Source organism: Streptomyces tendae (genome assembly GCF_008632955.1).
Taxonomy (GTDB): domain Bacteria; phylum Actinomycetota; class Actinomycetes; order Streptomycetales; family Streptomycetaceae; genus Streptomyces.
The window spans coordinates 1,370,643-1,427,320 of sequence record NZ_CP043959.1 but is presented as its reverse complement, the minus strand read 5'-3'; the positions used below and the strand labels follow the sequence as shown (position 1 = coordinate 1,427,320).

The following is a 56,678-nucleotide window of genomic DNA, read 5'->3' as shown; positions in this document are numbered from 1 at the left end:
CCTGGCTGATCTGTCCGGCGCCCGTGTCGTCGTACGGGGTGCTGACGGAGGCGACGCCGGGCAGGTCCTCGATGCGGTCGAGGGTGCGGGTCATGGTCTGCTCGACGCCGCTGTCCCGGACCGTGCCGGACGAGGTGTGCCAGACGACGCTGTCGCTGTCGCCCTCGAGGCCCGGGAAGCCCTCCTTCAGCAGTTCGGTGGCGCGCCCCGACTCGGTGCCGGGCACCTTGTAGTCGTTCGAGTAGGCGGAGCCGGCGACGAAGGCGCCTGCCGCGATCCCGACCAGGGCGAGGAGCCACAGCAGAACGGTGAACAGACGGCGTTGAACGCACCAACGTGCTAGGGCTGCCACAGGCGTGCTCCCGGTATGGCTCGGGGTGGATCTTTGACCGGGTACAGCCGATGAACGATCGAACAGCCCGCAAAGAACGCATGAGCAATGCCCTGCCACTGTTGCAGGTGGAAATGATCGTTTGCCCCTTTCGTGGACTAACTCACATTTCCCGCCAAGCCCGCGGAATCAGTCGAACTGGTCCCCCAGCGCCATGACCATGACGCCCGCGATCGTCGTCCACAGCGCCCTGCGGGTCCGCCCGCGCGCACCCAGGACCGCCGCCAGCGCACAGACCGCCGCTCCGCCGGCGTAGGCCGTCGCGACAAGGACCGGCGCCGCGCCGGCGGCCCGCAGCAGGGCGGCGGCGACACCGGCCAGGGCGAGCACGACCCCGGTACCGGCCGCGGCCCACCGGGCCCGCCTCGCCTGCTCGACGAGGAGGGCGTCGTCGTCCGCCTCCTCGAAGACCTCGGCGGATTCGGGCGACCCGGTACGCTCGGCGTCCTCACCGCGCTCAGCCGCTCCGGATATCTCGTCCATTATGGATATTCCGGAATTCCTGGCGCCGGTATCGTCCGCCGATTCCGTTTCTCCGGCTTTCCCGTCCTTCTCGACGGTCCGGGTGTCCGGGCGTATGTCGGAATCAGGGCGTCCACTCATGGCGCCGGAGCGTAGCGCCCCGGCCCCGGAAACCTGGATGCGGGGCACCCCGGCGGCTGCTAGCGTCCGTCGCTCCGACTCCCCGCGGCAGTCCGCCGCCGGCCGAAGCAGGTGCTTTGATGCTTGTCCGTCCGATCTCCGACGCGACTCTTCCCCTCTTCACGGCCTCAAGGAGCCCGTTCACCGATGTCGGACCGCACACCGAACACCCCGCACAACGACCTCGCTAACCGCCTCGCCCTGCCCCGGTACCCCCGCAGCGGCACCTACGACGCGCGGTGGGCCATCGACAACCAGATGGGCCCCCACGCGCTGTGGCTGCTGGAGTGGCTCGCCCCCGCCCTCGGCCTCGACACCCTGCCTCCCGGCGCCCGGGTGCTCGACCTGGGCTGCGGACGCGCCATGACCTCGGTCTTCCTGGCCCGGGAGTACGACGTCCAGGTCACCGCCGCCGACCTGTGGATCAGGCCGGACGAGAACGCCCGCCGGATCGCCGAGGCGGGCGTCGCCGACCGCGTCCTGCCCGTCCTCGCCGAGGCGCACGACCTGCCCTTCGGGGAGGAGAGCTTCGACGCGATCGTCTCGGTCGACGCGTACCAGTACTTCGGTACCGACGACCTCTACCTGCCGACGCTGACCCGGCTGCTGAAGCCGGGCGGACGGATCGGGGTCGTCGTGCCGTCGCTCACCGAGGAGATCGACGGGACCGAGCCGCCGGACCACCTGAAGGCCTTCTGGGAGCCCGCGTTCTGGTGCTTCCACAGCCCCGCCTGGTGGCGTCGCCACTGGACCCGCAGCGGCGCCGTGGAGGTCGAGACGGCCGACTGGCTGGAGGACGGCTGGCGCGAATGGCTGCTCTGGTCCGACGTCGTCGCCGAACACCACACGGACGAGTTCCACCGGCGGATGGGCCGGGAGAACGCCCGGCTGGTGCGCGCCGACCGGGGCCGCACGCTGGGCTTCACGCGCGTGGTGGGCCGCCGCCGCTGACCCGCGGACGCCCGTGACACGCGAAGGGGACGCACCCGGCGGGTGCGTCCCCTTCCTCACGCCGTACGGGCCTCAGCCCTCGACGCCCAGCTTCTGCAGGATCAGTTCCTTCACCCGGGCCGCGTCCGCCTGGCCGCGCGTGGCCTTCATGACCGCGCCGACCAGCGCGCCGGCCGCCGCGACCTTGCCGCCGCGGATCTTGTCCGCGACGCCCGGGTTGCCGGCGATCGCCTCGTCGACGGCGGCGGTGAGCGCGCCCTCGTCGGAGACGACCTTCAGGCCGCGCTTCTCCACGACCTCGTCCGGCGTGCCCTCGCCGGCGAGGACACCCTCGATGACCTGGCGGGCCAGCTTGTCGTTCAGCTCACCCTTGGCCACCAGCTCGGTGACCCGGGCCACCTGAGCCGGGGTGATCGCCAGCTCGTCCAGCGCCTTCTGCGACTCGTTGGCGCTGCGGGCCAGCTCGCCCATCCACCACTTGCGGGCGGAGGCCGCGTCGGCGCCGGCGTCGATCGTCGCGACGATCAGGTCCAGCGCACCGGCGTTCAGGATGGCCTGCATGTCGGTGCCGGAGACGCCCCACTCCTCGCGGAGCCGGTTGCGCCGCACCAGCGGCAGCTCGGGCAGCTGGGCGCGGATCTCCTCGACCCACTCCCGGGACGGCGCCACGGGCACCAGGTCCGGCTCCGGGAAGTACCGGTAGTCCTCGGCCTCCTCCTTCACGCGGCCCGAGGTCGTGGACCCCGTGTCCTCGTGGAAGTGCCGGGTCTCCTGGACGATCGTCCCGCCGGAGGACAGCACCGCCGCGTGCCGCTGGATCTCGAAGCGGGCGGCGCGCTCGACGGAACGCAGCGAGTTGACGTTCTTCGTCTCCGAGCGCGTACCGAACTTCTCGGTGCCGTGCGGGCGCAGCGACAGGTTCACGTCGCAGCGCATCTGGCCCATCTCCATGCGGGCCTCGGACACACCGAGCGCCCGGATGAGTTCACGCAGCTCACGGACGTAGGCCCGGGCCACCTCGGGGGCGCGCTCGCCCGCTCCCTCGATCGGCTTGGTGACGATCTCGATGAGCGGGATGCCGGCGCGGTTGTAGTCGAGGAGGGAGTGCGAAGCGCCGTGGATACGGCCGGTGGCGCCGCCGACGTGCAGCGACTTGCCGGTGTCCTCCTCCATGTGGGCGCGCTCGATCTCCACGCGGAAGGTCTCGCCGTCCTCCAGCTGCACGTCGAGGTAGCCGTTGAAGGCGATCGGCTCGTCGTACTGGGAGGTCTGGAAGTTCTTCGGCATGTCCGGATAGAAGTAGTTCTTCCGGGCAAAGCGGCACCACTCGGCGATCTCGCAGTTGAGCGCGAGACCGATCTTGACGGCGGACTCGACGCCGGTCGCGTTGACGACCGGGAGCGCGCCGGGCAGGCCGAGGCAGACCGGGCAGGTCTGGGTGTTGGGGTCGGCACCGAGCGCGGTGGAGCAGCCGCAGAACATCTTGGTGGCGGTGCCGAGTTCGACATGGACCTCGAGGCCCATGACGGGGTCGTACGACGCGAGTGCGTCCTCGTACGACACCAGGTCGGTCGTGGTGGTCACGGTGAAAACTTCCCTCTCAGCCCAGCAGGACGTCGTCGTCGCCCAGCCGCTTCAGCTCGCGGTAGAGGATGGCGAGGCCGGTGACGATGGCGGCGGCGGACACGGTCGCGTCGATGAGGACCAGGGTGTCCTTCTCGGCGCGCGCCGTCTTCAGCCGCTTGGCGACGCCGAACGCGCCGAACGCGGTGGCGGCCATGGACAGGTACGTACCGGACCGGGACTTCTTGAATCCCTTGGCCTTGGTCAGTGCACTCACAGCGACGGAGCCTCCTCGAGCAGCGGGTGGCCCCACTTTTCCACGAAGGCGGCCTCGACCGCGGCACCCACCTTGTAGAGGCGGTCGTCCTTCATGACCGGGGCGATGATCTGCAGGCCGACCGGCAGGTTGTCCTCCGGCGCGAGGCCGCAGGGCAGCGACATGGCGGCGTTGCCCGCCAGGTTGGTCGGGATGGTGCACAGGTCCGCGAGGTACATCGCCATCGGGTCGTCGGCGCGCTCGCCGATCGGGAAGGCGGTGGTCGGGGTCGTCGGGGAGACGATCACGTCGACCTGCTCGAAGGCCTTGTCGAAGTCCTGCTTGATCAGGGTGCGGACCTTCTGGGCGCTGCCGTAGTACGCGTCGTAGTAGCCGGAGCTGAGCGCGTACGTGCCGAGCATGATGCGGCGCTTGACCTCGTCGCCGAAGCCGGCCTCGCGGGTCAGCGAGGTGACCTCCTCGGCGGAGTGCGTACCGTCGTCGCCGACGCGCGCGCCGTAGCGCAGGCCGTCGAAGCGGGCGAGGTTGGAGGAGCACTCGGACGGCGCGATCAGGTAGTACGCGGACAGCGCCAGGTCGAAGGACGGGCAGTCCAGCTCGACGATCTCGGCGCCCAGCTCCTTGAGCATCTGCACCGACTCGTCGAACCGCTGCACGACGCCGGCCTGGTAGCCCTCGCCGCGGAACTGCTTGACGACACCGACGCGCATGCCGGCCACCGAGCCGTTGCGCGCGGCCTCGACGACCGGCGGGACCGGCTCGTCGATGGAGGTGGAGTCCATCGGGTCGTGCCCGGCGATCACCTCGTGCAGCAGGGCCGCGTCCAGGACCGTGCGGGCGCAGGGGCCGCCCTGGTCGAGGGAGGAGGAGAACGCCACCATGCCGTAACGGGACACCGCGCCGTACGTCGGCTTCACGCCGACCGTGCCGGTGACGGCGGCCGGCTGGCGGATGGAGCCGCCGGTGTCGGTGCCGATGGCGAGCGGGGCCATGTGCGCGGCCAGCGCGGCGGAGGAACCGCCGCCGGAGCCGCCGGGGATCCGGGTGAGGTCCCAGGGGTTGCCGGTGGGGCCGTAGGCGCTGTTCTCGGTGGAGGACCCCATGGCGAACTCGTCCATGTTGGTCTTGCCGAGGATGACGACGTCGGCGTCCTTGAGGCGCTTGGTGAGCGTCGCGTCGTACGGCGGGATCCAGCCCTCGAGGATCTTGGAGCCGACCGTGGTCGGGATGCCCTCGGTGGTGAAGATGTCCTTCAGCGCGAGGGGTACGCCGGCCAGCGGGCCGAGCTTCTCGCCGCGCTCGCGCTTGGCGTCGACGGCGCGGGCCTGGGCGAGGGCGCCCTCCCGGTCGACGTGCAGGAAGGCGTGCACCTTCTCGTCGACGGCCTCGATCCGGGCCAGGTGGGCCTCGGTGACCTCGACCGCGGTGAGCTCGCCGGAGGCGATCTTCGCGGCGGTCTCGGCCGCGGTGAGCTTGATGATGTGATCGCTCATGGCGGTTTACTCCTCCCCCAGGATCTGCGGCACCTTGAAACGCTGCTGCTCCTGGGCCGGGGCGCCGGAGAGCGCCTGCTCGGGGGTGAGCGAGGGACGGACCTCGTCGGCCCGCATGACATTCGTCAGCGGGAGCGGGTGCGAGGTCGGCGGGACGTCTTGGTCGGCGACCTCACTGACGCGGGCGACCGCGCCGATGATGTCGTCGAGCTGGCCTGCGAAGTGGTCGAGCTCTTCGGGCTTCAGCTCCAGACGCGCCAGCCGGGCGAGGTGGGCGACCTCCTCGCGCGTGATGCCAGGCATGCAGCGATCCTCTGGGGTGAGTGTGTGTGGTTTGGGACCAATCCTATGGGGCGGGCACCCCTGCCCGTGAAACCCTCCACCCGGCACCCCCCGTAGGACCCCGAAAGGGGCGCGGGGACCGCGCGACCAGCCACAGCGAACCCGCGGTCGCAGTACGGCCACCTCACGAAGCGGCCACGTCCGCACGGGGCACCGCGCGGGCCACTCCTGGCGCCCGATAGGGGCGCGGGGAACTGCGCGACCAGCCACAGCGGACCCGCACCGGGAGTTCGGCGTGCATCCTGCCGGCGGAGGGCTAGTCCTCCGCCGTGCCCGTCGCCGCCGGCAGCGCCGCCGCCGGCCGCTGCCACCCCCGCGACCCCCGGGCGAGCAGCCAGGCCGTCGTCTCGTCCGGCGGCATCGCCGCCGCGACCAGCCAGCCCTGGACCGCGTCGCAGCGCAGGTCGCGCAGCCGCTCCCAGGTCTCGTCGTCCTCGACACCCTCCGCGACCACCAGCAGGCCCAGCGAGTGGGCCAGGTCGATCGTGCAGCGGACGATCTCCGCGTCCTCCGTGTCGATCGCCAGCCGGGCCACGAACGACCGGTCGATCTTCAGTTCGCTCACCGGCAGCCGCCGCAGGTGCACCAGCGAGGAGTAGCCGGTGCCGAAGTCGTCGAGCGACATCTTCACGCCGTGTCCGGTCAGCGCGTTGAGGGTGTCGGCGGCGCGCGTCGGGTCCTCCAGCAGGACGTGCTCGGTGATCTCCAGCTGGAGCGCTCCCGCGGGCACCCCGTGCCGGGCCAGCCGGGCCGCGACGGAGCCCGCGAAGCCGGGGCTGTGGACGTCGCGCGGCGAGACGTTGACGGCGACCGGCACGAACAGCCCCTGCGCGCGCCACCGGGCGACCTGCCCGAGCGCGGTCTCCAGCACGTACTCGGTGAGCTGCGGCATCAGCCCGGACGACTCGGCTATCGCTATGAACTCGTCCGGCGGCACCCGGCCCCGCTCCGGGTGCACCCAGCGCACCAGCGCCTCCAGGCCCGCGACCTGGCCGTCGAAGCGGACCTTCGGCTGGTAGTGCAGCTCGACCTCGTGGGCGTCCAGGGCGCGGCGCAGATCGCCCAGCAGGCCGAGCCGGTCAGGGGTGTTGGAGTCCCGCTTGGACTCGTACGCCTCGACTCCCGTACGGTCCCGCTTGGCCTGGTACATCGCCACGTCCGCCCGCCGCAGCAGCCCCTCGGCGTCGGCCGCGTGGTCGGGGAACACGGCGACTCCCGCGCTCGCCTCCAGGACGAGGGTGAGCCCGTCGAGGTCGAGCGGGGAGCTGAGGGCGGCGACCAGGCCGCGGGCGGCGCGGGTCGCGGACGTCGTGGAGTCGGCCGCGGGCAGTAACACGGCGAACTCGTCACCGCCGAGTCGCGCGGCCTCCGCCCCGCGCGGCAGGGCCAGTCTCAGCCGGTCGGCGATCTGCAGCAGCAGCCGGTCGCCGGCGAGATGGCCCAGGGTGTCGTTGACCGACCGGAAACGGTCGAGGTCGATGAGCATGAGCGCGGCCCGGGAGCCGACCCGCTCCGCGTCGTCCAGCGCGGTCCAGATGCGCTCCTGCAGCCACTGCCGGTTGGGCAGTCCGGTGAGCGGGTCGCGCAGTTGCTCCTCGGCCCGCGCCCTGGCTATCCACAGGGTGGAGTCGAGGGCGATCAGCGGGATGGAGAACAGCGGCAGCAGGACGGGCTTGGCGTCGGCGACCACGCAGATCAGCGGCGCTATGCCGAGCAGGGCGACCGCGACGAGCCCCTGCCGGACCAGGGCGGTGCGGGCGACCGTGGGCAGGCCCGAGCGGGGGGTGTGCAGGTACCAGAACAGGGCGCGGGTGACCGCGAGATAGGCGGCGGCGACCAGCACCACCCCGGGGCCGGTGTAGAGGGTCCAGGTGTCGGGGGTGGACGGCGACTCGACGGACGGGACGGAACCGAACGCGGCCAGCACCAGCGCTCCGGCACCGATGCCGAGCAGGTCGGCCGCGCCGTGCAGCACGCCCTGCCGCCAGCGGCCCCGCCGGGCTATGCCGACCAGCACGACGACGGTGAGGCTGACCATGCCGGCGGCGACCCAGCCGTAGAGCAGCAGCACGGCGAGGGTGAGGGCGGCGCCGGAGCCGGTGCCGCCCCACCAGCGGGAGCGGCCCAGCATCACCAGGTGGCCGACGACGATGCCGGTGAGCACCGCGAGCGACCAGCCGACGGTGCCGGACGGGAAGAGGGCGTGCCCTCCGGTGAAGGCGCGCAGGAAGCCGGCGCCGAGGACGAAGGCGGCCGCGGCGACGACGGCCGTGGGCAACGCGGGCCAGGACGGGTGGCGTTCGGTCTCCGACCCTTCCGGCCCGAGGCCGGTCCCGCCGGCCGGGCGCCCGGCGTCGCGCGCGTCCGCGGTGCCCGCACCGGTGCGCCCCCGCGCGTCCGGACGCCCCGCGGGCCGCCCGTTCTCGCGGCCGCGCCGCCAGACGACCGCCATGCGGCGCAGGCGCAGCCGTGAGCCCGGGGCGGCGCTCTCGGTCGGTTCCATTCCCGTCCCTCTCACAGCCGGCGGTGCCCACGCCACGCGGCCCGATGCCCGACAACCCTCAGCGGCTCCGCGGTGGAAAGCCCTTCCCCGGACCCCTCACGGGTACGGGGGTTGCCCCGACCGCAACTGGGCACGGCAGGCGCACATCTCAACAGTAGGCCGCAGAGCGCTTCCACGGGCACCGGTCGCCGACGGTTGCCCGAATGCGCCCCAGCCACCCGTATGCATCTGGTATGCGCCGATCGGGTGGCCTTCAACCGTTACTCCTCGGCCGAAAGGGCGGCACCGGCCGCGGCCTCGGGGCCCTGCTCCAGAAGGACGTTGAAACCGTCCTCGTTCAGAACCGGCACCTTCAATTGCATCGCTTTGTCATATTTCGATCCGGGATTGTCACCCACGACGACGAACGACGTCTTCTTGGACACGGATCCGGTCACCTTGGCACCCAGGTTCTGCAGGGCCTCTTTCGCGCCATCGCGGGTGAAATTCTCCAGTGTTCCGGTCACGACGACGGTGAGTCCTTCGAGGGGGCGCGGGCCCTCGTCCTCGCCGGACCGCTCGTCCTCCATGCGGACGCCGGCCGCCTTCCATTTGCGGATGATCTCGCGGTGCCAGTCGGTGGCGAACCATTCCTTGAGCGATGCGGCGATGGTCGGGCCGACGCCCTCGGTGCCGGCCAGCTCCTCCTCGGTGGCCTGCTCGATGCGCTCGATCGACCGGAACTCACGGGCCAGCGCCTCCGCCGCCACCGGGCCGACGTGACGGATCGACAGGCTGGTGAGCACGCGGGCCAGCGGGCGCTCCTTGGCCGCCGCGATGTTGGCGAGCATCGCGATCGCGTTCTTCTTCGGCTCACCCTCCTGGTTGGCGAAGACCGTGGCGATCTTCTCCTCGCCGGTCTTCGGGTCCCGCTTGGGCAGACCGCTGTCCTGGTCGAGGACGTACGCCTTGATGGGCAGCAGCTGCTCGACGGTGAGGTCGAACAGGTCGCCCTCGTCCTTCAGGGGCGGCTCCTGCGGCTCCAGCGGGCTGGTGAGGGCCGCGGCGGCGACATAGCCGAAGTGCTCGATGTCCAGCGCCTTGCGTCCGGCGAGATAGAACAGCCGCTCGCGCAACTGGGCCGGGCAGGCACGGGCGTTGGGGCAGCGCAGGTCGACGTCGCCCTCCTTCATCGGCCGCAGCGGCGTACCGCACTCGGGGCACTCGGAGGGCATGACGAACTCGCGCTCGCTGCCGTCCCGCAGGTCGGCCACCGGCCCGAGGATCTCGGGGATGACGTCACCGGCCTTGCGCAGCACGACCGTGTCGCCGATGAGCACGCCCTTGGCCTTGACCACGTCCTGGTTGTGCAGGGTGGCGAACTCGACCTCCGAGCCGGCCACCGTCACCGGCTCGACCTGCGCGTACGGCGTGACCCGGCCGGTGCGGCCGACACCCACCCGGATGTTGACCAGCTTGGTGTTGACCTCCTCCGGCGCGTACTTGTACGCGATGGCCCAGCGCGGCGCGCGGGAGGTGGTGCCGAGGCGTCCCTGGAGCGGGATCTCGTCGAGCTTGACCACGACGCCGTCGATCTCGTGGGCCACGGAGTGGCGGTTCTCGCCGTAGTAGGCGATGAACTCCCGCACGCCCTCCATGCCGTCGACGACCCGGTTGTGCGGGGAGGTCGGCAGTCCCCACTCCTTCAGCAGGCCGTAGCCCTGGGAGAGCCGGGTCATGCCCTTGTAGCCCTCGAGCACGCCGATGCCGTGCACCACCATGTGCAGCGGGCGGGTGGCGGTGACCCGCGGGTCCTTCTGGCGCAGCGAACCGGCCGCCGCGTTGCGCGGGTTGGCGAAGGGCTTGTCACCGGCCTCCACCAGCCGGGCGTTGAGCTCCTGGAACTTCTCCATCGGGAAGTAGACCTCGCCGCGGATCTCCACGACGTCGGGCACCTTGTCGCCCTTGAGGCGGTCCGGGATCTCGGCGATGGTGCGGACGTTGGGTGTGATGTCCTCGCCGGTGCGGCCGTCGCCGCGGGTCGCCGCGCGGACCAGCCGGCCGCGCTCGTAGGTGAGGTTCACCGCGAGGCCGTCGACCTTCAGTTCGCACAGGAAATGGAACGTCTGCGTACCCAGTTCCCTGTGGATGCGCTCGGCCCAGGCGGCCAGGTCCTCGTCGTTGAACGTGTTGTCCAGGGACAGCATGCGGGAGCGGTGCTGGACGGAGGTGAACTCGGTCTCGTAGGCCCCGGCGACCTTCTGGGTCGGCGACTCCGGCGTACGCAGCTCCGGGTACCGCTCCTCCAGTGCCTCCAGCTCACGCAGGAGGCGGTCGAACTCCGCGTCGCTGACGACGGGTGCGTCGTTCACGTAGTACCGGAAACGGTGCTCCTCGATCTGCTCGGCGAGCGTGGCGTGCTGCTCCCGCGCTTGTGCGGGCACGCTCGTCGTCTCCGCTTGCTTGTCGCCGGCCACCGTGTGTCCTCCCGTTACTCAGGGTTGTCCGCGAGGGATCTCGCCGCCCGGACGCAGTGTGCGTACGCCGCGCGCGCGTACGCGGGAGATGCCCCCGCGAGTCCGCACGCCGGAGTGAGCGTGACCGCCTCCGGGAGAAGTCCCGGCCGCAGCCCCAGCCTGCGCCAGAGCGTCCTGACACCCATGACGCTACCGGCAGGGTCCGACAACGGGCCGTCCGTGCCCGGCACGACACCGGCGAACAGCCGGGTGCCGCTCTCCACCGCTTCCCCGATCGCCTCGTCGTCACGCTCGGTGAGGAGGGCGAAATCGAACGAGATGCCCGCCGCGCCGGCCCGGCGCAGCAGGGCGAACGGGACGTCGGGGGCGCAGGAGTGCACCACGACGGGCCCTCCGTCGTGCACGCCGACGACGTCGCGCAGCGTGCCCTCCACGATCTGGCGGTCCACGGCGCGGTGCGTGCGGTAGCCGCTGGCGGTCCTGACCTGGCCGCGCAGGACGGCGGTGAGGGACGGTTCGTCGAGCTGGAGGACGAGGGTGGCGCCGGGGACGCGGCGGCGCACCTCGTCGAGGTGGAGCCGCAGTCCCTCGGCGAGGGAGGCCGCGAGGTCGCGGGAGGCGCCGGGGTCGGAGAGGGCGGCCTCGCCGTTACGCAGCTCCAGGGACGCGGCGAGGGTCCAGGGGCCGACGGCCTGGACCTTCAGCAGCCCTTCGTAGCCCTGGGTGTACTCCTCCAGCGCGTCGAGGTCCTCGCCGAGCCAGGAGCGGGCGCGGCGGGTGTCCCGGCCGGGGCGGTCGCCGATCCGCCAGCCGCTGGGCTCCACGCGGGCGTAGAGCTCGACGAGCATGCCGGCGGTGCGGCCGATCATGTCGGCGCCAGGGCCGCGGGCGGGGAGCTCGGGCAGGTGGGGGAAGTCCTCGAAGCTGCCGGTGGCGGTCTTGGCGGCTTCTCTGGCGTCGCCGCCGGGGAGGGAGCCGACGCCGGTGGCGAGGGCGGGAGGGAAGTGAAGGGTGTCGTTCACAGGGGAAGCGTACGCAGTGGGCGGCGGGGGGTTTTCGCCCCCGCCGCCCCTTCCCGTCCCGGCCCCGAGGGCTGCGCCCCCGGACCCCCCCTTCGGCCCTCCGGGCCTCGTCCGCAGGCGCCGGACGGGCTGAATGTCGGGAACTACCTCCCCGGGCGGACCGTCAGGTCGTTGACCTCGGCGTCCCTCGGGAGGTCGAGGGCCATGACGATCGTCGTGGCGACCGACTCGGGGTCGATCCACTTCTCGGGGTCGTACTCCTTGCCCTCCTGCTGGTGGACCTTGGCCTGCATGGGGCTGGCGGTGCGGCCGGGGTAGACCGAGGTGACGCGGACGCCGTTCGCGTGCTCCTCGTGGCGCAGGGAGTCGGCGAGGGCCTTCAAGCCGTGCTTGGAGGCGGCGTAGGCGGACCAGTCCGCGTGCGCGTTCAGGCCCGCGCCGGAGTTGACGAAGAGCACGTGGCCCCGGCTCGCGCGGAGCTGGGGCAGGAAGTGACGGGTCAACTCGGCGGGGGCGACGAGGTTGACATTGAGCTGGTGGCGCCAGCTCTTGGGGGTGAGCTCGCCGACCGGGCCGAGGTCGACGACGCCCGCGATGTGCAGCAGCGAGTCCACCCGGTCGGGCAGCGACTGGTGCGAGAAGGCCCAGCTGAGCCGGTCGGGGTCGGCGAGGTCGCCGACCAGGGTGCGGGCACCGGGGAACTCGGCGGCCAGTTCCTTCGCGCGGCCCGCGTCGCGCGCGTGCAGCACGAGGTCGTCCCCGCGCGCGTGCAGACGGCGGGCGACGGCCCCGCCGATGCCGGAGCCGGCTCCGGTGATCACATGTGTAGCCATGACCGCCATGCTCGCACCCTCGCCGGTCAGGCGATGCCCCGGCTCTCCTCCAGGTAGGCCAGCGCGCCCACCGGCTCCTCGGCGAAGAAGACCAGCTCGTTCAGCGGGCGGGGCAGGAAGCCCTCCGCCTCCATGCGGTGGAACTGCTCCTTGAGCCCGTCGTAGAACCCGGCGGTGTTGAGCAGCACCACGGGCATGTCGGTGTGCCCGTGCTTCTTCAGCTCCAGGATCTCCGTCGCCTCGTCGAGGGTGCCGGTGCCGCCCACCATGATGACGACCGCGTCGGCCTTCTCCAGCAGCAGCCGCTTGCGCTCGGCGAGGTCCTTGGCGACGACCATCTCGTCGACGCCCTGGCGGGCCTTCGCGGAGAGGAACTCCACCGAGACGCCGAGGAGCCGGCCGCCGGTCTCCTCCACCCCGTCGGCGACGACCTTCATCAGGCCGACGTCGGAGCCGCCCCAGACCAGGGTGTGCCCGCCCTTGCCGATCAGCCGCGCGAACTCGCGCGCGGGAGTGGTGTAGCGGTCGGCGAGGTCGGCGGCGGAGAGGAAGACGCAGATGTTCACGGGGGCCAGCCTACGCTCGGGAAGAAGGCCGCCCCGGGGCGTGCTGTAACCGTCGGACCCGATCACCGAGGAGGACGCCGTGACCACAGGCCATCGCATCACCGTCGAGCCCAGCGACCGGCACGTGCGCGTGGTGCGCGACGGGCAGGTGCTGGCGGAGAGCGACCGCGCGCTGGTGCTGCACGAGACGGGCTGCCCCGCGCGCTACTACATCCCGCCGCAGGACGTGCGCCTGGATCTGCTGACGCCGTCCGCGACGCACACGCACTGCCCGTTCAAGGGGACCGCGTCGTACTGGTCGCTGCCGGACGCGGCGGACCTGGTGTGGGCGTACCCCGAGCCGAAGCCGGGCGTGGCCGCGATCAAGGACCACCTGTGCTTCTACGAGGTGGAGCTGGACTGACCGGCCGGCCCGGCCGGTCGCCCCGAGGGTTGCGATCGGCTGACGCGCCGCCCGCCTCACCGACGAACACCGCGCCGTGCGGCAGTCTGGTGAGACATGGACAAGAACATCTCCTCGCGCGACGGCACCTCCCTGGCGTACGAGAGCGCCGGGCGCGGCGCCACGATCGTCCTCGTCAGCGGCGCCATGTCGACGGGCGCCACGGTGGCGCCGCTGGCCGCCCCGCTCTCCGAGCGGTTCCGGGTGGTCGTCTACGACCGCCGTGGCCGGGGCGCGAGCGGCGACACGCCTCCGTACGCGGTGGAGCGCGAGGTGGAGGACCTGGCGGCGCTGATCGAGGCGGTGGGCGGCGAGGCGGCGCTGTACGGCGTCTCCTCGGGCGGCGCGCTGGCGCTGCGGGCGGCGGCGAGCGGACTGCCGGTACGCCAGGTCGCGGTGTACGAGACGCCGTACGCCATGTCGGAGGACGACCTCGCGGAGCGCGCCCGGTACACCGAGCGGCTGACGGCGGCCCTGGAGGAGGGGCGCCGTGGCGACGCGGTGGAGCTCTTCCTGCGGCTGACCGGGCTGGGCGACGGGGTGATCGGGAGCGCGCGGCAGTCGCCGATGTGGGGCGGCATGGAGTCGATGGCGCCGAGCCTCGCGTACGACGACGCCGTGATGGGCGGCGGGGGCGTGCCGCGGGAGCTGCTGGCGTCGATCCCGGTGCCGGTGCTGTCGATCGCGGGCGACGCGAGCCCGGCGTGGATGCGGCAGGCGGCGCGGGCGATCGCCGAGTCGGTCCCCCGGGGCGCGTACCGCACCCTGGGGGGCCAGACCCACATGGCCGAACCGGACGTGCTGGCACCGGTGCTGGCGGAGTTCTTCGCGCGGTGAAGCGCCGCGTCGTCCTCGCACGGCGACCGCCGCACGGTCCCCGCACGGTGACCCCTACGCGGTCCTCCCACGGTGACCGCCGCGCGGGCGGGCCGGGTCAGGCCACGTCCGCCGTCGCCCGCTCCGTCGAGGCGATGGTCGCCGAACCCACCACGCGCGTCCCGTCGTACAGCACGACCGCCTGGCCGGGGGCGACGCCGCGCACGGGCTCGGTGAAGCGCACGCGCAGCTCCTCGCCGACCAGTTCGGCCGTCACCTCGGTCTCGCCGCCGTGGGCGCGCAACTGGGCGGTGTAGGTGCCGGGGCCTGTCGGGGCGGCGCCGCACCAGCGGGGGCGGATCGCGGTGAGCGCGGTGACGTCCAGGGAGGCCGCCGGGCCGACGGTGACGGTGTTGTCCACCGGGGAGATGTCCAGGACGTAGCGGGGCTTGCCGTCGGGGGCGGGGGTGCCGATCCGCAGGCCCTTGCGCTGGCCGATGGTGAAGCCGTACGCGCCCTCGTGGGTGCCGATCTTGCTGCCGGACTCGTCGACGATGTCGCCCTCGGCGCGGCCGAGGCGGCGCGCGAGGAAGCCCTGGGTGTCGCCGTCGGCGATGAAGCAGATGTCGTGCGAGTCGGGCTTCTTGGCCACGGCCAGGCCCCGGCGCTCGGCCTCGGCACGGATCTCGTCCTTGGTGGTGACCGTGTCGCCGAGCGGGAACAGGGCGTGGGCGAGCTGGCGGTCGTCGAGCACGCCGAGGACGTAGCTCTGGTCCTTGGCCATGTCGGAGGCGCGGTGCAGTTCGCGGGTACCGTCCTCGCGCAGGATCACCTTGGCGTAGTGGCCGGTGCAGACGGCGTCGAAGCCCAGCGCGAGCGCCTTGTCGAGCAGCGCCGCGAACTTGATCTTCTCGTTGCAGCGCAGGCACGGGTTGGGGGTGCGGCCGGCCTCGTACTCGGCGACGAAGTCCTCGACGACGTCCTCGCGGAAGCGGTCGGCGAGGTCCCACACGTAGAACGGGATGCCGATGACGTCGGCGGCCCGGCGGGCGTCGCGGGAGTCCTCGATGGTGCAGCAGCCCCGGGCGCCGGTGCGGAACGACTGCGGGTTCGCGGAGAGCGCGAGGTGGACGCCGGTCACGTCGTGGCCCGCTTCGGCGGCACGGGCGGCGGCGACGGCGGAGTCGACGCCTCCGGACATGGCGGCCAGGACGCGGAGGGGGCGGGTGCGCTGCGGGGTGTCAGTCATAGCCCCTCCAGGGTAAGGGGGCCGCGGGAACCACGGCCCCCGGATATCCGTTCACGATCACATGGGGGCCAAGGGAGCGGGCGAGGACGGCGATCGGCGCATAGGCCGGCGCGCACTGATCGTGGGCGGACTGGCGGCCGCGGCAGGCACGGCGGCGCTGGCGCGCGACGAGCTGGGGCGGCTGTGGTGGCGGCTTCCCGGCGTCGACAAGCCGCGCACGCCCGGCGCGGTCGACTTCGCGGGCGCCCGCTGGGTCGCGGCCTCGGACGCCAACTGGCGCGGCGCGGACCGGCCGGACGACTTCGGCATCGACATGGTGGTCGTGCATGTCACCCAAGGGAGCCTGGACAGCGCGGTGAAGGCGTTCCAGAACCCGGGGCACAAGGCGGCGGCGCACTACATCGTCGGCAAGGACGGCCGGATCACGCAGATGATCCGCGAGCTGGACGTGGCGTACCACGCGGGCAACCGCGACTACAACGAACGCAGTGTCGGCATCGAGCACGAGGGCTTCGTGGACCGCCCGGAGGACTTCACCGACGCGATGTACGCGGCCTCGGCCCGCCTGACGGCCCGGATATGCGCGCGGTACGACATCCCGGTCGACCGTGAGCACATCATCGGGCACGTCGAGGTGCCCGGCACCGACCACACCGACCCGGGCCCGCACTGGGACTGGAACCGCTACCTGAAACTGGTCCGCCGCGCCGGCACCGCCCAGGCGGACCAGGGCCGCACGGCCACCACGGCCGACGGCACGGGCGGCTAGGGCCCCGGAGCGCCGGCGCCTCAGCTCAGGCCCGCCGCCCGGGCGCGTTCCACCGCGGGGCCGATGGCCTTGGCCAGGGCTGTCACGTCGGCGTCGGTCGAGGTGTGGCCGAGGGAGAAGCGCAGGGTGCCGCGGGCCAGGTCGGGGTCGGTGCCGGTGGCGAGGAGAACGTGGCTGGGCTGGGCCACGCCCGCGGTGCAGGCGGAGCCGGTGGAGCACTCGATGCCCTGCGCGTCCAGGAGGAGCAGCAGGGAGTCGCCCTCGCAGCCGGGGAAGGTGAAGTGGGCGTTGGCCGGAAGCCGGCCGCCGGGGGCGGGGTCGCCGCCCAGGATCGCGTCGGGGACGGCCTCGAGCACCGCGGCGACCAGGTCGTCGCGCAGCCGTCCGATCTCGCGGGCGAACCACTCCCGCTGCTCGGCGGCGAGCCGCCCGGCGACGGCGAACGAGGCGACGGCGGGCACGTCGAGGGTGCCGGAGCGCACATGACGCTCCTGTCCCCCGCCGTGCAGCACGGGCACGGGGGTGTGCTCGCGGCCGAGGACCAGGGCGCCGATGCCGTACGGACCGCCGATCTTGTGGCCGGAGACGGTCATCGCGGCGAGCCCGGACGCGCCGAAGTCCACCGGCACCTGGCCGAAGGCCTGGACCGCGTCGGAGTGCAGGGGGACACCGAACTCGGCGGCGACCGCCGCGAGTTCGGTGACCGGCAGGAGCGTCCCGATCTCGTTGTTGGCCCACATGACGGTGGCGAGGGCGACGTCGTCGGGGTTGCGGGCGACGGCCTCGCGCAGGGCGTCGGGGTGGACCCGGCCGTGCGGGTCCACGGGGAGGTACTCGACGGTGGCGCCCTCGTGCTCGCCGAGCCAGTGGACGGCGTCCAGGACGGCGTGATGCTCGACGGGGCTGGCGAGGACCCGGGTGCGGGCCGGGTCCGCGTCGCGGCGGGCCCAGTACAGGCCCTTCACGGCGAGGTTGTCGGCCTCCGTCCCGCCAGAGGTGAACACGATCTCGCTGGGGCGTGCGCCGAGTGCTTCGGCGAGGGTCTCGCGGGCCTCCTCGACGGTGCGCCGGGCGCGGCGGCCGGCCGCGTGCAGGGAGGAGGCGTTGCCGGTGACGCCCAGGTGCGCGGTGAGCGCCTCGACTGCCTCGGGAAGCATCGGGGTGGTCGCGGCGTGGTCGAGGTAAGCCATGGTGGGGCCGATTCTACGGGGCCCGGTGCACCACACACGGATCACGGTGGGCCGGGGTGCGGCGCAGCCGGGGGCCGCGGCGGGACGCCTGGTCAGAAGCTCCAGGAGATCGTGCCGTCGGCCTGCATGAACGCGACGAGGACGACGAGGTCGGCGACGCCCAGTCCGAGCCCGAGCAGGGCCCGGCCGCGGCGGGCGGTGCCGCGCCACAGGGCCACCGAGGCCAGCACGATGGCGCTCGGGCCGAGGAAGACGTTGAGGACGAGCAGGCCGAGCAGGCCGAGGACGAAGGACGCGACGGCCATGCCGTCGGTGTCCCGGATCCCGGTGCGGCGGCCGGCCTCTGCGGTGAGCTGCATGGTGTTCGGCTCCTTGGGTCGAAAGGGGCTGGTGGTGGGGCGTGGCGGGACGCCCGGGGTGCGGGCGCCGGTCAGCGCGCCGAGGTGCCGCGGTTGCGGCCCTGGTGCTCGCGCAGGGCGAAGACACCGAGCCAGACGGCGATGACCGCGCCGACGGCGACGGAGAAGGTCAGCGGCGCGTGTGCGACGGCGCCCAGGACGAGGCCGAGCAGCAGCAGAGCGGCGACGAGGAACAGCATGAGTCGGATCCCCCAAGTTGGGTGAACGGTTGTAGTAACACTTGTTCACTGACTTCCCAGCCTAGCGCGCCTCATCACTTTTCAATTTGGGAGAACAGTTGTTAACTGCATGGTATGAGTCACACGTCCGGCATCCGCCAGGCCCAGAAGCAGAAGACCCGGCAGGCGCTCCTCGACGCGGCGCTGGAGCTGCTGGAGGGACAGAGTCTGAGCAGCCTGGGCCTGCGTGAGGTGACCCGTGCCGTCGGCATCGCGCCGACCGCCTTCTACCGGCACTTCCGCTCGATCGAGGACCTGGGCGTGGCCCTGGTCGAGCAGGCCCTGGGCAGTCTGCACCCGATGATCCGGACGACGGTGACCCCGGCCGGCGACGGACCGGAACGCATCGCACGCGCCATCGAGTTGATCGCCGGTCATGTGGACGCGTACCCCGCCCACGTCCGGTTCATCGCGCGGGAACGGCACGGCGGGGTCCGCCCGGTCCGCGAGGCGATACAGCGGCAGCTCGCCCGGTTCACGGCGGAGGTCGGGGAGGCGCTGGCCGGGGACGCGGAGTCGGCGGGCTGGAGCGAGGAGGACCTGCTGATGCTGGCGCAGCTCTACGTGGACCAGATGCTGATCACCGCGTCGCTCTTCCTGGAGGCGCCGGCGGGTGCGGCGGCGGCACGGGAGCGGGTGTCGCGGCTCGCGGAGCGGCAGTTGCGGCTCATCCACGTCGGACGGCGGCACTGGCTCGACGAGCCGGACGCGGCCGGCGGCCGGTGACCGGCAGCACGACACCCGACGGCACGACCGCATGACCGCACGACGGCACGACGGCACGGCGAAGGGCGGCGGAGTGGACGACCGCCTCCGCCGCCCTTCGTCGTCGGCTCAGCTCAGCCGGACCCGTGCCAGCTGCCGGGACTGCGCGACGAGGCGGTCGGCGCTGTCCCAGACCTCGGCATCCTCCTCCAGGAAGCCGCCCGCGAGGTTGCGGGTGGTGATCGAGACACGCAGCGGACCCGGGGCCGGGCGGCAGCGCACGTGGACGGTCAGCTCCACCGTCGGCACCCAGCCGGTCAGGCCCATCTCGAAGGCGGTCGGCGGCAGCGCGTCCACCGCGAGCAGCAGCGCCAGCGGGTCGGGGTCCCGGCCGTCGGCCAGACCGAACCAGGCCCGCATCTCTCCCTTGCCGGAGGGCTTGCCGAGCGCCCAGCCGAGTGTCGACGGGTCCAGCTTCAGCATCAGCCGGCCGGTGATGGCGGAGCTCCCGTCGACGGGGGCGGGGCCGTCCTCGGGACCGAAGCACTGGTCCATGGGCGGCAGCGCGGGCGGCCGGGCCGTCGTACGGACGTCGTCCGGGAGGGAGCCGAGGTCGCCGTAGGAGGCGAGGACGCGGATGCGCTCCACCTCGTTGCCCTGCTCGTCGAGCTGGAACAGGGAGGCCTGGCCGGTGGACAGCGTCCGCCCGGTGCGCACGGTCTCGGTACGGACGACCGCCGGACCCGGCTGGGAGGCCGTCAGATAGTGCGCGGAGACGGTGAACGGGTCGGAGTGCGGCAGCGTGTCCGCGAGCGCGCGGCCCAGGACGGCCAGCAGGTAGCCGCCGTTGACGGCGTTGATGATCGTCCAGCCGGCGGAGAGGTCGATGTCGTAGACGCCGGGCGCCCGCGCGGTGAGCGTGGTGTCGCGGTCGAACTCACTGGCGCCGATGACGGCCCGGGTGGCCTGGGCGGAGGCTGCTTCTGGCATGGGTGAACAGTACAAGAAGATAATACTAAGCGGTAGCTTTGCTCCGTCCTCCGGACTCAGAGGGGCGGCTGCTCCTCACTGACCGTGGACCGGCGGTGCCAGGCGCGGGGCGCGCGCCAGTGGTAGTGCATGGCGAGCAGCCGCAGTATGAAGGCGGTGACGGCAGCCGTGGTGCTGGTCGCCGCGTTGAGCACGTCGAAGCGCAGGCACAGCGCGACCATGGTGGCGCCGACGATGGCGGGGACGGCGTACAGGTCGCGGTCCCAGCGCAGCAGCGAGGGCACCTCATTGGCGAGGACGTCGCGCAGCACACCGCCGCCGACCGCCGTGGCCAGCCCCAGGCAGGCGGAGGCGGTCAGGCCCAGCCCGTAGTCGTACGCCTTGGTGGTGCCGACGACACAGAAGAGGCCGAGGCCGGCCGCGTCGAAGACGTTGACGGCGGCCTGGATGCGCTCCACGTGCGGGTGCAGGAAGAACACCAGGGTGCTGGCCAGCAGCGGGGTGACGAAGTACCCCAGGTCCGTGAAGGCGGCGGGTGGCACCGCGCCGATGACCAGGTCGCGGAAGAGGCCGCCGCCCAGGGCGGTGACCTCGGCGACCACGGCGATCCCGAACACGTCGAAGTTCTTCCGGACGGCCAGCAGGGCGCCGGAGATGGCGAACACGAAGATGCCGATCAGGTCGAGCACATGCAGGACGGACGGGCTGAACAGTTGCTGGAGCACCCATACATTCTTACCCATGCGAAAGCCCCCGCCTTGCAAAGCAAGGCAGGGGCTTCGGCTGGCTTACTTGTCCGAGGACTGCTCGCCGGAGGTCTCCCCCGCGGCGGGTTCCTCAGCGGCGGCCTCCTCCGCCCCGGCGGCCTCCTCCGACGCGGACGCATCCGCCTCGGCCTGCGCCGCAGCGGACTTCTCCGCCTTGGCGGGCTTCGCCGGCTCGGGCTTCTCCGCCGTGGCGAGCTCGTCCTTCGCGGCTTGTCCACCTCGGCCGGCTCGTCCTTCGCGGGCTTCGCCGGCTCGGACTTCTCCGCCTTGACGGGCTCGTCCGACGCGGGCTTCTCCGCCGTGGCGGGCTCGTCCGACGCGGGCTTCTCCACCACGGCGGCCTCCTCCGACGCGGACGCATCCGCCTCGGCCTGCGCCGCAGCGGACTTCTCCGCCTTGGCGGGCTTCGCCGGCTCGGGCTTCTCCGCCGTGGCGAGCTCGTCCTTCGCGGGCTTGTCCACCTCGGCCGGCTCGTCCTTCGCGGGCTTCGCCGGCTCGGACTTCTCCGCCTTGACGGGCTCGTCCGACGCGGACTTCTCCGCCACGGCCGGCGCGGCGGCGGACTTCTCCGTCTTCGCCGGCTCGGAAGCCGCAGACTCCGCGGCGACCGCCGCCGAGGTCTCCGCCGACTCCTCCAGGGCGGCGGCGCCCACCAGCTCCGTGGCCTCCTTGGCGGCCGTCAGCAGGACGGTGTCCTGCGGGGCCTGGTCCGCGAAGTTCTCCGGGTGGTGGCAGGCCACGCGCTGGCCCGGACGCAGCTCCAGCAGCGGCGGCTCCGTGGTCCGGCAGATCTCCGTCGCCTTCCAGCACCGCGTGTGGAAGCGGCAGCCGCTCGGCGGGGAGATCGGCGAGGGCACGTCGCCCTTGAGCAGGATGCGCTCGCTCTTGGCGCCCCTGCGCTTGGGGTCCGGGATCGGCACGGCCGACATCAGGGCCTTGGTGTACGGGTGCATCGGCGCCCGGTACAGCGCGTCCCGGTCGGCCAGCTCGACGATCTTGCCGAGGTACATCACCGCGATGCGGTCCGACACGTGCCGGACCACCGACAGGTCGTGGGCGATGATGACGTACGTCAGGCCCAGCTCCTGCTGGAGGTCGTCCAGCAGGTTGACGACCTGCGCCTGGATGGAGACGTCCAGGGCGGACACCGGCTCGTCGGCCACCACCAGCTTCGGCTTGAGCGCGAGCGCGCGGGCGATGCCGATGCGCTGGCGCTGACCGCCGGAGAACTCGTGCGGGTAGCGGTTGTAGTGCTCGGGGTTCAGACCCACGACCGACAGCAGCCGCTGGACCTCGTTCTTCACGCCGCCCTCGGGCTCGACGCCCTGCAGCTTGAAGGGAGCGCCGACGATGGTGCCGATGGTGTGGCGCGGGTTCAGCGACGAGTACGGGTCCTGGAAGATCATCTGCACGTCGCGGCGCATCGGGCGCATGCCCGAGACGCCGAGGTGCGTGATGTCCTTGCCCTCGAACTCGATGGTGCCGCCGGTCGGCTCCAGCAGCCGGGTGATCAGCCGGCCCATCGTGGACTTGCCGCAGCCCGACTCGCCCACCACGCCGAGGGTCTCGCCGGAGCGGACCTCGAAGTCCAGGCCGTCCACCGCGTGCACCGCGCCGACCTGCCGCTGGAGCAGGCCCTTCTTGATCGGGAAGTGCTTCTGCAGCCCCGTCACCTTCAGCAGGACGTCACCGCCGGAGGTGGCGGCGGCGCCGTCGCTCTGGGCGGGAATCGTCACGGCTGCGTCCTTGGAGTTCTCGCTCACAGCTTCGGCGCAATCTCTTCGGTCCAGATTCGCTCCCGCTGCTCCGCGGACATGTGGCAGGCGGCCCAGTGCCGGCTGCCGACCTCGGTGAGCTCGGGGCGGACGGTGCGGGTGACGTCGTCCTTGGGGACGTCGGCGTACGGGCAGCGCGGGTTGAAGGCGCAGCCGGACGGCACGTTGATCAGCGAGGGCGGGGATCCCTTGACGGGGATCAGCCGCTCCTGCTGGTCGCGGTCCAGTCGCGGCATCGAGCCGAGCAGACCCCAGGTGTAGGGGTGACGCGGCTCGTAGAAGACCTTCTCCGCCGGGCCCCGCTCCACGCAGCGGCCGCCGTACATCACCAGGATGTCGTCGGCGAGTTCGGCGACGACGCCCAGGTCGTGGGTGATGACGATGACCGCGGAGCCGAACTCCTTCTGCAGGTCGCGGATCAGGTCCAGGATCTGCGCCTGCACCGTCACGTCGAGCGCGGTGGTCGGCTCGTCGGCGATGAGCAGCTCGGGGTTGTTCACCAGCGACATCGCGATCATCGCGCGCTGGCGCATACCGCCGGAGAACTCGTGCGGGTAGTTGTCCACGCGCTTGTCGGGCTGCGGGATGCCGACACGGTCGAGCATCTCCACGGCCCGGCGGCGGGCGGTCTTCTTGTCGACGTCGTGGTGGATCCGGTACGCCTCCACGATCTGCTGGCCGATCGTGTAGTACGGGTGCAGCGCGGACAGCGGGTCCTGGAAGATCATCGCCATCTCACGCCCGCGCAGCCGGCGGACGTGGTCCGGGTCGGCCGACAGCAGCTCCGTGCCGTCCAGCCAGATCTCGCCGGATATCTGCGCCTTGCGCTTGCCGTACTGGCCGGCGGTGTGCAGACCCATGATGCCGAGCGAGGTCACCGACTTGCCGGAGCCGGACTCGCCCACGATGCCGAGGGTCTTGCCCTTCTCCAGCTGGAAGCTCAGCCCGTCGACGGACTTCACCAGGCCGTCGTCGGTGGGGAAGTGCACCTTGAGGTCGCGGACCTCCAGGAAGGCGGAGGGGGCCGGCGAGCCCGCGGTGGGCTCGCCGACGGCCGCGCCGGTCTTGCTCAGGTCGGTCATGCGAGCCTCACTCGGGGGTCGATCACGGCGTACAGAATGTCCACCACGAGGTTGGCGATCAGCACCGCGAGAGAAGTGATCAGGACGACGCCCAGGATGAAGGGCAGGTCCTGGTTGCGGATGGCGTCCAGCACCTTCTGGCCCAGGCCGGGGAGGCTGAACGTCGTCTCGGTCAGGATCGCGCCGCCCATCAGGGCGCCGATGTCCATGCCGAGCATGGTCAGGATCGGGGTCATCGTCGAGCGCATGGCGTGCTTGCGGATGACGACCTGTTCCTTCAGACCCTTGGCGCGCGCGGTGCGGATGTAGTCCTCACCGAGGATCTCCAGCATCGTCGCGCGGGTGATCCGGGCGTACATCGCGGCGTACAGGAAGGCCAGGGTGATCCAGGGCAGGATCATGCCGCCGACCCAGCCGCTGAAGCTGTCCTCCAGGGGCACGAACTCCGCGTCGATCCAGCCGAGTCCGTGGGAGAAGATCGCCAGGCTGATGAGGCCCGTGAAGTAGATCGGGAGGGAGACGCCGGCCAGCGCGACGACCATCGCGCCGCGGTCCCACAGGGTCCCGCGCTTGAGCGCGGAGAGCACACCCGCCGCCAGGCCGAAGATCAGCCACAGCACGGCCGCACCGAGGGCCAGGGCCAGGGTGACCGGGAAACGCTCGGTCAGCACCGGCCAGACGGCCTGCTCACTGCGGAACGAGTAGCCGAAGCACGGCGCGGCGCAGTGGGTGACGTCTCCGCCGCCGGAGTAGGTGCGACCGGCGAAGATGCCCTTGAAGAACTCCCAGGCCTGGATGAAGATCGGTTCGTCGAGGCCCAGCTTCTGCCGCACGCCCTCGACGGCCGCGGGGTCGGCCTGCTTGCCCACGAAGCTCGTGGCGATGTCGACCCCCGCCCACTTCGGGACGAGGAAGAAGATGCCGAAGACCACCAGGATGATGACCACGAGCATCACTGCGGCGGCGAACAGCCGCCTGATGAGGTAAGCGAGCACAGCTTACGGCCCGCTGCGGACCGCGGGCCGCCGGTGGGGTCCCCCCACGCCTTGTGGGCGATGGGGGGACGTCCGGCGGCCCACGCTCACGCCGCGCCGGCCTTCACCTGCCTTTCGTGCCGTACGGCGGGTGTACCGGTTACTTCGCGTCCGTCAGACCGAGGTTGACGAAGTCGTACATTCCGCTGTAGCCGTCGGAGGTGTACACGTTCGCCAGTCGGCTGGAGCGCCAGTTGATGAACTTCTCGAAGACGAAGGGCAGGTAGTAGCCGCCCTCCATGACCTTGTGGTTGATCTCCGTGGCGATCTTGGTCTTGCCGGCGTCGTCAAGCGTGTTGACGTACTGGTCGAACAGGCCGTCGATCGTCTTGTCCTTGATGAGGGCGTAGTTGTTGTTGCCGCTCTCGAGGATGTAGTCGCTGTGCCACAGCGGGAGACCGTAGCCCTGGACGGACGGGAAGTCCGGGCCCCAGCCCATGATGATGATGCCGTAGTTCTTCTTGACCACGTTGGCCGGGCTGCCGATGATGCCGGCGGTCTGCGAGCCGTCGTACTGGTCGATCTCGGCCGTGATGCCGACCTTCTTCAGCGACGCCTGGAGCGACTCGGCGGTGGCCACCTCGACCGGCTTGTTGTTACGCACCGCGATGGTGGTCTTGAAGCCGTTGGGCTGGCCGCAGAGCTTCAGCTCCTCCTTGGCCTTGGCGACGTTGCCGCTCTTGTTGGCACCGGCCATCTCGTACGGGTCGTACTTCTGGCCCTCGGCACCCGGGACGGACGGCGGCAGCATGTTGGTGCCGATGTCGCCACCCGCGACCGGGCCACCGCGCGCGTTCTGCAGCGAGACGTGGTCGGCCCCGTAGAGGACCGCCTTGCGGCAGTGGATGTTGTCGAACGGCTTCACGCTCTGCGGGAAGACCGCGTAACGGACGTAACCGGAGACCGGGTTGTCCAGGTTGCCCTTGTGCTCCTGCAGGGCGGTGGTGCGGCCCTGCGGCGACATGCCGGTCTGGTTGATGTCCAGGTCGTAGTCACCGGCGATGAGGCGGGCGTCCAGCTCGTTGGCGTTCGTGAAGAACTTGACCGTGATCTTGTCCGGGTACGCCTTGCGGACCGGGTCCGACTCCTGCTTCCACTCGGTGTTGCGGACCAGGGTCAGGTCCTTGCCGGGGCTGTAGGACTCGAACTTGTACGGACCCGAGGAGAACGGGTGCAGGCCGTACTTGGACTTGGTGTCCTTGTCCTGGCGGACCGGGGAGGCGGAGGTGAGCGCCAGCATCTCCTCGAAGTCCGAGTTGGCCTTCGGGAGCTTGAAGACGATGGTCTTGTCGTCCGGCGTCTCGATGGCCTTCAGGCCCAGCTTGTCCTTGGACTTGTCCTTGTACGGGCCGGCGTACTCACCCTTGGGGTCGAGCACCTCCTTGAGGTACGTCGGACCGCCGGACAGCACGTCCTGCGCCCAGACGCGCTCGATGCCGTACTTGATGTCCTTCGACGTGATCGGCTTGCCGTCCTCCCACGTGACACCGTCGCGCAGGGTGTACGTGTAGGTCTTGCCGTCGTCGGTGACCTTGGCGGTGGAGGTGGCCAGGTCCGGAACCACACCGGCGCCGGCCTCGCCCGGCTCCGTGGCGTTCGTGACCAGCTGGCGGGCGTAGTAGCGGGAGAAGTTCCACATGAAGCCGTAGTAGCCGCGCGTGGTGTCCCACGAGTCGGCGTCCTGGGCACCGGCGAACTTCAGGGTGCCGCCCTTCTTGACCGCTTCGGCCTGGGCGACCTTGTTGTTCGCGGCGTCGAAGCCGGCCGCGCCGTTCTTCGATCCCCCGCCGTCGCTGTCACCGCCGCCGCCGCACGCCGCTGTGGTCAGCAGCGCGGCGACCACTGCGGCAGCGGCCATGGCCTGCTTGCGCCGCCCTGAGGTGCGTTGGGTAGTCACGATCTCGGATCCTCCGGATTAGATGAGAGACCCCGTGGTGCCACGGGAAGTGGTGCGGTACGGCAGTTCAGCGGGAGCCCTTCGGGTCGAGCGCGTCACGCACGCCGTCGCCGAAGAGGTTGAAGGCGAGCACGGTGACGAAGATCGCCACACCCGGGATGACCATGTACATCGGGTCCGACTTGTAGTAGTCGATCGCGCTCGAGAGCATCTGCCCCCAGGAGGCCGTGGGCGGCTTGACGCCCACGCCCAGGAAGCTGAGTGCCGCCTCGGTGAGGATGTTGGTGGGGATCATCATCGTCGTGTACACGATGATCGGCGCGACCAGGTTGGGCAGCAGTTCCTTGAACAGGATGTAGAACCGCCCGGCACCGAGGGAGCGTGCCGCTTCGACGTACTCCCGTTCGCGCATGGAGAGGGTCTGGCCGCGGACCACGCGGCCGATGTAGGGCCAGCCGAAGAACCCGATGACGAGGATCATCACGAACAGGCGGACGCCGGTGCCGGACAGGCCCAGCATGTTGTTCGGCATGACCGAGACCAGGGCGATGATGAACAGCAGCTGCGGGAAGGCCAGCAGACCGTCCATGACCCGGCTGATGAGGGAGTCGACCCAGCCGCCGAAGAAGCCGGCGAGCGTGCCCAGGATGGTGCCGAGGACGACGGCGACCACGGCCGACAGGAAGCCGACGAGCAGCGAGATGCGGGCGCCGTAGACGATGCGGGCGAAGATGTCGCGGCCGTTCACCGGCTCGATGCCGAGGAGGTGGTCGCCACTGATGCCGCCGAGGCTGCCGACCGGGGTGCCGAAGAGCGGGTCGATCAGGTTCTCGTGGTGCGTCTCGGGGTCCTGCCCGACGAGCGAGGTGATCAGGGGCGCGAACACCGCGACCAGGATGAGCAGCACGACGATGGCGCCACCGGTCAGGGCCAGCTTGTCCCGCTTCAGACGCTCCCAGGCGATCCGGCCCAGGGAACGCCCCTGCACCGCCTTGCTCCGGTCGCCGGCGACCGCCGCTTCCTCGGCCGCGCTCGGGGCCGCTTCGGCGGTCGGCTCGTGCAATGGTGCCGTCATCTGGCAGGGACCCCTCTCAACCGGCGGTGACCGGCCCTGACTTGCCGCTGTAGCGGCATCATCACTCTGTCGTACAAAAGGGCGAACGCCCCTGGTGCGGGAGTCTTCAACGCTTCGACGTCGGCTTGCCAGACTTGACGATGAATGGATGCGTAAACGTGATGCTGTCTGGGGGATTCCGTTATGCGGACGCGGGGTAACGGGGGTCGGACAGGGGCAAGTTCGGACATCGGAGACTTATACGGACCTTTGGTTCGGTTCTACGCGCGGAGAACTCCCCCCGCCGTCGCAGTTTCCGCAGCGCGTCTCAGAAACGGGCGGGCGGCGCCTGCGGGTAGCCGTACCCCGCCGCGGGGGCGGGAGCGGGAGCCGGGGCGTGCGCCTCGCGGTCGTAGAACGGGCGCGCGTTGACGCGCAGCCACATCGCCACCGGGTCGTGCTCGTCGGACACGGCGACGGTGGACACCGGAAGCCCGTCGGGCACGGCGGCGAGCGACTGCTGCATCATCGTCCGCACCGACTCCACGGCCGGCGGGGAGGTGTCGTAGACCTCCAGGCCGATGGCGAGGTAGGGCGCGCCCAGCGCGGGCTGCACCCAGGCGCGGCGCAGCGCCCGCACGGCCGGGGTGCGGTGGGCGTTCTGCGCGAGGAGGGCGTAGAACTGCGGGATCTCGATGGCCGGTTCGGACAGCCTCAGCGGTCCGGCGGGCTGGCTGTCCAGCCCGCTCGCGATCCGGCGCAGGTCCAGCCAGGGGATGCCCACACCACCGCCGGGCGCGTGCGGGTTGAGCCAGAGCCCGTAGCGGTCCGGGTACAGGGCGCGGGCCACCTCGAGGCCGTCGACGACCTCGTACGAACGGTTCCAGCCGCTGGCGGACAGCTCCTGGGCGGAGGTCACGCAGGGCGCGTAGCCGAGGCCGTCGACCTCCATGGTTCCGTACTGGGCGTCGGGTGAGCCGGCCTGGCCGTGCCAGAGCAGCATCCAGATCCGGCCGGACGACGGGGTCGCCAGGGCGCGCAGCAACGCCTCGTAGGCGTCGTAACGCCCGGGCGTCACCTGGCGCAGCATGTGCTCGACCTGTCCGGCCGCCGCGGTGCCAGCGCTCACTTGTATCGCCCCTCCGTACAACACCCAGCCGGCCAATGCGTCTAGCTTAAGCCGACGGCCTCCGGCGGTCTGCGGTCAGTGCGCGCAAGGATGCGGCACGGACCCGCCCCGGTCGCTCAGGCGCGTTGGTAGAACGGCCGGACCTTGGCGCGCAGCCAGTCGGCCACCGGGTCCTGGGCCACGTCCAGGACGACGAGGCTGACCGGCCAGCGGGCGGGGCTGCGGCCCAGCGCCCGGCCGAGGGCGTCGAGCGGCAGCGCCCGGGGGTCGCCCTCCCAGTGCAGCAGTTCCACCCCGACGAACAGCACCGGGTCGGCCGTCTCGACGGCGGCCAGGCAGCGGCGGGCGGTGGTCACCACGCCGATCGCGTCGAACTCCTGCGAGGCCGCGGCGAGGAAGTCCACCGGGTCGTCCTGCCAGTCCGGTTCGAACAGCCGGACCCGGCCGCCGCTCGACCGGCCGTCCAGCGAGGTGTGCCCCGCCCGGCACAGATCGGCCACCGCCGGCGGGGGCAGCGGTACGGCGACCACGCCGCCGGGGTTGACCACGATCCCGGCCTGCGGCGGCAGGCCGCGGGCGAACTCCACGGCGGGCGCGACGGTGAAGCCCATGTGGGAGCCGACGGCCTGGCGGAACTGCTCCTCGGAGCTGAAGACGGGCACGTAGGCCTGGCCGTCCAGTTCCATGGTGGGCAGGTCCAGCGGGCCGCTGTGCGGACCACCGCCGTTCGGCAGCGGCACCCACAGCAAGCTGCGGCCGAGCACCTCGACGATCCGCCCCGCTGCCGAGGGCACGCCGAGGGAGGCGGAGAGTGCCTCCTCCAGTTCGTTGCCGGGCCACCCGCCGTGCGGGTGGGAGTGCGTCCGGTCCGGGAAGTCCGCCGGGAAGTCCATCTGTCGCCTACCGCCTGCCTGGTACCACTGCTGTGGCTGGAAAGGCTAGCCGGTCGGCCGGGCGCCCGATCCGCGGTCAGCCGGTGAACCCGATCCGGCGCAGGGCCTCCGCCGCGTCCCGGTCGACCAGCACCGCCGACGCGCAGCCCGCCGGCAGCAGGCCGCGCTCGACCGCGTGCAACAGCCGCCTGCCGGCCGTGCGGTGGCGGCGGAAGGCGTAGCGCGACACGCCCCGCCCGCGCTCGCGCTGCCCGGCGAGGGCCTGCTGGGGGGTGACGTCCAGTAACAGCAGATGCAGGCCCGCGCCCCGCCGCCGGGCCTCGCGGGCCAGCCAGCGCCGCACCCAGGCCTGCGTGCCGCAGTCGTGCACGACGACCGGCTCCCCGGAGCGCAGGGCGCGCCGCAGCCCCGCGTAGTGGGCGAGGCGGACCAGCGGGCGGTACACGGCGTAGGGCAGCAGGCGCGGCATGCGGTGGTCCCAGCGGTCACGGGTGTCCTGGGAGTCGACGCGGGTGCCGGGCACCGTGCGCCGCATCAGGGTGGACTTGCCGCTGCCGGGCAGTCCGGTGACCACGACGAGGTCGCGGGGGCCGAAGAGGAGGGCGCGCGGGCTGCGGCCGCCGCGGTCGCGCAGATCGCGCACGACGGGCGCGGGAGCCGTGCCGTCGGCCCGGTCCGCGTGCTGTCGCGGCAGTGCGACGCCTGGGGTGCCGGCGTACGCCGTGGGCCTGTTCACCGTGGTCGTCCTCCCCTGGGGCCGGATATGGGGTCCGATCCCCGCCGCGTGTAAAGAGAAGGTAATGCCAGGTCGCCCGTGTTTCCGTGCCTTTACCGCTACAGCCCTGTCACAGCTCACCGTGACCGGACCCGTACGACCTGTGCACCCCCTGATAAGGGTCCCCCTGCCACGCCCCGGCGATGCGTGCAATGATGAGCCCGCCAACTGCATACCGGCCGTTTGAATCCGCGCGGGAGAGTCCCCGGCACCCTGTGCCGCCGGGGCGCCGAAGGAGCAAGTCCCTCCCTTGAATCTCTCAGGCACCGTTACCGCGCGGGCGAGGCACATCTGAAAAGCGGGCCGCTGCAGCAGTGCTCCAGTGGCCCCACCCAAGGTGCAAGTCCTGACCGCCGTCCGTCGGTGGTCATGGCGAACCTCTCAGGTTCCGATGACAGATGGGGAGGAACGACCTCGCTTCCCCCGTTGCCCCTGGGAGACCGACCGATGAGCAGTACCGAACCCCGTCGCACCGCGCTCGATGCCCTGCACCGGTCGCTCGGCGCGACGATGACCGACTTCGCCGGCTGGGACATGCCCCTGCGCTACGGCTCCGAGCGCGACGAGCACAACGCCGTGCGCACGCGGGCCGGCCTGTTCGACCTCTCCCACATGGGCGAGATCGCGGTGACCGGACCGCAGGCCGCCGCCCTGCTCGACCACGCCCTGGTGGGCAACATCGGCGGGGTCAAGCCCGGCCGCGCCCGCTACACGATGATCTGCCGCGAGGACGGCGGCATCCTGGACGACCTGATCGTCTACCGCCTCGGCGAGACCGAGTACATGGTCGTGGCCAACGCCTCCAACGCCCAGGTGGTGCTGGACGCGCTCACCGAGAGGGCCGCCGGCTTCGACGCCGAGGTGCGCGACGACCGCGACGCCTACGCGCTGCTCGCCGTGCAGGGCCCCGAGTCCCCGGCCATCCTCGCCGGCCTCACCGACGCCGACCTGGACGGCCTGAAGTACTACGCCGGTCTGCCGGGCACCGTGGCGGGCGTCCCCGCGCTCATCGCCCGCACCGGCTACACCGGCGAGGACGGGTTCGAGCTGTTCGTGAAGCCGGAGCACGCCGTGGAGCTGTGGCAGGCGCTGACCAAGGCGGGCGAGGGCCACGGCCTGGTCCCCTGCGGCCTGTCCTGCCGTGACACGCTCCGCCTGGAGGCGGGCATGCCGCTGTACGGCAACGAGCTGAGCACCGCGCTCACGCCGTTCGACGCCGGTCTGGGCCGGGTGGTGAAGTTCGAGAAGGAGGGCGACTTCGTGGGCCGCGCCGCCCTCGCCGAGGCCGCCGGGCGTGCCGAGCAGAACCCGCCCCGCGTCCTGGTCGGCCTGGTCGCGCGGGGCCGCCGGGTACCGCGCGCCGGGTACCCGGTGGTGGCCGGCGGCGAGGTGATCGGCGAGGTCACCTCCGGTGCCCCCTCCCCCACCCTGGGCAAGCCGATCGCCATGGCCTACGTCGACGCGCGGCACGCCGCGCCGGGCACCGAGGGTGTCGGCGTGGACATCCGCGGCAGCCACGAGCCGTACGACGTCGTGGCGCTGCCGTTCTACAAGCGGCAGAAGTGACACCGTCGTAGCCGACCCCCCGGGCAGACCCGCGCGTCCGGACCGGGCACCTCGTCCCCGCCCCGCCGCGCTCCGCGCTGTCCCCCGTCATCAGCAGTCTTCCGCGTACAGGAGAATTCAGGCCATGAGCAACCCCCAGCAGCTGCGTTACAGCAAGGAGCACGAGTGGCTGTCGGCCGCCGAGGACGGCGTGTCGACCATCGGGATCACGGAGCACGCGGCCAACGCGCTCGGCGACGTGGTCTACGTCCAGCTCCCCGAGGCGGGTGACACGGTGAGCGCGGGCGAGACCTGCGGCGAGCTGGAGTCCACCAAGTCGGTCAGCGACCTGTACTCCCCCGTCTCCGGCGAGGTCACCGAGATCAACGAGGACGTGGTGAACGACCCGTCGCTGGTGAACTCGGCCCCCTTCGAGGGCGGCTGGCTGTTCAAGGTGCGAGTCACCGACGAGCCTGCCGACCTGCTGTCCGCCGCCGAGTACGACGCGTTCATCGCGGGCTGAGGAGCCGTAGCCGCATGTCGCTTCTGAACACGCCCCTGCACGAGCTCGACCCGGCGGTGGCCGCCGCGGTCGACGCGGAGCTGCACCGGCAGCAGTCCACCCTCGAGATGATCGCCTCGGAGAACTTCGCCCCGGTCGCGGTCATGGAGGCCCAGGGCTCGGTCCTGACCAACAAGTACGCCGAGGGCTACCCCGGCCGCCGTTACTACGGCGGCTGCGAGCACGTCGACGTGATCGAGCAGATCGCGATCGACCGGGTCAAGGAGCTCTTCGGCGCCGAGCACGCCAACGTCCAGCCGCACTCGGGCGCCCAGGCCAACGCGGCCGCGATGTTCGCGCTGCTCAAGCCGGGCGACACGATCATGGGTCTGAACCTCGCGCACGGCGGGCACCTGACCCACGGCATGAAGATCAACTTCTCCGGGAAGCTCTACAACGTGGTCGCGTACCACGTGGACGACACCGGCGTCGTGGACATGGCCGAGGTCGAGCGCCTCGCCAAGGAGAACAAGCCGAAGCTGATCGTCGCCGGCTGGTCGGCGTACCCGCGTCAGCTGGACTTCGCCGCGTTCCGCCGGATCGCGGACGAGGTCGGCGCGTACCTCATGGTCGACATGGCACACTTCGCCGGTCTGGTCGCCGCGGGCCTGCACCCGAACCCGGTGCCGCACGCCCACGTGGTGACCACCACCACGCACAAGACCCTCGGCGGTCCGCGCGGCGGGGTGATCCTCTCCACGGCCGAGCTGGCCAAGAAGATCAACTCCGCGGTGTTCCCGGGCCAGCAGGGCGGTCCGCTGGAGCACGTGGTCGCCGCCAAGGCGGTCGCCTTCAAGGTGTGCGCCTCGGAGGAGTTCAAGGAGCGCCAGCGCCGCACCCTGGAGGGCGCGCGCATCCTGGCCGAGCGCCTGGTGCGGGACGACGTCAAGGCCGTGGGCGTGGACGTGCTGTCCGGCGGCACGGACGTGCACCTGGTGCTGGTGGACCTGCGGAACTCGGAGCTGGACGGCCAGCAGGCCGAGGACCGGCTCCACGAGGTCGGCATCACCGTCAACCGGAACGCGATCCCGAACGACCCGCGTCCGCCGATGGTCACCTCGGGTCTGCGCATCGGCACGCCCGCCCTGGCCACCCGCGGCTTCACGGCCGAGGACTTCGCCGAGGTCGCGGACGTGATCGCCGAGGCGCTGAAGCCGTCGTACGACACCGAGGCGCTCCGCGGCCGGGTCGCGGCGCTGGCCGCGAAGCACCCGCTGTACCCCGGTCTGCGGTAAATTCGTCCGCTTTTTTGTACGGACATCCGGGGCATCGCGCACACTGGGTCGGTGGGCGCGGTGCCCCGCACCATGCAGCGCATGAACGATTCACCGCCCCCGATCCACTGAACCGCCTTCCCCCGGTGGACAGCGTCGTCCGCCGAACCCTGAGGAGTCCTCCCGTGGCCATCTCGGTCTTCGACCTGTTCTCGATCGGCATCGGCCCGTCCAGCTCGCACACGGTCGGCCCGATGCGGGCGGCCCGGATGTTCGCCCGGCGGCTGCGCAACGAGGACCTGCTGAACTCCGTCGCCTCGGTGCGCGCCGAGCTGTACGGCTCCCTGGGCGCGACCGGGCACGGCCACGGCACGCCCAAGGCGGTGCTTCTCGGCCTGGAGGGCGACTCGCCCCGCACGGTGGACGTGGAGTCGGCCGACGAGCGGGTGGAGAAGATCAAGGACGGCGGCCGGATCCGGCTGCTCGGCGAGCACGAGATCGGCTTCACCTACGACGACGACCTGGTGCTGCACCGCCGCAAGGCCCTGCCCTACCACGCCAACGGCATGACGCTGTGGGCGTACGACGCCTCCGGCGCCGAGCTGCTGGCCAAGACGTACTACTCGGTGGGCGGCGGCTTCGTCGTCGACGAGGACGCGGTGGGCGCGGACCGCATCGTGCTGGACGACACCGTCCTGAAGTACCCGTTCCGCACCGGTGACGAGCTGCTGCGCCTCACGAAGGAGACCGGGCTGTCGATCTCCGCGCTGATGCTGGAGAACGAGCGCGCCTGGCGGACCGAGCAGGAGATCCGCGAGGGTCTGCTGGAGATCTGGCGCGTGATGCGGGCCTGCGTGGAGCGGGGCATGTCCCGCGAGGGCATCCTGCCGGGCGGCCTGAAGGTCCGCCGCCGGGCCGCCACCACCGCCCGCAAGCTGCGCTCCGAGGGCGACCCGCAGGCGCTCGCGATGGAGTGGATCACCCTCTACGCGATGGCGGTGAACGAGGAGAACGCGGCCGGCGGCCGGGTCGTCACGGCGCCGACCAACGGCGCGGCCGGCATCATCCCGGCCGTCCTGCACTACTACATGAACTTCGTGCCCGGCGCGGACGAGGAGGGCGTGGTCCGCTTCCTGCTCGCGGCCGGCGCCATCGGCATGCTCTTCAAGGAGAACGCCTCCATCTCCGGCGCCGAGGTCGGCTGCCAGGGCGAGGTGGGCTCCGCCTGCTCGATGGCGGCGGGGGCCCTCGCCGAGGTGCTGGGCGGCTCCCCGGAGCAGGTGGAGAACGCGGCCGAGATCGGCATGGAGCACAACCTCGGGCTGACCTGCGACCCGGTCGGCGGCCTCGTCCAGATCCCCTGCATCGAGCGCAACGGCATGGCCGCGGTGAAGGCCGTCACCGCGGCGCGGATGGCGATGCGCGGCGACGGCTCGCACAAGGTGTCCCTCGACAAGGTCATCAAGACCATGAAGGAGACCGGCGCGGACATGTCGGTGAAGTACAAGGAGACCGCGCGCGGCGGTCTCGCGGTGAACATCATCGAGTGCTGAGGGCCGTCGCCGGTCGGGCGGACGGCCCGCGGTCACCGTTGCGCCCCTTACACGCCCGCGCCGGCGCCCCGCCGCAGGGCGCGGCCGATCCGGCGAACCGCCGTGCGGGGGTTCAGCCCGTTCTCGACCCGCAGCAGGAAGCTGACCGGGGAGGCGGCGAGCACTTCGTCGCGTCGGCAGCGGGCTGCCCCGAGGATGCCCACGGCCGTCGCGCCGACGCCGGACACTATGCCCGCCGCACTGCCCGCCACGGTCCCGCCGACCGTGCCGATCAGCCCGCTCAGCAGGGCCGCCGAGGTGGGGGTGTCGAACGTGGTGCTGACGGAGGTGGTGATCGTCTGGAGACCGACGCCGTTCATGGCCTTGCGCAGACTCACCAGCGCCACCTCGAACTCCCTGTGCACCGCTTGCCGCACGTACGTGTCCAGGGCGTGCGGACTGCGGATGCCGGCCAGCGCGTCGCGGAGGTCCGCCGCCGTCCGGTCGATGGTGTCCGTGTAGGCGAGGAACTCCGGCTCGTACTTCTTGCGCAGTGCCACGATCTTCTCCGCCGGCACCCCGTCGAGCCCTGCAGGAAGCACACACCGCACGGACAGCACCCCGATCCGTGCGGTGAGGTCACCGGTTCCGGCCGGGGCCGGAGCACCCTCCAGGAGGACCGCCGCCATCCGCTCGGTGTCCCAGGGGTCGGCCGCGGTGTGGGCGGCTTCCTGGTCGGTGACGGGCAGGAAGGCGGTATCGGCCGCCAGTTCGGCCGTCAGCGCGCATTTGTACACCCAGGCGAGCGCCGGGTCCATGCCCAGCCAGACACCGGGCTCACCATGGCTGAAGCTGCTGCGCACGCGCCTGCCCGCCAGCCCGGTGGCGGACAGCGCCTGCCTGAGCGCCGGTGACATCTCCCCCGGATACAGGCCCGCCAACGGTCGCTCCCAGGGCGGGCCGGAGCGATGCCCATGACTGCCGGCTGGCGTCCGGGCGCCGGGGGGCGCGGGTTCGGCGTCCACCACGTCCTGCCGGACGGTCACTCCGAAACGGTTCCGCAATTCCTCGCCGTGCTCGGCCACAAGCCGCAGCAGGTGCCCGGACGCCGCCTCGACGGCGAGGGCGGGGTCGATGTCCTGAACGAAGCCGAGCTCGTCCCGCAGGACACGGACGTGGTCCGGGTCCGCCACGCGGAACCCGTCGGGCACCACACGGGCCATCTCCGGCAGGTAGAGCGCGGCGGCCTTGATCCACGCCGCGTCACGGAAGTGGACGTACGGGTAGTACAGTCCGGTGCGCTGCACCAGCACGCTCCTTCGCGGATGTCGCCGGGCCCCGTGCGGCGCCCCCTGTTGTCCCTCAACTACGCGCATCACCAGCTTAGTTGCTGCGCCCGGACGAGGCGCCGCACACCCGGCGTCCCGCATCCCGAGGGGTGGGGGCGGGTGTCGGCCGGGGGTGGTACTCCGACAGGGGGTGGCGTGCGAGGGGCGCGCGATCCGGAGACGGTGGTTCCGAAGATCCGGTCGCCCCGCTCCCGAACGGGTCACCGGCGCCGGAACGGGGAATGATGCGTTCGACTCCCCGCCCCCCACCAGCACCTTCAGGGAGCCCCATGCTGCACGGCATCGACGTCAGTTCCCACCAGTCCGAAACGTACGACACGGACGGCCTTTCCTTCGTCTTCATCAAGGCGACGGAGGGGCGTTCGTACGTGAACTCGAAATTGAGCGCCCAGACCAAGAGAGGCCGGGACGCCGGTCTGGTGGTCGGGTTCTACCACTTCCTCTGGCCGGGGAATCTCACCGAACAGGCCGCGTACTTCGTCAGCAAGGCGCCCGAGAAGCGGGGCGACATCCTCGCCGTGGACTGGGAGAGGACGGGAAGCGGCACCCGGGCCAGCAACGCGGAGAAGGACCGCTTCATCCGCGAGGTGAAGGAGCTGCGGCCCCACAACAAGGTGGTCCTGTACTCCAACCGGGATTTCTGGCTGAACGTCGACACCACGTCCTACGCCGGTGACGGGCTCTGGATCGCCGACTACGTCACCGCCGGGAAACCCCGCATCAAGGCGGACTGGCGTTTCCACCAGTACACCGACGACCCGCTGGACAAGAATGTCGCGGACTTCTCCAGCGGGTCGGCACTGCGGGAATGGGCCGGAGCCTGACGTTCTGAGGCCTAGCCGCGGAAGTCCGCCGGGCGCTCCGGGGGTGCCTCGGCGAGGGCCCGGGTGACGGCGTCGACGCCGCCGCGCAGGCCGTAGACCGGGGTGCCGGGCTGCTGGCGCCAGGAGTCGTCGAGGCCGCCCGTGTCGACGGTGTCGAAGCCGAGTTCCTCGATCAGGTCCCGGACCTTGCGCTTGGCGGCCTCGTCGTCCCCGGCGACGGGCAGCGCCATGCGGTCGGGGTCGCCGGCCGGACGGTGGCGGTCCAGCAGGTCCTGGGCGAACGTGCCGTTGAACGCCTTGATCACGGGGTGGCCGATCTGGCGCTCGGTCCAGCGGCTCTCGGTGAGGCCCTCGTCCTCGATGCCGGCGATCCGGCCGTCGCGCTGCCGCGGGTAGTAGTTGCCGGTGTCGATGACGACCACGCCCGGGGCGGCCTCGTCGAACAGCCCGGACGGCAGGTCGGGCACGGCCTTCATGGGCACCGTGACCACGGCGATCTCGGCGCCGCGGGCGGCCTCCTCGACCCGTACCGGGGTCGCCCCGGTCTCCTCGGCCAGTGCCTTCAGGGTGTGCGGGCCGCGGGAGTTGGCGACGGACACGTCGTGGCCGAGGGCCGTGAGCCGCCGTGTGAGATTCCCGCCGATGTTGCCCGCGCCGATGATGCCGATCTTCATGTCCGCTCGCCTCGCCCTTCCGGGGATCGATGTCCGGCTGGATTTCCGTGAGAAATCCCCATGATCGGCGCCAACCGCACGGACAGGGGGACTATTCCGTCCCCGTTCGCCCGTCCGGCCCCACAGCATGTCCGGCGCCGGTCGTACCGGCGCCGGAGATCTCGCGGCCCTACTTGTCCAGGTGCGCCCAGAACTCGTCGAAGGACAGCAGCTTGTCGCCGTCGAGGTCCCGCGACTTGATCAGGGCGTCGGCGACCGCCTCGGTGACGTTCCAGTCGCCGCCCTGCGCCAGCGCGGTCTTGAACTCGGCAGCGGTGATGTAGCCGTCCCCGTTCGTGTCGATCCGCTCGAACTGCTTGCGTGCTTCCTCGATGTCCGCCACCGATCCGCCCCTCCGTTGGTACTGGTTCTGACGCGGCCAAGATTATCCGGCCCGAGGGACCCGCCGTGCGGCGGCCACCCACCGCGGCCCACCTGCCTGCGGCGGGGACTCAGCGGTCGGAGACCCGCATCTCGAACCACGTGGTCTTGCCGTGGGAGAGGAGGTCGACGCCCCAGCGGTCGGCGAGCTTGTCGACGAGGAAGAGCCCGCGGCCGCTGATGTCCATCTCCTGCACCGGAATGAGGCAGGGCAGGGCCCTGGACGGGTCACGGACCTCGATGCGGATCCAGCCGCGCCGGTGACGCATGCGCAGACCGAAGACACGGGCACCGGTGTGGCGGACGGCGTTGCCGACCAGTTCCGAGACCAGCAGGACGGCGTCCTCGGTGATCTTCGCGGTCAGGCCCCAGCGGCGCAGGATGACGATCTGCACCAGGCGGCGGGCGGTGGCGGCGGACTCGGGAAGAGAAGGGAGCGGAATTTCACGCTCCGCCGGGTCTCCGTACAACTCCAGTGCCCGCACGGCACGTTCGTCCTCGACCGTCGGCGACCAGCGCGACGCGATGGCGCGCCCGTCTCCCCGCGGCTGTTCCATGCCCTCCAGCCCCGCCATGACCTCATCATGGCGGGGCCCGGAGCCGCCCGGGGCCGTTCCAGGGGAATACGCCCCCCGCGCGCCCCCGTCCGACCGTGGGCCCACGACATATGCCAACGGCATTTCGGCGGCTCCGACGGCCTGCTCGACCTGCGACAACGGCTCACGCTCGGGCAATCGACGGGCTCCCTCGACGGATACGGCTTAAGGGCGCGTTAAGGCTCCCATAATGCGTTCCGCCGAGGGGGCCGGATCAGACATGCCGTCAATTGCAAGGTCTGTGCGGGAATTTCAACAGCTCGTCACAGGAACTTCGCCTTGCCCGGGCCCTCCTCCACGAAGCTGCGCATGCCCCGCTCACGGTCCTCCGTGGCGAACAGGCCCGCGAACCAGTTGCGCTCGACCGCGAGACCGGTCTCGATGTCCGTCTCCAGCCCGGTGTCGACCGCCTCCTTGGCGGCCCGCAGCGCGATCGCCGGCCCCTGGGCCAGCTTGGCGGCCCAGGCGTGCGCCTGGGTGTGGACCTCGTCGGCGGGGACCACGCGGTCCACGAGGCCGAGGGCCAGGGCCTCGTCGGCGCGGACCTGCCGGCCCGTGAAGATCAGGTCCTTGGCCTTGGACGGGCCGATCAGCCGGGACAGCCGCTGGGTGCCGCCGGCGCCCGGGATCAGGCCGAGCAGGATCTCCGGCTGACCGAGCTTGGCGTTCTCCCCGGCGATCCGGTAGTCGGCGCAGAGGGCGAGCTCGCAGCCCCCGCCGAGTGCGTAACCGGTGACGGCGGCGACGACCGGCTTGGGGATGCGGGCCACGGCGGTGAAGGAGTCCTGCAGGGCGCGGGCGCGCAGGACCATCGCCGCGTGGTCCATGGCCTGCATCTCCTTGATGTCCGCGCCCGCCGCGAACACCTTCTCGCCGCCGTAGATCACCACGGCGCGCACGTCCTCGCGGCGCGTGGCCTCCTCGGCGAGCTCCTTCAGACGGTCCTGCGTGGCGACGTCCAGCGCGTTCATGGGCGGGCGGTCCAGGCGCAGCGTGCCGACGCCCTCGGCGACTTCGAGATGTACGGTCATGCCAGCAGGTTAACGGCCACTAACGGCACCCGTGCCGGTGCGGTGGCTCACATCCCGGCCGGGGGTCCGGGGGTCTCCCGCGGAGGCACGACGGAGGCCCCGGTGCGGACACCGGGGCCTTCGTCGGTCGGACTGCTGAGACCTTACGCCTTCCACTTCTCCCAGGACATGTTCCAGCCGTTGAGGCCGTTGTCCGGGGCGATGACCGCGTCGTCGCTGTTCTTGACCTCGACCACGTCGCCGATCAGCGAGTTCTCGAAGAACCAGGCCGCCGGCGCCTTCTTGTCCCAGCCGCCGCGCACGTCACGCAGCCCCACGCAGCCGTGGCTGTCGTTACGGTTGCCGAAGACGTCGCCGCCCCAGTAGTTGCCGTGGATGAAGGTGCCGGAGGTGGACAGGCGCATCGCGTGCGGCACGTCCTTGATGTCGTACTCGCCGCCGTAGCCGACCGTGTCGCCGTTCATCCGGGTGACCGCCAGCTTCTCGCTGATGACCATCTTGCCGTTCCAGGTCTCGTAGCCCGGGGCGCCGGTGGTGACCGGGATCTTCTTGATCAGCTTGCCGTCCCGCATCACCTTCATGGTGAGCTTCTTGGCGTCCACCACGGACACCTGGCTGCGGCCGATGGTGAAGGAGACGGTCTTGGCCTGCTTGCCGTAGACGCCGTCGCGGCCCTCGACGCCGTCGAGGTTGAGGTCGACGGTGACCTTGGTGCCGGCCTTCCAGTACGTCTCGGGGCGGAAGTCGAGGCGGTCGTTGCCGAACCAGTGGCCCTCGACCTCGACGGCCGGCACGGTGGTGATGCGGATGGCCTTCTCGACGTCCTCGGGGTTGGTGATGCCCCGGGTGAAGCGGAGCGAGAACGGCATTCCGACGCCGACCGTGGAGCCGTCCTCGGGGGTGAAGTGGCCGATGAAGGTGTTCTCCGGCGTCAGTGTGGTGAAGCGGGAGTCCTCGGCGGTGGTGCGGCCCTCGGCGTCCTTGGCGACCGCGTGCACCGTGTAGGTGGTGGAGGCGGCCAGGTGGGTGGACGGCGTCCAGGTGGCGCCGTCGCCGGATATCGCCCCGTCGACCGCCTTGCCGTCCGGGTTCTTGACGACGACCTCGGTGAGCTTGCCCTTGGCGGCCGTCACCTTCAAGGCGCCGCTGGTCGCGACCGACTTGGCGCCGTTCTCCGGCGCGATGGTGACCGCCGCCTCGGACTGCGCGCTCCGCGCCGCCGTGGAGTCCTTGCCCTTGCCCTTGCCGTCGCCCCCGTCGGAGCCCGGCTCCGATCCCCCGCCGCCACAGGCGGTGACCGCCAGCATCACCCCGAGTGCCAGCGCCGCGAGCTTCCTGCCCCCGCGCCGCGCGCCCACCGACGCCCCCGATATCGGCCCCACGTTCACTTGTTTCTCCCCTCGGCGGGTCTGGCCGGACCCGGCCCCCCCCAGCGCGCCCCTCGCGCACACGGCGAATGGTAACCACAGGCCAGGAGCGTGCGAGGCGGCGGTTTTGTCACCGTTCCGTTCCAAGTTCAACGGTCCGCCGGAGGGGTGCGGTCAGCGCCGGTTCACCGCGCCGCCCGCCTTCCATTCCTTCCAGTTCATGTTCCAGCCGCCGAGGCCGTTGTCCGGTGCCACCGTCCGGTCCTTGCTGTTGACGACCTCGACGACGTCGCCGATGAGACTGCGGTCGAAGAACCAGCCCGCCGGGGTGTCCGCGCCGCCGCCCTTCACGTCGCGCAGGCCCACGCACCCGTGACTGACGTTGCCGCTGCCGAACACCTCGGGAGCGGCCCAGTAGTTGCCGTGCAGGAAGGTGCCGGAGCTGGTCAGCCGGACGGCGTGCGGGACGTCGGGGATGTCGTACTCGCCGCCGAAGCCGACCGTGCGGCTGTTCATGCGGGTGACCTCGAGCATCTCGGTGATCACCATCTTGCCGTTGTACGTGGGCGTCTTGGCGGCACCCGCCGTGATCGGCACGGTGGCCAGCAGCTCCCCGTCCCGCCGTACCCGCATGGTGTGCGCGGCGGCGTCGACCACGGACACCTGGCTGCGGCCGACGGTGAAGGTGAAGGTGCGCTGTTGGAGGCCGTAGACGCCGGGCGCGCCCTCGACGTCGCGCAGGTTCAGGTCGACGGTGACCTCGGTGCCGGGTTTCCAGTAGTCCTCGGGGCGGAAGTCGAGGCGGGTGGAGCCGAACCAGTGGGGCCGGATCTCGACGGCGGGGCGGGCGGTGACCCGGATCGCGCGTTCCACGGCGGCCCGGCGGGTGATCTTCCGGTTGAACTCCAGGGAGACGATCATGCCGGTGCCGACGGTGGAGCGGTCCTCGGGGGCGACGTAGCCGATGAAGCGTTCCGCCGGGACGTGGGTGGTGAACGTGGTGTGCCGGGCGGAGCGGCGTCCCGCGCCGTCCACGGCGACCGCGTCGACGGTGTACTTGGCGGCGAGCGCCAGCCGTTTCTCGTCGGGTGTCCAGGTCCGCCCGTCGTCGTCGACGCGGCCCGGGACCGGTGACTCACGCGCGTCCTGCGAGACCACCACCTTCACCGACTCCAGCCGGCCCTCCGCCACCCGGACCCGCAGCCGTCCGTCGGGGCGGACGTCGGTGCTGCCGTCGCGCGGCGCCACCTGGATGGTCTCCCCGCGTCCTGGCGGCCCGTACGCCCCGGTGACGGGGCCCTCCGAGCTGCATCCGGCGGTTCCGGTCAGCAGTCCTGCCCATGCCACTACGACGGCCAGCGCGGCCCTCGCGCGCCGTGCGCGCCCTTGTACGTGCATCACGCGGTACCCAACGACGGGCGTCGCCTCCGGGAAACGACCATGCCGCCCCTCGGGGAAACGTGAGTGCGAGGCACGCTCTGGGCAGAACTGTGGGGAGGACGACGCACCGGGGGGCCACGGCCGGAGCCGCACGGGCCGTGGCTCCCCCGTCCGCCGTCGTCCCCCACGAGCCGCGGGAGGCTGACAGGTGTCCAGCGCAGCCGAGCAGGAGGCGGTGGCCGCAGAGCGGGCCACCGGGGACGGGCGCCCGGCCGTCGTCGTGAACGGCGCGCGGCCGGCGCCGCCCGTGCCCACGGTGCCCGTCCGGCCGGGCCGGCCGACGCCGCTGGGCGCCCGGTTCCGCACCGGTCCGGACGGGGTGGCGGGGACCAACTTCGCGCTCTGGGCGGGCGGCGCGGAGGGCGTGGAACTGTGTCTGTTCGACGAGCGGGGCCGGGAGAGCAGGGCCCGGCTGACCGAGCTGACGCACGGCATCTGGCATGGCTTCGTGCCGGGTGTGCTGCCCGGCCGGCGCTACGGCTACCGGGTGCACGGCCGCTGGGACCCGTGGACCGGCGCCCGCTGGAACCCGGCGAAGCTGCTGCTCGACCCGTACGCCCGCGCGGTGGACGACCCCGCGGGCAACGACTTCGGGGGGCTGCCGCCCGAGGTGTACGGGCATGTCCGCGACTGGCCGGAGCAGCATGTCGCGGACACCGTGCGCGACGACCGGGACTCGGCGCCGTTCGTGCCGAAGGGGGTCGTCGTCCATGACGACGACGACTGGGCGGACGACCGCCGTCCGAAGACCCCGTGGGCCGACTCGGTGATCTACGAGCTGCACGTGCGCGGCTTCACCATGCGGCATCCGGGCGTCCCGGAGGAACTGCGCGGCACCTACGCCGGGCTGGCGCACCCGGCGGCGATCGAGCACCTGGTGAAGCTGGGGGTCACGGCGGTCGAGCTGCTGCCGGTGCACCAGTTCGCGCACGAGGACCACCTGCTGCGCCGGGGCCTGCGCAACCACTGGGGCTACAACTCCGTCGGCTACTTCGCTCCGCACGCCGCCTACGCTGCCTCCGGGACGGCCGGACAGCAGGTCGGCGAGTTCAAACGGATGGTGCGCGCGCTGCACGCGGCCGGCATCGAGGTGATCCTCGACGTCGTCTACAACCACACCGCCGAAGCCGGCGAGCTGGGTCCCACACTGTCGCTGAAGGGCATCGACAACCGCGGCTACTACCGTCTCCAGCCGGACGCCCGCCGCTACGCCGACTACACCGGCTGCGGCAACACCCTGCACGTGGTGCAGCCGCATGTGCTGCGGCTGATCACGGACTCGCTGCGTTACTGGGTGACGGAGATGGGCGTCGACGGCTTCCGCTTCGACCTGGCGGCGGCGCTGGCCCGTTCCATGCACGACGTCGACATGCTGTCGCCGTTCCTCGCGGTGATCGCGCAGGACCCGGTGCTGCGCCGGGTCAAGCTGATCGCGGAACCGTGGGACGTCGGCTCGGGCGGCTACCAGGTGGGCGCCTTCCCACCCCTGTGGACGGAGTGGAACGACCGCTACCGGGACGCCGTGCGGGATTTCTGGCGGCACGCGCTGCCGGACGTACGGGAGATGGGCTACCGGCTGTCCGGGTCCAGCGACCTGTACGCCTGGGGCGGGCGGCGGCCGTACGCCTCGGTCAACTTCGTCACCGCGCACGACGGTTTCACCCTGCGCGACCTGGTGTCGTACGACCGCAAGCACAACGAGGCCAACGGCGAGGGGAACCGCGACGGCACGAACGACAACCGGTCCTGGAACTGCGGCGCGGAGGGCGAGACGGACGACGGGGACGTCCGCGCGCTGCGCCGGCGGCAACTGCGGAACCTGCTGACCACGCTGCTGCTGTCGACCGGTGTGCCGATGCTGGTGGCCGGCGACGAGATGGGCCGCACCCAGCGCGGCAACAACAACGCCTACTGCCAGGACAACGAGATCGGCTGGGTGGACTGGAGCCTGCGGGACGACCCGGAGTGGCGGCCGCTGCTGGAGCTGACCTCGCGGCTGATCGCGCTGCGCCACCGGCACCCGGTGCTGCGCCGCCGCTCGTTCTTCTCCGGCCGGGCGCACTCCGCGGACGGGCTGCGGGACCTCGCCTGGTTCACCCCGCACGGCCGGGAGATGACCGAGGGCGACTGGTACGCCCCGGCCGCGAGCCTCGGCATGTACCTCTCCGGGCGGGACATCCCGGGGCGCGACGAGGAGGGGGCGCCGGTCGTCGACGACAGCTTCCTGGCCGTCCTGCACGCGGGCCCGGACCCGGTCGACTTCGTGCTGCCGGGCGCGCCCTGGGCGGAGCGGTACGAGGTGGTCGTCGACACCGCGCGGGAGGAGCAGGACGCCGCGCCCGCCGTGGTGCACCGCGCGGGGGCACCGGTCGCCGTGCCGGGGCGGTCGGTGCTGCTGCTGCGCGTGCTGCCCTGACGGCCGGCGTCCGGCGGCGTGTCGTCAGCCGAGGATGCCCCGGTCGTACGCCACCGCCACGGCGGCCGCCCGGTCCTTGGCGCCGAGCTTGCCGAAGATGTGGGTGAGGTGCGTCTTGACCGTGGCCTCGCTGATGAACAGCTCGCGGGCGATCTCCCGGTTGGAGGTGCCCTTGGCAACCAGCGTTAGCACCTCCCTCTCGCGTGCGGAGAGCGGTTCGCCGCCGGCGGTGCGGGGCGCGCGGACGGCGGACACGAGACGGGAGGCGACGGCCGGGGACAACACGGAACGGCCCTCGGCGGCGGCCCGGACGGCGGCGAACAGCTCCTCGCGCGGCGCGTCCTTGAGCAGATAGCCGGTGGCGCCCGCCTCGATCGCGGGGAGGGTGTCGGAGTCGGTGTCGTACGTGGTCAGTACGAGGACCCGGGCACGGGCGCCCCTACGGGTCAGCTCCCGGATCGCCTCCACGCCGCCCGTGCCGGGCATCCGCAGGTCCATGAGGATCACGTCGGGGTCCAGGGCCTTGGCCCGCTCCAGCGCCGCCGCGCCGTCGGCCGCCTCGCCGAGGACGCGGAAGCCGGGCGCGGACTCGAACATGCCCCGCAGGCCGTCCCGTACGACCGGGTGGTCGTCGACGACCAGCAGGGAGATCACGGCCTCTTCGGACACGGCTTCCGCGGACACACCCTTCGCGGACACGGCCTCTTCGGGCACGGCCTCTTCGGACACGGCGTCATGGGTCATGGCGGACCAACGGTACGCGGGCCGAGACCGCCGTGCCGCCGCCGGGTTCGGACTCCACGGTGAGGGACCCGGCGACGCGTTCGGCGCGGGCCCGCATGCCGTCGAGGCCGAAGCCCCCGGCGGAGGTGCGGGCCCGGAGGGCGAGCGGGTCGAAACCGCGGCCGTCGTCGCGGACGTCGAGGACGATCTCGTCCCCCATGTAGGAGAGGGTGACGCCGGCCCGGCCGGCCCGCGCGTGCCGTGCCGTGTTGGACAGGGCCTCCTGGGCGATGCGCAGCAGGGTGGCCGCCATCTCGTCGTGCAGCGGCTCGGCGGTCCCGGTGACCGTGAACTCGGCGCGCACCCCGGTGCGCTCGCCCCACTCGGTGACGGTCCGCTTCAGCGCCTCGGGCAGTCCGCCGTCGGCCAGCGCGACCGGGGACAGGTTGTGCACGGAGCGGCGGGCCTCGCCGAGGTTCTCGCGGGCCAGGGCGAGGGCCCGGTCCAGGTGGACGCGGGCCGCGGCCGGGTCGGGGGTGTTGGCAGTGACCTGGAGCTGCGCGATAATGCCGGTGAGCCCCTGGGCCAGGGTGTCGTGGATCTCGGCGGCCAGCCTCCGGCGCTCGTGGGCGACCCCGGCCTCACGCGCCTGGACGAGGAGCTGGGAGTGCAGGGCGGCGTTCTCGTCGAGGGCCTGCTGCAACGCGGTGTTGGTGCGCTCCAGTTCGGAGATGGTCTCCACGCGGGCCCGGCCGCGGTCCTCCTCCAGGTCGGCGAAGTGCCCGAAGAGCAGGACCAGGGCGCCGTTGGCGGCCAGGAGGGCCCCGAAGAGCGTCCAGCCGAGCCCGTCGTGCGGCGGCAGTCCGCCCGACTGGGAACCGGCCAGGGTCACCGCGGTGGCGCACAGGCCCGCCTTGCGCAGCGAACGCGGCAGCAGGCGCTCGGTGCTGAAGTAGCCGATGACGGCGTAGAAGGCGAACAGCGGGTTCAGCCAGGTGAGGGCGAAGCCGATGCCCCAGCGCAGGGCGTACTGCCGGATGCCCGCCGCGGACGGTCCGGGCGGCCGGGTGCGCGACCGCACGCCCCACCACAGCTCCACGGCGACCGCCACGGCGACGAGGGCGCCGGAGGCCCGCCGTTCGCCGGTGCTCATGCCGAGGGCGTCGGCGGTCGCCCAGGCCAACACGACACCCAGCACCAGCAGACCGTAGGGGCCCCAGCGGTCGAAGACCGCCCAGCGGTCCTCGAGTCGGGCCGATTCCGTCATGGTGTCATTGTCGGCCACGTCCGTGCGTCCTTCCGGGGTCGTCGTCCCGGCCGTCGGTGCGGCCCTCACTCCCAGCGGAACCAGCGCACCGCCGCGGCGGTGAGCAGCACCGCCCAGCCCGCCACCACGGCGAGGTGGTCCGTGCCGGGCCAGTCGCCCGCCGCGGCCGCGTCGAGGGCCTGCGCGGCGGCGCCGAACGGGGTCCAGCCGACGATGTCGGCCATCAGGTCCGGCATGGCCTCGACCGGCAGCCACACGCCCGCGGTGAACATGGACGGGAACAGCGCGGTCGAGCCGATCGCGGTGGCGATCTTCGCGGTGCGGGACAGGGCGCTCACCAGCGCGCCCAGGGCGAGCGAGGCGAGCAGGGCCAGCAGCAGGGCGAGCAGGTGGCCGAGCGGCTGCCGGGGCAGGGCCACGTCGAACGCGATCCGGCCGACGGCGAGGCTGAGCAGGGCGGAGACCAGCGAGGCGGCGCCGAGCACCAGCATCTGCGCGGTGAGCAGGGCGGAGGGACGGACCGGTGTGGTCGACATCCGGCGCAGGATGCCGGTCTCCCGGTAACCGGTGAGGGTGGGCGGCATGCCCTGGAGCCCGCCGATGATCAGCCCGAGGAGGACGGCGACCGGGACGTAGGCGTCGACCGGGCGCAGCCCGCCGAGGGCGGGGTCGGCCTCCCGGAAGGACGGGATGGAGCCCAGGATCACCAGCAGCAGGGTCGGGAAGAGCATGATCCAGAAGATGCCGCCGGGTTCGCGCCGGAAGAGCTTCAACTCCGTCTTGAGCACAGCGGTGTTCACGAGGGCGGTACTCATGCCGTGGTCTCCGTGAGGTCCAGGAAGGCGTCGTCCAGGGTGGCGTCGGTGACGCGCAGCTGGTGAGCGGTGACGCGGGAGCGGGCGAGGAGGGTGAGGACGGCGTTGACCGTGTCGTCGGTGCCGGACAGGGTGATCCGGCCGTCCCTGCGGGCGACCGAGGCGAGCCCGGGCAGCGCGTTGAGGTCGGTGTCGTCCAGCGGGGCGGACGGGGTGAAGCTGATGACGGTGGCGCCCGCCGAGCGGCGGATGAGCCCCGCCGGGGTGTCCAGGGCGGCGACCCGCCCCTTGTCGATGACCGCGATGCGGTCGCACAGACGCTGGGCCTCCTCCATGAAGTGGGTGACGAGGAGCACGGTGACCCCGCCCGCGCGGACGTCCTCGATGAGTTCCCAGGTGTCGCGCCGGGCGCGCGGGTCGAGACCGGTGGTCAGCTCGTCCAGCACCACGATGCGCGGGTTGCCGACCAGGGCCAGCGCGATGAACAGCCGCTGTTTCTGGCCGCCGGACAGCTTCCCGAACCGGGCGTCCAGCTTCGCGGTGAGGCCCAGCCGTTCGGCGAGCGGGCGCCAGTCGGCGGGTCGGGGGTGGAAGGAGGCGTACAGCTCCAGGGCCTCGCGGACGGTCAGTCTGGGCTGCAGCTCGCTCTGCTGGAGCTGGGCGCCGAGGATGCGGGTGACCCGGTCGTGGTCGGCGACGGGGTCCAGGCCGGTGACCCGGACCCGGCCGGCGTCGGGGACGCGCAGTCCCTCGACGCATTCCACGGTGGTGGTCTTGCCGGCGCCGTTGGGGCCGAGGATCCCGAAGATCTCACCCTCCTCGACGGTGAAGGAGACACCGTCGACGGCGGGCCGGCCGCCGTAGGCCTTGCGCAGGTCGGTGACGTCGATGACGGACATGACGGTCAGTGTTCCGGCGGGCGGGGCGCGCGGACATCGGCCGTCACGCTCGACCGCGCATCGTCCGATCGGCTGATGGAGTGGTACGACTCCCCGGTCCGCGCGGGCGTCCGGCCGCCGTTCCCCCTGCGTACGGGCTTCCGGCCCCGCCGGTCGTAGGACCCATGACCGAGGCGGACCGGGCCGAAACTCGGTGGGCAGCGTCAGTGGCGAACCGTACTCTCACTGCTGATGGCCACTACACCCTCTCCCCGGGAACCCCGCTCCGCCGTGCGGACGCTGCTGCGGCTGTGGCCGTACGTGCGGCCCGTGCGGACGCGTCTGTTCACCGCCGCGTTCATCGCCGTCCTGGCGTCCTGCATCGGGCTGGTCATCCCGCTCGTGCTCAAGTGGATGGTCGACGGGCCGATCGCCGACCGCGATCCGGCGGGAGTGTGGCTCGGCGCCCTGTGCCTGCTGCTGCTCGGGCTCGCGGAGGCGCTGCTGTTCGGGTTCCGGCGCTGGCTGGTCGCCCGGCCGCTGTCGCACGTCGAGGCGGAGATGCGGGCGGACCTGTACCGGCATCTGCAGCGGCTGCCGATCGCCTTCCACGACCGCTGGCCCTCGGGCCAGTTGCTGTCCCGGGCCACCACGGACCTGATGCTGCTGCGCATGTTCCTCGCCTTCCCGCTGACCTTCCTGCTGGTCAACGGGGTGACGATCCTGGTCGGCGTGACCATCATGCTGGTGCAGGACTGGACGCTGGGGCTGGTCGTCCTGGTGCCCGCCGTGCCCGTGCTGATCACCTGTGTGGTCTTCGAGAAGCGGTACTCGCGCGCGGCGCGGCTCGCCCAGGACCAGGTGGGCGACCTGACGACCGTCGTGGAGGAGAGCGTCCTCGGCATCCGCATCATCAAGGGGTTCGGCCGGCACCGCACCCAGGCGCGCGCGTTCCGCGAGCTGTCCGGGCAGCTGCGGGGCACGGAGCTGCACAAGGCCCGGCTGCTGGCGACGATCCTCGGCGTGATCGTGACGCTGCCCGAACTGGCCGTCGGGGCGGCGCTGGTGCTGGGCGCCGTGCAGGTGGCGGACGGCGCCCTGTCGGCGGGCACGCTGGTGGCGTTCCTGTCCACGGCACTGGCGCTGCGCTGGCCGGTGGACTCGATCGGCTTCCTGCTGGCGATGAGCCAGGAGGCGGCGACGGCCACCGAACGGTACTTCGAGGTGATGGACGCCGAGCCGGAGTCGAAGGCCACGGCGTCCGCCGGGGGACACGGCCGGCCCCGGGAGGGCGGGCTGCGGTTCGAGAACGTCACCTTCCGCTACCCCGACGCCCCCGAGGGGTCGCCCCCCGTGCTGGACCGCGTCGACCTGCACATCCGGCCCGGGGAGTCGCTCGCGCTGGTCGGGGCGACCGGCAGCGGCAAGACGACGCTCACGGCGCTCGTGCCGCGGCTGCACGAGGTCACCGAGGGGCGCATCACCCTCGACGGGCAGGACATCACCGCGATGTCCCGGGAGGAACTGCGCTCCAAGGTCGCCGTGGCCTTCGAGGAGCCGACCCTGTTCTCCGCGAGCGTCGGCGAGAACGTCCTGATGGGCGGGGGCAGCGGCGAGGAGGACCTGGCGCGCGCCCTGTCCGTCGCCCAGGCCGACTTCGCCCACGCCCTGCCCCGGGGCACCGGCACCCAGGTCGGGGAGCAGGGCCTCAGCCTCTCCGGCGGACAGCGGCAGCGCCTCGCGCTCGCCCGGGCCGTCGTCGGGCAGCCCGACTTCCTGGTGCTGGACGACCCGCTGTCCGCGCTGGACGTGCACACCGAGGCCGCGGTCGAGGCCGCGCTGCGCCGGGTGCTCGCCGACACCACGGCGCTGATCGTGGCGCACCGCCCGTCCACGGTCCTGCTCGCCGACCGTGTCGCGCTGCTCTCCGGCGGGCGGATCACCGCGGTCGGCACCCATCACGAACTGCTGCGCGGCAACCCCGAGTACGCCCACCTCATGTCCGGCGACCCGGCGGGGGAACAGGAGGACCAGCGATGACCGCGGCCACCACCGCACCCGTCCGGGACGAGGACGACGACCGGACACCGAAGGAGTCCGGCGACCCCTTCGACCAGGACGTGCTGCCCACTCCCCCGGGCGCCACCGGCACGCTGCTGCGCTCCCTGCTCGCGCCGATGCGCGGCCGGGTCGCGGTGACCGCGCTGTTGCTGCTGCTCCAGCAGGCCGCCGTGCAGGCCGGCCCGCTGCTGGTGGCGTACGCGATCGACCGCGCCGTGCCCGCGTTCCGCGCCGACGACCACGGGCCGCTGATCGCGGTCGCGGCGGGCTATCTGCTGTGCGCGTCGGCGGCCGGCGGGCTGCAGTACCTGTTCGTCACCGCCTCCGCCCGGGTCAGCCAGGACGTGCTGCTGGACCTGCGCGGGCGGATCTTCCGTCACGCGCAGGCGCTGAGCGTGGACTTCCACGAGCGCTACACCTCGGGGCGGATCATCTCCCGCTCCACCACCGACGTCGAGTCGCTGCGGGAGCTGCTGGAGGAGGGCCTGCAGGAACTGGTCATGGTCATCCTGTCCGCCGTGTACATCTCGGCGCTGCTGCTGTGGCTGGACCTGGGGCTCGGCGCGGTCGCGGTGGCGTCGTTCGTGCCGCTGTACCTGCTGGTGCGGTCGTACCAGCGGCGGGCCGGGCGGGTGTACCGCCTGCGGTCGACGGCGATCGCCGCGGTGATCGTGAAGTTCGTCGAGACGATGAACGGCATCCGGCCGGTGCGCGCCTTCCGCCGCGAGGCCGCCAACGACGCCGACTTCGCGGTGCTGAACCGGCGGCACGAGCGGACCAACGGCGACGCGCTGATCGAGATGGCCCGCTACGTCGTCGGCTCCCGGGTGACCGCCAACACCACCGTCGCGCTGATCGTGCTGTGGGGCGCCTACCGGGTCGCCGAGGACACGCTGGCGCTCGGTGTGCTGGCGGCGGCGGTGCTGTACCTGCGGCGCCTGTACGACCCGATCGACCGGCTGGGCATGTTCCTGAACTCCTACCAGTCGGCGGCGGCCTCGCTGGAGAAGATCGCCGGACTGCTGGCGCAGACCCCGTCCGTTCCCGAGCCGGCGGTGGCCCGTGAGCTGCCGGAGCGGCGTACCGGCCTGCCCGGCCGGGACGTGGTCTTCGACGACGTGCGGTTCGCGTACCGCACCGGCGGCGAGGTGCTGCCCCGCTTCGCCCTCACCTTGCCTGCCGGGCAGACCGTCGCGGTCGTCGGGTCCACCGGCGCCGGCAAGTCGACGCTGGCGAAGCTGCTCGCCCGGTTCTACGACCCCTCCGACGGGCGGGTGCTGCTGGACGGGGTGGACCTGCGCGACCTGACGGGACGGGATCTGCGGCGCGAGGTGGTGATGGTGACCCAGGAGGCGTTCCTGTTCTCCGGCACGGTCGCCGAGAACATCTCGATCGGGCGTCCGGAGGCCACCCGCGAGGAGATCGAGCAGGCGGCCAAGGAGATCGGCGCGCACGACTTCATCGCGGCGCTGCCCGACGGCTACGACACGGACGTGCGCAAGCGGGGCGGCCGTATCTCGGCCGGTCAGCGCCAGCTGGTGGCGTTCGCGCGGGCGCTGCTCGCGGACCCGGCGGTGCTGATCCTGGACGAGGCGACCAGTTCGCTGGACGTCCCCGGGGAGCGGGCGGTGCAGCGGGCCATGGCCACGGTGCTGCGGGGCCGTACCGCGGTGGTCATCGCGCACCGGCTGTCCACCGTGGAGATCGCGGACCGGGTGCTGGTGATGGAGAAGGGCCGCGTCGTGGAGGACGGCAGCCCGGCCGAACTGATCGCCGGCACGGGCCGGTTCGCGGACCTGCACCGGGCGTGGCGGGACAGCCTGGCCTGACGCCCCGTCCCGAGAGCCGCCGCGGGCCCGCTTCCGGTGCCTCGGCGGGACCGACCGAGAGGAGCACACCCGTGACCGAGGCGACGTCGATGCTGCGCGCACGTCTTCACGCGGCCGGTGTGACGGACGTCGTGGCGGTCGAGCCGGCCGTCGGGGGCCTCGCCGCGACCGCGGGCCTCGCCCGCCGCGCGGACGGCACGCCGCTGTTCGTCAAGGCGTTCGACGAGCCGCCGTCCGACGAGGCCTTCGCCGCCGAGGCGGAAGGGCTGGCCGTGCTGCGTGAGGCGGGCGGCGTCGCCACGCCCGACGTCGTCCTCGCGGACCGGGACCTGCTCGTGCTGTCGGCGCTGCGTCCCCGGCCGGACACGGAGGCGTTCTGGGAGGAGTGCGCGCACGCGTTCGCCCGGCTGCACACCAGCACACGGCACGACCGGTTCGGCTGGCACCGGGACAACTGGCTGGGCCGCCGCCGGCAGGTCAACACCTGGACCGACGACGGCTTCGAGTTCTTCGCCCGGCACCGGCTGCTGCGCTGGCTCGGCGAACCGCGGGTCCGCCAGGCGCTCGACGCCGAGGACCGGGCGGCGCTGGAGCGACTGTGCGACCGCCTGCCCGAGCTGCTGCCGGCCGCGCCGGCCTGCCTGACGCACGGCGACCTGTGGACGCAGAACGTCATGGCCGCCCCCGACGGCCGGCCCGCGCTGATCGACCCGGCCGTGTCGTACACCTGGGCCGAGGTCGACCTGGCCCACCTGTGGACGACCTCGCCGCCGCCCGAGGCGCGGGTGTTCTTCGAACGGTACGCGGAGCTGACCGGGCTCGACGCCGGCTGGCGCGAGCGGATGCCGGTCCTGCAGCTGCGTCAGCATCTGGCCGTCGTCGCGCAGTTCGATCCGGACTGGGGCGCCGCCGATCTCGTGCGCGCCACCCTCGCCCCGTTCCGCAAGCGCCGGTGAGGACGACGGAGCGGCTCGAGGACGCGACGGACTCCGGCCGGCAGGCCGCACGGGGGAGGAAACACACGTGATCGACGCGTACGAGGATCCGGGCACGCCCGACCGGCGGGGAGGGGCGCGGTATCTGTGGTGGCTGGTGCGGCAGCAGCCGGGGCGGTGCGCGGCGGGGGCGGTGTACGGCAGTGCGTGGCTGGTGCTGCTGGCGGCGACGCCGTACCTGATGGCGCGGGCGGTGGACGACGGGCTGCAGACGGGCGACACGGCCGCGCTGGCTGGCTGGACGGGCGCCCTGGTCCTGGTGAGCGGCTTCAACGCCTGGCTGGGCCTCATGCGCCACCGCACGATGACCCTGGTCCGGATGGACGCCAACTTCCGCACGGTGAAGGTGGTCGTCGGGCACACGGTGAAGCTCGGCTCGGCGCTGGAGCGGCGGACGGGGGCCGGGGAGGTGGTGACCATCGGGGTGGGCGACGTGCAGGTGATCGCCCAGTCGCTCACCGCGGTCGGACCGGGCATCGGCGCGGTCGTGGCGTACGCGGTGGTCGCGGGCCTGCTGCTGACGGTGTCGCCGGCGCTGGCCCTGGTCGTACTGCTGGGGGTGCCGGTGATCGGGCTGGTCGTGGGGCCGCTGAGCGGACGGCTCCAGGGCACCGAGACGGAGTACCGGGAGCGGCAGGGTGTGCTGACCGCGCGCATCGGGGACCTGGCGGGCGGGCTGCGGGTGCTGAGCGGGCTGGGCGGCAAGGGGCTGGTCGCGGAGGCGTTCCGCCGTGACTCGGGGAGGCTGCGGGAGCAGGGGTACCGGGTCGGGGCCGTGACGAGCTGGATGCAGGCGCTGGCGGCGGGGCTGCCGACGCTGTTCCTCGCGGTGGTGACCTGGATGGCGGCGCGGATGGCCGCGCAGGGCCGGATCAGCGTGGGCGAACTGGTGTCGGTGTACGGCTATGTGACCGTCCTGGTGTGGCCCGTGATGTTCCTGATCGAGTGCGGCTACCAGCTGAGCAGGGGCGTGGTGGCGGCCCGGCGGGTGACGGCGCTGCTGCGCCTGGAGCCGCCGGCCGACCGGGCCACCGCGGACGCGCCGTCCGAACCGTCCGCGCTGGAGGACCCGGAGTCCGGGGTGCGGGTGCTGCCGGGGCGGCTGACCGCCCTGGTGTGCGCCCGGCCCGCCGACGCGCTCGCCGTGGTGGACCGGCTGGGCCGGTACACGCCGTCGGACGTCATCTGGGGCAAGGTCCGGCTGGACGAGATCGCGCTGGCGCGGGTGCGGGAGCGGATCCTGGTCGCCGACCCGGAGGCCGCGCTGTTCGCCGGCCCGCTGCGCGAGGTCGTCGCGGGCCGGGGCGGGGCGTCGGACGAGGAGGTGCTGGGCGCGCTGCACGCGGCGGCCGCCGACGACGTGGTGCGCGGGCTGCCGGACGGGCTGGACTCGGTGGTGTCCGCGCAGGGCCGCAGCCTCTCCGGCGGGCAGCGGCAGCGGGTCCGGCTGGCCCGGGCCCTGCTCGCCGAACCGGAGGTGCTGCTGGCGGTGGAGCCGACCTCGGCGCTCGACGCGCACACCGAGGCCCTGGTCGCCGACCGGCTGCGCGCCGCGCGCGAGGGCCGTACGACGGTGCTGGCCACCAGCTCTCCGCTGGTGCTGGACCGGGCCGACCGGGTGCTCTTCCTGGTCGACGGCAAGGTGGTGGCGAGCGGCACCCACCGCGAACTGCTGGACGGTGAGGCGGGATACCGCGAGCTGGTGGCCAGGGACGCCGGACGGGGCGCGGCCGAGGAGGTGGCGGGATGAGCGGGGGGCGGCTTCCCCTGGCGGGGCGGGCCGAGGTGCGCCGGGCGGCCGGGGAGCTGGTGCGGGCGGACCGGCGGGCCTTCGCGGGGGTGCTGGCGCTGAACGGCGCGGCGGCCCTGGCCGGGCTGGCCGGGCCGTGGCTGCTCGGGCGGATCGTCGACGAGGTGCGGGCGGGCGGCGGGACCGCGGTGGTGGACCGGCTGGCGCCGGTGATCCTGGCGTGCGCGGTGGCGCAGTTGCTGCTGGCGCGCTGGGCCCGCTACGTGGGGCACCGGTTCGGGGAGCGGACGCTGGCGCGGGTGCGGGAGCGGTTCGTGGACCGGGCGCTGGCGCTGCCGTCCGCCGTGGTGGAGCGGGCGGGCACCGGCGACCTGACCACCCGGGGCACGGCCGACGTGACGACCGTCGGCACCACGCTGCGGGACGCCGGACCGTCGCTGCTGGTCAACCTGGTGCAGTCGCTGTTCGTCATGGGTGCGGTCCTCGCGGTGGACCCGCTGCTGGGCGCGCTGGGACTGCTCTGCCTCGCCCCGATCGGGCCGGTGCTGCGCTGGTACCTGCGACGGGCCCGCGGCGCCTATCTCGCCGAGGGCGCGGCGAACTCGGACGTAGCGGAGGTGGTCGCGTCGACGGCGTCGGGCGCGCGCACGGTGGAGGCGTTCCGGCTCCAGGAGCGGCGGGTCCGCGCGAGCCGCGAGGCGCTGGAGGCCTCCCGCCGCACCCGGTTCCGCACGCTGTACCTGCGCTCGGTGTTCTTCCCCGTGGTCGAGGTGTCGTACGTGGTGCCGGTGGCCGGGGTGCTGCTGTGCGGGGGCTGGCTGCACGGGCAGGGCGCGGTGAGTCTCGGGGCGGTGGTGGCCACCTCGCTGTACCTGCTGCAGCTCGCCGGTCCGCTGGACGAGGTGCTGATGGTGCTGGAGCAACTGCAGAGCAGCGGCGCCTCGTTCGCGCGCGTGGAGGGGCTGGCGCTGGCGCCGCGCGCGGCGGAGCGGGGCGCCGGCCCGGATCCGGACGGGGACCGTATCGACGTGACCGGGGTGCGCTACGCCTACGACGGGGGCGGCGAGGTGCTGTGCGGGGTCGATCTGACGGTGCGGCCGGGCGAACGGATGGCGGTGGTGGGACCGTCGGGCGCGGGCAAGACCAC

Annotated in this window: 51 protein-coding genes, 1 pseudogene and 2 riboswitches (2 of these 54 cut by a window edge); of the genes and pseudogenes, 16 read left to right on the top strand and 36 right to left on the bottom strand. The window is 72.1% G+C overall.

Translation table 11 applies throughout. The annotated features are described in order from the left end of the window. Positions 1 to 352, bottom strand: partial view of an MMPL family transporter gene (locus F3L20_RS06740; protein WP_150153044.1) — the start only. The gene continues 1,895 nt to the left of window position 1, outside the view; the window shows 352 of its 2,247 coding nt (coding positions 1-352); it begins with the start codon at positions 350 to 352; the stop codon falls past the left edge of the window. A gap of 168 nt (positions 353 to 520) precedes the next feature. Next, entirely contained in the window at positions 521 to 874 is a 354-nt protein-coding gene (locus F3L20_RS06735) for a hypothetical protein (protein ID WP_150153042.1), read from the bottom strand. 306 nt (positions 875 to 1,180) lie between these two features. Here F3L20_RS06735 and F3L20_RS06730 point away from each other — a divergent pair, with 306 nt between their 5' ends. After that, positions 1,181 to 1,984 (top strand): SAM-dependent methyltransferase, encoded by an 804-nt coding sequence (locus F3L20_RS06730; RefSeq protein ID WP_150153040.1) that lies wholly within the window; start codon positions 1,181 to 1,183, stop codon positions 1,982 to 1,984. A gap of 72 nt (positions 1,985 to 2,056) precedes the next feature. Here the strand turns inward: F3L20_RS06730 and gatB are convergent, their stop codons facing one another. The 9 genes from gatB to F3L20_RS06685 form a co-directional block, all read right to left on the bottom strand. After that, the gene (gatB, locus tag F3L20_RS06725) at positions 2,057 to 3,568 is read right to left on the bottom strand and encodes an Asp-tRNA(Asn)/Glu-tRNA(Gln) amidotransferase subunit GatB (RefSeq protein ID WP_150153038.1); all 1,512 of its coding nucleotides are present in this window, start codon (positions 3,566 to 3,568) and stop codon (positions 2,057 to 2,059) included. 16 nt (positions 3,569 to 3,584) lie between these two features. After that, positions 3,585 to 3,824, bottom strand: coding sequence for a hypothetical protein (locus F3L20_RS06720; protein WP_033276008.1), 240 nt, complete (start codon positions 3,822 to 3,824; stop codon positions 3,585 to 3,587). Next, a complete protein-coding gene (gatA, locus tag F3L20_RS06715) occupies positions 3,821 to 5,317 on the bottom strand; it encodes an Asp-tRNA(Asn)/Glu-tRNA(Gln) amidotransferase subunit GatA (RefSeq protein ID WP_145830203.1) in 1,497 nt (498 codons plus the stop codon). The genes F3L20_RS06720 and gatA overlap by 4 nt, the downstream gene beginning before the upstream one ends. A gap of 6 nt (positions 5,318 to 5,323) precedes the next feature. Beyond that, positions 5,324 to 5,620 carry an Asp-tRNA(Asn)/Glu-tRNA(Gln) amidotransferase subunit GatC gene (gatC, locus tag F3L20_RS06710; protein ID WP_006130840.1) on the bottom strand — a complete coding sequence of 99 codons (297 nt, stop codon included), beginning with the start codon at positions 5,618 to 5,620 and terminating at the stop codon, positions 5,324 to 5,326. Positions 5,621 to 5,915: 295 nt separating this feature from the next. Next, a complete protein-coding gene (locus F3L20_RS06705; RefSeq protein WP_150153036.1) occupies positions 5,916 to 8,162 on the bottom strand; it encodes a putative bifunctional diguanylate cyclase/phosphodiesterase in 2,247 nt (748 codons plus the stop codon). Positions 8,163 to 8,422: 260 nt separating this feature from the next. Continuing rightward, positions 8,423 to 10,618, bottom strand: coding sequence for an NAD-dependent DNA ligase LigA (gene ligA, locus F3L20_RS06700; protein WP_150153034.1), 2,196 nt, complete (start codon positions 10,616 to 10,618; stop codon positions 8,423 to 8,425). Positions 10,619 to 10,632: 14 nt separating this feature from the next. Continuing rightward, positions 10,633 to 11,640, bottom strand: coding sequence for a methionine synthase (locus F3L20_RS06695; protein WP_150153032.1), 1,008 nt, complete (start codon positions 11,638 to 11,640; stop codon positions 10,633 to 10,635). A 143-nt stretch (positions 11,641 to 11,783) separates the two neighbouring features. Then, positions 11,784 to 12,473: an SDR family oxidoreductase gene (locus tag F3L20_RS06690; RefSeq protein ID WP_206338863.1), complete on the bottom strand. Its 690-nt coding sequence runs from the start codon at positions 12,471 to 12,473 to the stop codon at positions 11,784 to 11,786. Between the two features lie 26 nt (positions 12,474 to 12,499). Beyond that, positions 12,500 to 13,039 carry a TIGR00730 family Rossman fold protein gene (locus F3L20_RS06685; protein WP_167534480.1) on the bottom strand — a complete coding sequence of 180 codons (540 nt, stop codon included), beginning with the start codon at positions 13,037 to 13,039 and terminating at the stop codon, positions 12,500 to 12,502. Positions 13,040 to 13,118: 79 nt separating this feature from the next. Here F3L20_RS06685 and F3L20_RS06680 point away from each other — a divergent pair, with 79 nt between their 5' ends. Beyond that, entirely contained in the window at positions 13,119 to 13,442 is a 324-nt protein-coding gene (locus F3L20_RS06680; RefSeq protein WP_145830197.1) for a DUF427 domain-containing protein, read from the top strand. Positions 13,443 to 13,538: 96 nt separating this feature from the next. Further along, entirely contained in the window at positions 13,539 to 14,318 is a 780-nt protein-coding gene (locus F3L20_RS06675; protein ID WP_150153026.1) for an alpha/beta fold hydrolase, read from the top strand. A 97-nt stretch (positions 14,319 to 14,415) separates the two neighbouring features. Here the strand turns inward: F3L20_RS06675 and mnmA are convergent, their stop codons facing one another. Further along, positions 14,416 to 15,546: a tRNA 2-thiouridine(34) synthase MnmA gene (mnmA, locus tag F3L20_RS06670; protein WP_150153024.1), complete on the bottom strand. Its 1,131-nt coding sequence runs from the start codon at positions 15,544 to 15,546 to the stop codon at positions 14,416 to 14,418. A gap of 61 nt (positions 15,547 to 15,607) precedes the next feature. Between mnmA and F3L20_RS06665 the strand changes: the two genes are divergently transcribed. Beyond that, positions 15,608 to 16,315 carry an N-acetylmuramoyl-L-alanine amidase gene (locus F3L20_RS06665; protein ID WP_150153022.1) on the top strand — a complete coding sequence of 236 codons (708 nt, stop codon included), beginning with the start codon at positions 15,608 to 15,610 and terminating at the stop codon, positions 16,313 to 16,315. A gap of 20 nt (positions 16,316 to 16,335) precedes the next feature. On the opposite strand, the gene F3L20_RS06660 is transcribed toward F3L20_RS06665, so the two are convergent. From F3L20_RS06660 to F3L20_RS06650, 3 genes are all read right to left on the bottom strand, one after another. Then, positions 16,336 to 17,505 (bottom strand): cysteine desulfurase family protein, encoded by a 1,170-nt coding sequence (locus F3L20_RS06660; protein ID WP_145830193.1) that lies wholly within the window; start codon positions 17,503 to 17,505, stop codon positions 16,336 to 16,338. Positions 17,506 to 17,597: 92 nt separating this feature from the next. Beyond that, positions 17,598 to 17,864 carry a hypothetical protein gene (locus F3L20_RS06655; RefSeq protein ID WP_024888053.1) on the bottom strand — a complete coding sequence of 89 codons (267 nt, stop codon included), beginning with the start codon at positions 17,862 to 17,864 and terminating at the stop codon, positions 17,598 to 17,600. Positions 17,865 to 17,935: 71 nt separating this feature from the next. Continuing rightward, a complete protein-coding gene (locus F3L20_RS06650; RefSeq protein WP_145830191.1) occupies positions 17,936 to 18,103 on the bottom strand; it encodes a hypothetical protein in 168 nt (55 codons plus the stop codon). A 114-nt stretch (positions 18,104 to 18,217) separates the two neighbouring features. Between F3L20_RS06650 and F3L20_RS06645 the strand changes: the two genes are divergently transcribed. Continuing rightward, entirely contained in the window at positions 18,218 to 18,868 is a 651-nt protein-coding gene (locus F3L20_RS06645; protein WP_150153020.1) for a TetR family transcriptional regulator, read from the top strand. 108 nt (positions 18,869 to 18,976) lie between these two features. On the opposite strand, the gene F3L20_RS06640 is transcribed toward F3L20_RS06645, so the two are convergent. From F3L20_RS06640 to F3L20_RS06595, 10 genes and pseudogenes are all read right to left on the bottom strand, one after another. Next, on the bottom strand, positions 18,977 to 19,837 hold the full coding sequence (locus F3L20_RS06640) for a thioesterase family protein (RefSeq protein ID WP_150153018.1): 861 nt from the start codon (positions 19,835 to 19,837) through the stop codon (positions 18,977 to 18,979). A gap of 56 nt (positions 19,838 to 19,893) precedes the next feature. Further along, positions 19,894 to 20,562 carry a trimeric intracellular cation channel family protein gene (locus F3L20_RS06635; RefSeq protein WP_150157243.1) on the bottom strand — a complete coding sequence of 223 codons (669 nt, stop codon included), beginning with the start codon at positions 20,560 to 20,562 and terminating at the stop codon, positions 19,894 to 19,896. 619 nt (positions 20,563 to 21,181) lie between these two features. Next, a pseudogene (locus F3L20_RS06630) lies at positions 21,182 to 22,340 on the bottom strand (ABC transporter ATP-binding protein); the annotation flags it as partial. A gap of 23 nt (positions 22,341 to 22,363) precedes the next feature. After that, positions 22,364 to 23,461 carry an ABC transporter ATP-binding protein gene (locus F3L20_RS06625; protein WP_145830188.1) on the bottom strand — a complete coding sequence of 366 codons (1,098 nt, stop codon included), beginning with the start codon at positions 23,459 to 23,461 and terminating at the stop codon, positions 22,364 to 22,366. Continuing rightward, positions 23,458 to 24,456 carry an ABC transporter permease gene (locus tag F3L20_RS06620; RefSeq protein ID WP_145830187.1) on the bottom strand — a complete coding sequence of 333 codons (999 nt, stop codon included), beginning with the start codon at positions 24,454 to 24,456 and terminating at the stop codon, positions 23,458 to 23,460. Before F3L20_RS06620 ends, F3L20_RS06625 begins: the two co-directional genes overlap by 4 nt. 139 nt (positions 24,457 to 24,595) lie before the next feature. Beyond that, positions 24,596 to 26,392: an ABC transporter substrate-binding protein gene (locus F3L20_RS06615; RefSeq protein WP_145830186.1), complete on the bottom strand. Its 1,797-nt coding sequence runs from the start codon at positions 26,390 to 26,392 to the stop codon at positions 24,596 to 24,598. A gap of 67 nt (positions 26,393 to 26,459) precedes the next feature. After that, positions 26,460 to 27,467, bottom strand: a complete 1,008-nt coding sequence (locus F3L20_RS06610; protein ID WP_145830185.1) for an ABC transporter permease — start codon at positions 27,465 to 27,467, stop codon at positions 26,460 to 26,462. 307 nt (positions 27,468 to 27,774) lie between these two features. After that, positions 27,775 to 28,536: an enhanced serine sensitivity protein SseB C-terminal domain-containing protein gene (locus F3L20_RS06605; RefSeq protein WP_150157242.1), complete on the bottom strand. Its 762-nt coding sequence runs from the start codon at positions 28,534 to 28,536 to the stop codon at positions 27,775 to 27,777. 155 nt (positions 28,537 to 28,691) lie between these two features. After that, complete coding sequence (locus F3L20_RS06600) at positions 28,692 to 29,468, bottom strand: enhanced serine sensitivity protein SseB (RefSeq protein WP_150153016.1); 777 nt, start codon at positions 29,466 to 29,468, stop codon at positions 28,692 to 28,694. A 76-nt stretch (positions 29,469 to 29,544) separates the two neighbouring features. Further along, a complete protein-coding gene (locus F3L20_RS06595) occupies positions 29,545 to 30,204 on the bottom strand; it encodes an AAA family ATPase (RefSeq protein ID WP_150153014.1) in 660 nt (219 codons plus the stop codon). Positions 30,205 to 30,427: 223 nt separating this feature from the next. Then, positions 30,428 to 30,528, top strand: a riboswitch (glycine riboswitch). Then, positions 30,529 to 30,651, top strand: a riboswitch (glycine riboswitch). Positions 30,652 to 30,690: 39 nt separating this feature from the next. Here F3L20_RS06595 and gcvT point away from each other — a divergent pair. The 4 genes from gcvT to F3L20_RS06575 all read left to right on the top strand — a co-directional run bounded on the left by gcvT (position 30,691) and on the right by F3L20_RS06575 (position 35,117). Beyond that, entirely contained in the window at positions 30,691 to 31,809 is a 1,119-nt protein-coding gene (gene gcvT, locus F3L20_RS06590) for a glycine cleavage system aminomethyltransferase GcvT (protein ID WP_150153012.1), read from the top strand. Between the two features lie 124 nt (positions 31,810 to 31,933). Beyond that, positions 31,934 to 32,311, top strand: a complete 378-nt coding sequence (gene gcvH / locus F3L20_RS06585; RefSeq protein WP_145830181.1) for a glycine cleavage system protein GcvH — start codon at positions 31,934 to 31,936, stop codon at positions 32,309 to 32,311. Positions 32,312 to 32,325: 14 nt separating this feature from the next. Further along, on the top strand, positions 32,326 to 33,585 hold the full coding sequence (gene glyA, locus F3L20_RS06580) for a serine hydroxymethyltransferase (protein ID WP_145830180.1): 1,260 nt from the start codon (positions 32,326 to 32,328) through the stop codon (positions 33,583 to 33,585). Between the two features lie 164 nt (positions 33,586 to 33,749). Continuing rightward, positions 33,750 to 35,117: an L-serine ammonia-lyase gene (locus F3L20_RS06575; protein WP_150153010.1), complete on the top strand. Its 1,368-nt coding sequence runs from the start codon at positions 33,750 to 33,752 to the stop codon at positions 35,115 to 35,117. A gap of 47 nt (positions 35,118 to 35,164) precedes the next feature. On the opposite strand, the gene F3L20_RS06570 is transcribed toward F3L20_RS06575, so the two are convergent. Continuing rightward, positions 35,165 to 36,403 (bottom strand): DUF6236 family protein, encoded by a 1,239-nt coding sequence (locus tag F3L20_RS06570; RefSeq protein ID WP_240810853.1) that lies wholly within the window; start codon positions 36,401 to 36,403, stop codon positions 35,165 to 35,167. A 311-nt stretch (positions 36,404 to 36,714) separates the two neighbouring features. Here F3L20_RS06570 and F3L20_RS06565 point away from each other — a divergent pair, with 311 nt between their 5' ends. Further along, positions 36,715 to 37,269 (top strand): glycoside hydrolase family 25 protein, encoded by a 555-nt coding sequence (locus F3L20_RS06565; RefSeq protein WP_150153006.1) that lies wholly within the window; start codon positions 36,715 to 36,717, stop codon positions 37,267 to 37,269. Between the two features lie 11 nt (positions 37,270 to 37,280). Here the strand turns inward: F3L20_RS06565 and F3L20_RS06560 are convergent, their stop codons facing one another. The 6 genes from F3L20_RS06560 to F3L20_RS06535 all read right to left on the bottom strand — a co-directional run bounded on the left by F3L20_RS06560 (position 37,281) and on the right by F3L20_RS06535 (position 42,758). Then, positions 37,281 to 38,072 (bottom strand): NADPH-dependent F420 reductase, encoded by a 792-nt coding sequence (locus tag F3L20_RS06560; protein ID WP_346768076.1) that lies wholly within the window; start codon positions 38,070 to 38,072, stop codon positions 37,281 to 37,283. Positions 38,073 to 38,112: 40 nt separating this feature from the next. Then, positions 38,113 to 38,325, bottom strand: a complete 213-nt coding sequence (locus tag F3L20_RS06555) for an EF-hand domain-containing protein (RefSeq protein WP_024888072.1) — start codon at positions 38,323 to 38,325, stop codon at positions 38,113 to 38,115. Between the two features lie 109 nt (positions 38,326 to 38,434). Next, entirely contained in the window at positions 38,435 to 38,938 is a 504-nt protein-coding gene (locus F3L20_RS06550; RefSeq protein WP_240810852.1) for an ATP-binding protein, read from the bottom strand. Between the two features lie 284 nt (positions 38,939 to 39,222). Further along, the gene (locus F3L20_RS06545) at positions 39,223 to 39,990 is read right to left on the bottom strand and encodes an enoyl-CoA hydratase/isomerase family protein (protein WP_150153002.1); all 768 of its coding nucleotides are present in this window, start codon (positions 39,988 to 39,990) and stop codon (positions 39,223 to 39,225) included. A gap of 143 nt (positions 39,991 to 40,133) precedes the next feature. Then, a complete protein-coding gene (locus F3L20_RS06540; protein ID WP_240810851.1) occupies positions 40,134 to 41,378 on the bottom strand; it encodes a L,D-transpeptidase in 1,245 nt (414 codons plus the stop codon). Positions 41,379 to 41,531: 153 nt separating this feature from the next. Then, positions 41,532 to 42,758: a L,D-transpeptidase gene (locus F3L20_RS06535; protein WP_150153000.1), complete on the bottom strand. Its 1,227-nt coding sequence runs from the start codon at positions 42,756 to 42,758 to the stop codon at positions 41,532 to 41,534. Positions 42,759 to 42,945: 187 nt separating this feature from the next. Between F3L20_RS06535 and glgX the strand changes: the two genes are divergently transcribed. Then, a complete protein-coding gene (gene glgX, locus F3L20_RS06530; RefSeq protein ID WP_150152998.1) occupies positions 42,946 to 45,213 on the top strand; it encodes a glycogen debranching protein GlgX in 2,268 nt (755 codons plus the stop codon). Positions 45,214 to 45,237: 24 nt separating this feature from the next. On the opposite strand, the gene F3L20_RS06525 is transcribed toward glgX, so the two are convergent. The 4 genes from F3L20_RS06525 to F3L20_RS06510 all read right to left on the bottom strand — a co-directional run bounded on the left by F3L20_RS06525 (position 45,238) and on the right by F3L20_RS06510 (position 48,917). Beyond that, entirely contained in the window at positions 45,238 to 45,882 is a 645-nt protein-coding gene (locus F3L20_RS06525; protein ID WP_167534667.1) for a response regulator, read from the bottom strand. A 64-nt stretch (positions 45,883 to 45,946) separates the two neighbouring features. After that, complete coding sequence (locus F3L20_RS06520; RefSeq protein WP_150157240.1) at positions 45,947 to 47,203, bottom strand: sensor histidine kinase; 1,257 nt, start codon at positions 47,201 to 47,203, stop codon at positions 45,947 to 45,949. Positions 47,204 to 47,268: 65 nt separating this feature from the next. Continuing rightward, on the bottom strand, positions 47,269 to 48,018 hold the full coding sequence (locus F3L20_RS06515; protein ID WP_150152994.1) for an ABC transporter permease: 750 nt from the start codon (positions 48,016 to 48,018) through the stop codon (positions 47,269 to 47,271). Next, positions 48,015 to 48,917 (bottom strand): ABC transporter ATP-binding protein, encoded by a 903-nt coding sequence (locus tag F3L20_RS06510; RefSeq protein ID WP_150152992.1) that lies wholly within the window; start codon positions 48,915 to 48,917, stop codon positions 48,015 to 48,017. Before F3L20_RS06510 ends, F3L20_RS06515 begins: the two co-directional genes overlap by 4 nt. Positions 48,918 to 49,148: 231 nt before the next feature. Here F3L20_RS06510 and F3L20_RS06505 point away from each other — a divergent pair, with 231 nt between their 5' ends. From F3L20_RS06505 to F3L20_RS06485, 5 genes are all read left to right on the top strand, one after another. Further along, complete coding sequence (locus F3L20_RS06505; RefSeq protein WP_150152990.1) at positions 49,149 to 50,936, top strand: ABC transporter ATP-binding protein; 1,788 nt, start codon at positions 49,149 to 49,151, stop codon at positions 50,934 to 50,936. Beyond that, a complete protein-coding gene (locus tag F3L20_RS06500; RefSeq protein WP_150152988.1) occupies positions 50,933 to 52,786 on the top strand; it encodes an ABC transporter ATP-binding protein in 1,854 nt (617 codons plus the stop codon). Before F3L20_RS06505 ends, F3L20_RS06500 begins: the two co-directional genes overlap by 4 nt. Positions 52,787 to 52,857: 71 nt before the next feature. Beyond that, the gene (locus tag F3L20_RS06495) at positions 52,858 to 53,742 is read left to right on the top strand and encodes a fructosamine kinase family protein (RefSeq protein WP_240810850.1); all 885 of its coding nucleotides are present in this window, start codon (positions 52,858 to 52,860) and stop codon (positions 53,740 to 53,742) included. Between the two features lie 67 nt (positions 53,743 to 53,809). Next, complete coding sequence (locus F3L20_RS06490) at positions 53,810 to 55,531, top strand: ABC transporter ATP-binding protein (RefSeq protein WP_150152986.1); 1,722 nt, start codon at positions 53,810 to 53,812, stop codon at positions 55,529 to 55,531. After that, positions 55,528 to 56,678: the 5' portion of an ABC transporter ATP-binding protein gene (locus tag F3L20_RS06485; protein WP_150152984.1), read on the top strand. Its footprint extends 613 nt past the window's final position; 1,151 of the gene's 1,764 nt are visible here — the first part of the coding sequence; it begins with the start codon at positions 55,528 to 55,530; the stop codon falls past the right edge of the window. The genes F3L20_RS06490 and F3L20_RS06485 overlap by 4 nt, the downstream gene beginning before the upstream one ends.

What these genes read in the sequence shown, in the direction of transcription:
- F3L20_RS06515 (WP_150152994.1), bottom strand. Translation starts at nt 48,018, where the DNA reads ATGAGTACCGCCCTCGTGAACACCGCTGTGCTCAAGACGGAGTTGAAG.
- F3L20_RS06505 (WP_150152990.1), top strand. Translation starts at nt 49,149, where the DNA reads ATGGCCACTACACCCTCTCCCCGGGAACCCCGCTCCGCCGTGCGGACG.
- gcvT (WP_150153012.1), top strand. Translation starts at nt 30,691, where the DNA reads ATGAGCAGTACCGAACCCCGTCGCACCGCGCTCGATGCCCTGCACCGG.
- F3L20_RS06550 (WP_240810852.1), bottom strand. Translation starts at nt 38,938, where the DNA reads ATGGCGGGGCTGGAGGGCATGGAACAGCCGCGGGGAGACGGGCGCGCC.
- F3L20_RS06730 (WP_150153040.1), top strand. Translation starts at nt 1,181, where the DNA reads ATGTCGGACCGCACACCGAACACCCCGCACAACGACCTCGCTAACCGC.
- gatC (WP_006130840.1), bottom strand. Translation starts at nt 5,620, where the DNA reads ATGCCTGGCATCACGCGCGAGGAGGTCGCCCACCTCGCCCGGCTGGCG.
- F3L20_RS06690 (WP_206338863.1), bottom strand. Translation starts at nt 12,473, where the DNA reads ATGGCTACACATGTGATCACCGGAGCCGGCTCCGGCATCGGCGGGGCC.
- F3L20_RS06510 (WP_150152992.1), bottom strand. Translation starts at nt 48,917, where the DNA reads ATGTCCGTCATCGACGTCACCGACCTGCGCAAGGCCTACGGCGGCCGG.
- F3L20_RS06735 (WP_150153042.1), bottom strand. Translation starts at nt 874, where the DNA reads ATGGACGAGATATCCGGAGCGGCTGAGCGCGGTGAGGACGCCGAGCGT.
- F3L20_RS06645 (WP_150153020.1), top strand. Translation starts at nt 18,218, where the DNA reads ATGAGTCACACGTCCGGCATCCGCCAGGCCCAGAAGCAGAAGACCCGG.
- F3L20_RS06660 (WP_145830193.1), bottom strand. Translation starts at nt 17,505, where the DNA reads ATGGCTTACCTCGACCACGCCGCGACCACCCCGATGCTTCCCGAGGCA.
- F3L20_RS06665 (WP_150153022.1), top strand. Translation starts at nt 15,608, where the DNA reads ATGGGGGCCAAGGGAGCGGGCGAGGACGGCGATCGGCGCATAGGCCGG.
- glyA (WP_145830180.1), top strand. Translation starts at nt 32,326, where the DNA reads ATGTCGCTTCTGAACACGCCCCTGCACGAGCTCGACCCGGCGGTGGCC.
- F3L20_RS06640 (WP_150153018.1), bottom strand. Translation starts at nt 19,837, where the DNA reads ATGCCAGAAGCAGCCTCCGCCCAGGCCACCCGGGCCGTCATCGGCGCC.
- F3L20_RS06545 (WP_150153002.1), bottom strand. Translation starts at nt 39,990, where the DNA reads ATGACCGTACATCTCGAAGTCGCCGAGGGCGTCGGCACGCTGCGCCTG.
- F3L20_RS06705 (WP_150153036.1), bottom strand. Translation starts at nt 8,162, where the DNA reads ATGGAACCGACCGAGAGCGCCGCCCCGGGCTCACGGCTGCGCCTGCGC.
- F3L20_RS06625 (WP_145830188.1), bottom strand. Translation starts at nt 23,461, where the DNA reads ATGACCGACCTGAGCAAGACCGGCGCGGCCGTCGGCGAGCCCACCGCG.
- F3L20_RS06650 (WP_145830191.1), bottom strand. Translation starts at nt 18,103, where the DNA reads ATGCTGTTCCTCGTCGCCGCTCTGCTGCTGCTCGGCCTCGTCCTGGGC.
- F3L20_RS06600 (WP_150153016.1), bottom strand. Translation starts at nt 29,468, where the DNA reads ATGGACTTCCCGGCGGACTTCCCGGACCGGACGCACTCCCACCCGCAC.
- F3L20_RS06675 (WP_150153026.1), top strand. Translation starts at nt 13,539, where the DNA reads ATGGACAAGAACATCTCCTCGCGCGACGGCACCTCCCTGGCGTACGAG.
- F3L20_RS06500 (WP_150152988.1), top strand. Translation starts at nt 50,933, where the DNA reads ATGACCGCGGCCACCACCGCACCCGTCCGGGACGAGGACGACGACCGG.
- F3L20_RS06565 (WP_150153006.1), top strand. Translation starts at nt 36,715, where the DNA reads ATGCTGCACGGCATCGACGTCAGTTCCCACCAGTCCGAAACGTACGAC.
- gatA (WP_145830203.1), bottom strand. Translation starts at nt 5,317, where the DNA reads ATGAGCGATCACATCATCAAGCTCACCGCGGCCGAGACCGCCGCGAAG.
- F3L20_RS06605 (WP_150157242.1), bottom strand. Translation starts at nt 28,536, where the DNA reads ATGCTGCGCCAGGTGACGCCCGGGCGTTACGACGCCTACGAGGCGTTG.
- F3L20_RS06520 (WP_150157240.1), bottom strand. Translation starts at nt 47,203, where the DNA reads ATGACGGAATCGGCCCGACTCGAGGACCGCTGGGCGGTCTTCGACCGC.
- F3L20_RS06560 (WP_346768076.1), bottom strand. Translation starts at nt 38,072, where the DNA reads ATGCTGTGGGGCCGGACGGGCGAACGGGGACGGAATAGTCCCCCTGTC.
- mnmA (WP_150153024.1), bottom strand. Translation starts at nt 15,546, where the DNA reads ATGACTGACACCCCGCAGCGCACCCGCCCCCTCCGCGTCCTGGCCGCC.
- gcvH (WP_145830181.1), top strand. Translation starts at nt 31,934, where the DNA reads ATGAGCAACCCCCAGCAGCTGCGTTACAGCAAGGAGCACGAGTGGCTG.
- F3L20_RS06610 (WP_145830185.1), bottom strand. Translation starts at nt 27,467, where the DNA reads ATGACGGCACCATTGCACGAGCCGACCGCCGAAGCGGCCCCGAGCGCG.
- F3L20_RS06655 (WP_024888053.1), bottom strand. Translation starts at nt 17,864, where the DNA reads ATGCAGCTCACCGCAGAGGCCGGCCGCCGCACCGGGATCCGGGACACC.